Origin of the sequence: Streptomyces angustmyceticus (genome assembly GCF_040701845.1) — a bacterium.
Lineage (GTDB): Bacteria > Actinomycetota > Actinomycetes > Streptomycetales > Streptomycetaceae > Streptomyces > Streptomyces angustmyceticus_A.
Genome location: NZ_JBFBHQ010000016.1, coordinates 56,864 through 112,350, shown reverse-complemented (window position 1 = coordinate 112,350; position 55,487 = coordinate 56,864). Strand labels below are relative to the sequence as shown.

At 72.8% G+C, this 55,487-nt stretch carries 52 protein-coding genes, 1 tRNA gene and 1 riboswitch (2 of these 54 running past the window's edge); of the genes, 24 read left to right on the top strand and 29 right to left on the bottom strand.

Features of this window, described 5'->3' with window-relative positions; genetic code table 11:
• Together AB0411_RS26830 and AB0411_RS26825 are read left to right on the top strand one after the other, a co-directional pair.
• Positions 1-1,833, top strand: partial view of a sel1 repeat family protein gene (locus AB0411_RS26830; protein WP_366419830.1) — the 3' portion only. Its footprint begins 18 nt before the window's first position; only the last 1,833 of its 1,851 coding nucleotides appear in the window; the start codon falls outside the window, past its left edge; it ends in the stop codon at positions 1,831-1,833.
• A gap of 116 nt (positions 1,834-1,949) precedes the next feature.
• Positions 1,950-2,023 (top strand) — tRNA-Met (locus tag AB0411_RS26825).
• A gap of 49 nt (positions 2,024-2,072) precedes the next feature.
• Here the strand turns inward: AB0411_RS26825 and AB0411_RS26820 are convergent.
• The 4 genes from AB0411_RS26820 to AB0411_RS26805 all read right to left on the bottom strand — a co-directional run bounded on the left by AB0411_RS26820 (position 2,073) and on the right by AB0411_RS26805 (position 5,701).
• Entirely contained in the window at positions 2,073-3,206 is a 1,134-nt protein-coding gene (locus tag AB0411_RS26820) for an ABC transporter substrate-binding protein (protein WP_366419829.1), read from the bottom strand.
• Positions 3,207-3,253: 47 nt separating this feature from the next.
• The gene (locus AB0411_RS26815; protein WP_366419828.1) at positions 3,254-4,141 is read right to left on the bottom strand and encodes an ABC transporter permease; all 888 of its coding nucleotides are present in this window, start codon (positions 4,139-4,141) and stop codon (positions 3,254-3,256) included.
• Positions 4,138-4,992 carry an ABC transporter ATP-binding protein gene (locus AB0411_RS26810; RefSeq protein ID WP_403147112.1) on the bottom strand — a complete coding sequence of 285 codons (855 nt, stop codon included), beginning with the start codon at positions 4,990-4,992 and terminating at the stop codon, positions 4,138-4,140. Before AB0411_RS26810 ends, AB0411_RS26815 begins: the two co-directional genes overlap by 4 nt.
• A gap of 289 nt (positions 4,993-5,281) precedes the next feature.
• Entirely contained in the window at positions 5,282-5,701 is a 420-nt protein-coding gene (locus tag AB0411_RS26805; RefSeq protein ID WP_366419827.1) for a Fur family transcriptional regulator, read from the bottom strand.
• Between the two features lie 161 nt (positions 5,702-5,862).
• Between AB0411_RS26805 and AB0411_RS26800 the strand changes: the two genes are divergently transcribed.
• On the top strand, positions 5,863-7,326 hold the full coding sequence (locus AB0411_RS26800) for a catalase (RefSeq protein ID WP_366419826.1): 1,464 nt from the start codon (positions 5,863-5,865) through the stop codon (positions 7,324-7,326).
• 169 nt (positions 7,327-7,495) lie between these two features.
• Here AB0411_RS26800 and AB0411_RS26795 read toward each other — a convergent pair whose 3' ends face one another.
• Together AB0411_RS26795 and hisN are read right to left on the bottom strand one after the other, a co-directional pair.
• Positions 7,496-7,912, bottom strand: coding sequence for a CBS domain-containing protein (locus AB0411_RS26795; protein WP_366419858.1), 417 nt, complete (start codon positions 7,910-7,912; stop codon positions 7,496-7,498).
• A 151-nt stretch (positions 7,913-8,063) separates the two neighbouring features.
• Complete coding sequence (hisN, locus tag AB0411_RS26790) at positions 8,064-8,867, bottom strand: histidinol-phosphatase (protein WP_086716808.1); 804 nt, start codon at positions 8,865-8,867, stop codon at positions 8,064-8,066.
• 174 nt (positions 8,868-9,041) lie between these two features.
• Here hisN and AB0411_RS26785 point away from each other — a divergent pair, with 174 nt between their 5' ends.
• A complete protein-coding gene (locus AB0411_RS26785) occupies positions 9,042-9,800 on the top strand; it encodes a TetR/AcrR family transcriptional regulator (RefSeq protein WP_366419825.1) in 759 nt (252 codons plus the stop codon).
• A 97-nt stretch (positions 9,801-9,897) separates the two neighbouring features.
• Here the strand turns inward: AB0411_RS26785 and AB0411_RS26780 are convergent, their stop codons facing one another.
• The 4 genes from AB0411_RS26780 to AB0411_RS26765 all read right to left on the bottom strand — a co-directional run bounded on the left by AB0411_RS26780 (position 9,898) and on the right by AB0411_RS26765 (position 13,647).
• A complete protein-coding gene (locus AB0411_RS26780) occupies positions 9,898-10,221 on the bottom strand; it encodes a DMT family transporter (protein WP_366419824.1) in 324 nt (107 codons plus the stop codon).
• Between the two features lie 161 nt (positions 10,222-10,382).
• Positions 10,383-11,390 carry a ribosome small subunit-dependent GTPase A gene (gene rsgA, locus AB0411_RS26775; protein ID WP_366419823.1) on the bottom strand — a complete coding sequence of 336 codons (1,008 nt, stop codon included), beginning with the start codon at positions 11,388-11,390 and terminating at the stop codon, positions 10,383-10,385.
• A gap of 13 nt (positions 11,391-11,403) precedes the next feature.
• Positions 11,404-12,768 carry a 3-phosphoshikimate 1-carboxyvinyltransferase gene (aroA, locus tag AB0411_RS26770; protein WP_366419822.1) on the bottom strand — a complete coding sequence of 455 codons (1,365 nt, stop codon included), beginning with the start codon at positions 12,766-12,768 and terminating at the stop codon, positions 11,404-11,406.
• 165 nt (positions 12,769-12,933) lie between these two features.
• Positions 12,934-13,647 carry a M50 family metallopeptidase gene (locus AB0411_RS26765; RefSeq protein WP_366419821.1) on the bottom strand — a complete coding sequence of 238 codons (714 nt, stop codon included), beginning with the start codon at positions 13,645-13,647 and terminating at the stop codon, positions 12,934-12,936.
• Positions 13,648-13,682: 35 nt separating this feature from the next.
• Between AB0411_RS26765 and AB0411_RS26760 the strand changes: the two genes are divergently transcribed.
• The 8 genes from AB0411_RS26760 to def all read left to right on the top strand — a co-directional run bounded on the left by AB0411_RS26760 (position 13,683) and on the right by def (position 21,868).
• Entirely contained in the window at positions 13,683-14,516 is an 834-nt protein-coding gene (locus tag AB0411_RS26760) for an SOS response-associated peptidase (protein WP_366419820.1), read from the top strand.
• Positions 14,517-14,591: 75 nt separating this feature from the next.
• Positions 14,592-15,239, top strand: a complete 648-nt coding sequence (locus tag AB0411_RS26755) for an alpha/beta hydrolase family protein (RefSeq protein WP_366419819.1) — start codon at positions 14,592-14,594, stop codon at positions 15,237-15,239.
• A gap of 412 nt (positions 15,240-15,651) precedes the next feature.
• Complete coding sequence (locus AB0411_RS26750) at positions 15,652-16,347, top strand: sigma-70 family RNA polymerase sigma factor (RefSeq protein WP_208629100.1); 696 nt, start codon at positions 15,652-15,654, stop codon at positions 16,345-16,347.
• On the top strand, positions 16,344-16,742 hold the full coding sequence (gene rsrA, locus AB0411_RS26745; RefSeq protein ID WP_366419818.1) for a mycothiol system anti-sigma-R factor: 399 nt from the start codon (positions 16,344-16,346) through the stop codon (positions 16,740-16,742). The genes AB0411_RS26750 and rsrA overlap by 4 nt, the downstream gene beginning before the upstream one ends.
• Before the next feature lie 185 nt (positions 16,743-16,927).
• Positions 16,928-18,391, top strand: a complete 1,464-nt coding sequence (locus tag AB0411_RS26740) for an HD-GYP domain-containing protein (protein WP_366419817.1) — start codon at positions 16,928-16,930, stop codon at positions 18,389-18,391.
• A 68-nt stretch (positions 18,392-18,459) separates the two neighbouring features.
• A complete protein-coding gene (locus AB0411_RS26735) occupies positions 18,460-19,728 on the top strand; it encodes an HD-GYP domain-containing protein (protein WP_366419816.1) in 1,269 nt (422 codons plus the stop codon).
• 425 nt (positions 19,729-20,153) lie between these two features.
• The gene (locus tag AB0411_RS26730) at positions 20,154-21,155 is read left to right on the top strand and encodes a tetratricopeptide repeat protein (RefSeq protein WP_366419815.1); all 1,002 of its coding nucleotides are present in this window, start codon (positions 20,154-20,156) and stop codon (positions 21,153-21,155) included.
• Between the two features lie 68 nt (positions 21,156-21,223).
• Entirely contained in the window at positions 21,224-21,868 is a 645-nt protein-coding gene (def, locus tag AB0411_RS26725) for a peptide deformylase (RefSeq protein ID WP_366419814.1), read from the top strand.
• Between the two features lie 40 nt (positions 21,869-21,908).
• On the opposite strand, the gene AB0411_RS26720 is transcribed toward def, so the two are convergent.
• From AB0411_RS26720 to AB0411_RS26710, 3 genes are all read right to left on the bottom strand, one after another.
• Positions 21,909-23,864, bottom strand: a complete 1,956-nt coding sequence (locus tag AB0411_RS26720; RefSeq protein WP_366419813.1) for a transglycosylase domain-containing protein — start codon at positions 23,862-23,864, stop codon at positions 21,909-21,911.
• A 98-nt stretch (positions 23,865-23,962) separates the two neighbouring features.
• On the bottom strand, positions 23,963-25,060 hold the full coding sequence (locus tag AB0411_RS26715) for a ribonucleotide-diphosphate reductase subunit beta (RefSeq protein WP_366419812.1): 1,098 nt from the start codon (positions 25,058-25,060) through the stop codon (positions 23,963-23,965).
• Positions 25,060-27,495, bottom strand: coding sequence for a ribonucleoside-diphosphate reductase subunit alpha (locus AB0411_RS26710; protein ID WP_403147121.1), 2,436 nt, complete (start codon positions 27,493-27,495; stop codon positions 25,060-25,062). Before AB0411_RS26710 ends, AB0411_RS26715 begins: the two co-directional genes overlap by 1 nt.
• A 161-nt stretch (positions 27,496-27,656) precedes the next feature.
• Positions 27,657-27,836: riboswitch (cobalamin riboswitch) on the bottom strand.
• Positions 27,837-28,172: 336 nt separating this feature from the next.
• Here AB0411_RS26710 and AB0411_RS26705 point away from each other — a divergent pair.
• Positions 28,173-28,304 carry a hypothetical protein gene (locus AB0411_RS26705; protein ID WP_366419811.1) on the top strand — a complete coding sequence of 44 codons (132 nt, stop codon included), beginning with the start codon at positions 28,173-28,175 and terminating at the stop codon, positions 28,302-28,304.
• A gap of 76 nt (positions 28,305-28,380) precedes the next feature.
• On the opposite strand, the gene mctP is transcribed toward AB0411_RS26705, so the two are convergent.
• The 3 genes from mctP to AB0411_RS26690 form a co-directional block, all read right to left on the bottom strand.
• Positions 28,381-30,006 carry a monocarboxylate uptake permease MctP gene (gene mctP / locus AB0411_RS26700; protein ID WP_366419856.1) on the bottom strand — a complete coding sequence of 542 codons (1,626 nt, stop codon included), beginning with the start codon at positions 30,004-30,006 and terminating at the stop codon, positions 28,381-28,383.
• Positions 30,007-30,065: 59 nt separating this feature from the next.
• Positions 30,066-30,326: a DUF3311 domain-containing protein gene (locus AB0411_RS26695; RefSeq protein ID WP_366419810.1), complete on the bottom strand. Its 261-nt coding sequence runs from the start codon at positions 30,324-30,326 to the stop codon at positions 30,066-30,068.
• 248 nt (positions 30,327-30,574) lie between these two features.
• On the bottom strand, positions 30,575-31,336 hold the full coding sequence (locus tag AB0411_RS26690) for a GntR family transcriptional regulator (RefSeq protein WP_366419855.1): 762 nt from the start codon (positions 31,334-31,336) through the stop codon (positions 30,575-30,577).
• A gap of 242 nt (positions 31,337-31,578) precedes the next feature.
• Between AB0411_RS26690 and AB0411_RS26685 the strand changes: the two genes are divergently transcribed.
• The 4 genes from AB0411_RS26685 to AB0411_RS26670 all read left to right on the top strand — a co-directional run bounded on the left by AB0411_RS26685 (position 31,579) and on the right by AB0411_RS26670 (position 36,386).
• Positions 31,579-32,847 carry an extracellular solute-binding protein gene (locus AB0411_RS26685; protein WP_366419809.1) on the top strand — a complete coding sequence of 423 codons (1,269 nt, stop codon included), beginning with the start codon at positions 31,579-31,581 and terminating at the stop codon, positions 32,845-32,847.
• Positions 32,848-32,944: 97 nt separating this feature from the next.
• A complete protein-coding gene (locus AB0411_RS26680) occupies positions 32,945-33,994 on the top strand; it encodes a carbohydrate ABC transporter permease (RefSeq protein WP_366419808.1) in 1,050 nt (349 codons plus the stop codon).
• The gene (locus tag AB0411_RS26675) at positions 33,991-34,830 is read left to right on the top strand and encodes a carbohydrate ABC transporter permease (protein ID WP_366419807.1); all 840 of its coding nucleotides are present in this window, start codon (positions 33,991-33,993) and stop codon (positions 34,828-34,830) included. Before AB0411_RS26680 ends, AB0411_RS26675 begins: the two co-directional genes overlap by 4 nt.
• 8 nt (positions 34,831-34,838) lie before the next feature.
• Entirely contained in the window at positions 34,839-36,386 is a 1,548-nt protein-coding gene (locus AB0411_RS26670) for a glycoside hydrolase family 3 protein (RefSeq protein WP_366419806.1), read from the top strand.
• A 139-nt stretch (positions 36,387-36,525) separates the two neighbouring features.
• Here AB0411_RS26670 and nagB read toward each other — a convergent pair whose 3' ends face one another.
• Positions 36,526-37,308, bottom strand: coding sequence for a glucosamine-6-phosphate deaminase (gene nagB / locus AB0411_RS26665; RefSeq protein WP_366419805.1), 783 nt, complete (start codon positions 37,306-37,308; stop codon positions 36,526-36,528).
• A 772-nt stretch (positions 37,309-38,080) separates the two neighbouring features.
• Here nagB and AB0411_RS26660 point away from each other — a divergent pair.
• Positions 38,081-39,553: a sensor histidine kinase gene (locus AB0411_RS26660; protein WP_366419854.1), complete on the top strand. Its 1,473-nt coding sequence runs from the start codon at positions 38,081-38,083 to the stop codon at positions 39,551-39,553.
• Positions 39,554-39,731: 178 nt separating this feature from the next.
• Here the strand turns inward: AB0411_RS26660 and AB0411_RS26655 are convergent, their stop codons facing one another.
• Both AB0411_RS26655 and AB0411_RS26650 read right to left on the bottom strand, forming a co-directional pair.
• Complete coding sequence (locus tag AB0411_RS26655; protein ID WP_003983230.1) at positions 39,732-39,989, bottom strand: WhiB family transcriptional regulator; 258 nt, start codon at positions 39,987-39,989, stop codon at positions 39,732-39,734.
• Positions 39,990-40,308: 319 nt separating this feature from the next.
• Positions 40,309-41,292 carry a diacylglycerol/lipid kinase family protein gene (locus tag AB0411_RS26650; RefSeq protein ID WP_366419804.1) on the bottom strand — a complete coding sequence of 328 codons (984 nt, stop codon included), beginning with the start codon at positions 41,290-41,292 and terminating at the stop codon, positions 40,309-40,311.
• A 95-nt stretch (positions 41,293-41,387) separates the two neighbouring features.
• On the opposite strand from AB0411_RS26650, the gene AB0411_RS26645 reads away from it, so the two are divergent.
• Entirely contained in the window at positions 41,388-41,849 is a 462-nt protein-coding gene (locus AB0411_RS26645) for a hypothetical protein (protein ID WP_366419803.1), read from the top strand.
• A 136-nt stretch (positions 41,850-41,985) separates the two neighbouring features.
• On the opposite strand, the gene AB0411_RS26640 is transcribed toward AB0411_RS26645, so the two are convergent.
• The 4 genes from AB0411_RS26640 to AB0411_RS26625 form a co-directional block, all read right to left on the bottom strand.
• Entirely contained in the window at positions 41,986-42,945 is a 960-nt protein-coding gene (locus AB0411_RS26640) for an RNA polymerase sigma factor SigF (RefSeq protein ID WP_366419853.1), read from the bottom strand.
• A 43-nt stretch (positions 42,946-42,988) separates the two neighbouring features.
• Positions 42,989-43,402, bottom strand: coding sequence for an anti-sigma factor (locus AB0411_RS26635; protein WP_003985353.1), 414 nt, complete (start codon positions 43,400-43,402; stop codon positions 42,989-42,991).
• Positions 43,403-43,694: 292 nt separating this feature from the next.
• Positions 43,695-44,183 (bottom strand): GNAT family N-acetyltransferase, encoded by a 489-nt coding sequence (locus AB0411_RS26630; RefSeq protein WP_366419802.1) that lies wholly within the window; start codon positions 44,181-44,183, stop codon positions 43,695-43,697.
• A 32-nt stretch (positions 44,184-44,215) separates the two neighbouring features.
• Positions 44,216-44,476 (bottom strand): UBP-type zinc finger domain-containing protein, encoded by a 261-nt coding sequence (locus AB0411_RS26625; protein ID WP_086720691.1) that lies wholly within the window; start codon positions 44,474-44,476, stop codon positions 44,216-44,218.
• Between the two features lie 58 nt (positions 44,477-44,534).
• On the opposite strand from AB0411_RS26625, the gene AB0411_RS26620 reads away from it, so the two are divergent.
• The gene (locus tag AB0411_RS26620; protein WP_366419801.1) at positions 44,535-46,136 is read left to right on the top strand and encodes a Na+/H+ antiporter; all 1,602 of its coding nucleotides are present in this window, start codon (positions 44,535-44,537) and stop codon (positions 46,134-46,136) included.
• 170 nt (positions 46,137-46,306) lie between these two features.
• Here the strand turns inward: AB0411_RS26620 and AB0411_RS26615 are convergent, their stop codons facing one another.
• Positions 46,307-47,239 carry a 1-aminocyclopropane-1-carboxylate deaminase/D-cysteine desulfhydrase gene (locus AB0411_RS26615; protein WP_366419800.1) on the bottom strand — a complete coding sequence of 311 codons (933 nt, stop codon included), beginning with the start codon at positions 47,237-47,239 and terminating at the stop codon, positions 46,307-46,309.
• 58 nt (positions 47,240-47,297) lie between these two features.
• Positions 47,298-47,537 carry a hypothetical protein gene (locus tag AB0411_RS26610; protein WP_366419799.1) on the bottom strand — a complete coding sequence of 80 codons (240 nt, stop codon included), beginning with the start codon at positions 47,535-47,537 and terminating at the stop codon, positions 47,298-47,300.
• A 79-nt stretch (positions 47,538-47,616) separates the two neighbouring features.
• Between AB0411_RS26610 and AB0411_RS26605 the strand changes: the two genes are divergently transcribed.
• From AB0411_RS26605 to AB0411_RS26595, 3 genes are all read left to right on the top strand, one after another.
• On the top strand, positions 47,617-48,369 hold the full coding sequence (locus AB0411_RS26605; RefSeq protein ID WP_366419798.1) for a helix-turn-helix transcriptional regulator: 753 nt from the start codon (positions 47,617-47,619) through the stop codon (positions 48,367-48,369).
• Positions 48,370-48,379: 10 nt separating this feature from the next.
• Positions 48,380-49,300 (top strand): glutaminase, encoded by a 921-nt coding sequence (locus tag AB0411_RS26600; RefSeq protein WP_366419797.1) that lies wholly within the window; start codon positions 48,380-48,382, stop codon positions 49,298-49,300.
• Positions 49,301-49,396: 96 nt separating this feature from the next.
• Positions 49,397-49,630 (top strand): hypothetical protein, encoded by a 234-nt coding sequence (locus tag AB0411_RS26595; RefSeq protein WP_366419796.1) that lies wholly within the window; start codon positions 49,397-49,399, stop codon positions 49,628-49,630.
• Positions 49,631-49,654: 24 nt separating this feature from the next.
• Here AB0411_RS26595 and AB0411_RS26590 read toward each other — a convergent pair whose 3' ends face one another.
• The 4 genes from AB0411_RS26590 to AB0411_RS26575 all read right to left on the bottom strand — a co-directional run bounded on the left by AB0411_RS26590 (position 49,655) and on the right by AB0411_RS26575 (position 54,684).
• The gene (locus AB0411_RS26590; RefSeq protein ID WP_366419795.1) at positions 49,655-50,077 is read right to left on the bottom strand and encodes a VOC family protein; all 423 of its coding nucleotides are present in this window, start codon (positions 50,075-50,077) and stop codon (positions 49,655-49,657) included.
• Positions 50,078-50,155: 78 nt separating this feature from the next.
• Complete coding sequence (locus AB0411_RS26585) at positions 50,156-51,094, bottom strand: beta-ketoacyl-ACP synthase III (RefSeq protein WP_366419794.1); 939 nt, start codon at positions 51,092-51,094, stop codon at positions 50,156-50,158.
• A 211-nt stretch (positions 51,095-51,305) separates the two neighbouring features.
• A complete protein-coding gene (locus tag AB0411_RS26580; protein ID WP_366419793.1) occupies positions 51,306-53,591 on the bottom strand; it encodes a heavy metal translocating P-type ATPase in 2,286 nt (761 codons plus the stop codon).
• Positions 53,592-53,646: 55 nt separating this feature from the next.
• On the bottom strand, positions 53,647-54,684 hold the full coding sequence (locus tag AB0411_RS26575) for a helix-turn-helix transcriptional regulator (protein ID WP_366419792.1): 1,038 nt from the start codon (positions 54,682-54,684) through the stop codon (positions 53,647-53,649).
• A 138-nt stretch (positions 54,685-54,822) separates the two neighbouring features.
• Between AB0411_RS26575 and AB0411_RS26570 the strand changes: the two genes are divergently transcribed.
• On the top strand, positions 54,823-55,487 hold the 5' portion of the coding sequence (locus tag AB0411_RS26570; protein ID WP_366419852.1) for a magnesium and cobalt transport protein CorA. It continues 421 nt past the right edge of the window; 665 of the gene's 1,086 nt are visible here — the first part of the coding sequence; its start codon is at positions 54,823-54,825; the stop codon falls past the right edge of the window.

Here is a 55,487-nt window from a genome sequence, read left to right as displayed (position 1 = left end):
AAGGCAAGGTTGTTGGAGACGGACCGGTTTGTGCATGCGCCCGACGACGGGCGCGAACCCGAGCTGCAGATGGACGCGATGGACGCCGCCGAGGCCGCCGACGCGTCCGATGCCGTGACCGAGTCCGGCCACCGCCGGGCTGCCGAGGCGGGCGACACCGCCGCCATGAGCGCCCTGGGCGCGATGCTGCTGCGCCGCGGTGACCTCGACGGCGCCGAGCCGCATCTGCGTTCCGCGGCCGCCGCCGGTGACCGTGCCGCGGCCAACAACCTCGGCGTGCTGCTGCACCAGCGGGGCTACGGGGACGAGGCGGCCGGCTGGTGGCGCATCGCGGCCGTCGCCGGATCCGCCGCCGCCGCGCACGCCCTCGGGCGCCACTACCGCGAGCGGGGCGACGAGCCGGCCGCCGAGTACTGGCTGCGCCAGTCCGCCGAGTCCGGCCACTGCCTGGGCGCGTACGCACTCGCCGACCTGCTGGAGCACCGCGGCGACATCGGCGCCGAGCGCTGGTTCCGTACGGCCGCCGAGCGCGGCCACCGCGAGGCCGCCTACCGCCTCGCCCGGCTCGTCGAGGACGGCCGCGACGCGGACCGGGGCGCGGTCCCAGCGTACGGCGAGCTGAGCCGGCAGGAGGAGGCCGAGCAGTGGTACCGGCAGGCCGCCGCGCGGGGCCACCGGCGTGCCGCGCTGCAGTTGGGCGCGCTGCTGGAGGAGCGCGGCGACGTCCAGGAGGCGGGGCGCTGGTACCTGTCGGCCGCCAAGGACGGTGAGGCCCGTGCGGCCTGCGCGCTGGGCTTCCTGCTGCGCGACGCGGGGGACGAGGAGAGCGCCGCGGAGTGGTGGCGGCGGGCCGCCCAGGACGGCGATGGCAACGCTGCCAATGCGCTGGGCGCGTTGCACGCCGACCGTGGCGAACTGCAGACCGCCGAGCGCTGGTACCGCGTCGCGCTGGACGCCGGGGACGTGAACGGCGCCTACAACATCGGGCTGCTCTGCGCGGAGCAGGGCCGGGAGGGGCGCGGCGAGCAGTGGTACCGCCGGGCCGCCTACGCCGGACACCGCGAGGCCGCCAACGCGCTCGCCATCCTGCTGCTGCAGCGCGGCGACGCCGCGGGGGCCGAACCATGGTTCTCCAAGGCGGCCGAGGCGGGCAGCGTGGACGCCGCGTTCAACCTCGGCATCCTGCACACCGGCCGCGGCGCGGAGCGTACGGCGCACACCTGGTACGAGCGGGCGGCCGCGGCGGGGCACACCGAGGCGGCGCTCCAGGTCGCCACCGTGCAGTTGCGCGACGGCGACCTGCAGGACGCGGAGCGCAACCTGCGCTGTGCGGCCGGCGGCGGCAGTGCCGAGGCGGCCTTCCGGCTCGCCGACCTCCTCGACCGCAGGGCGGCCGCCGCGGGCGAGGGACGGGCGGACGACGAGCGCACGGCCGACGACGAGAGCGTGCAGTGGTACGAGCGGGCCGCGCGCCAGGGGCATCGGCGCGCCCAGGTCCGGGTTGGCATGTTCGCGGCGGCCCGCGGGGACGCCGTCGAGGCCGCCGAGTGGTACCGCGCGGCGGCCGAGGCGGGCAGCCGCAACGGCGCCTTCAACCTCGGGCTGCTGCTGGCCCGCGAGGGCAGCCTCCCCGAGGCCGCCCTGTGGTGGCAGCGCGCCGCCGAGACCGGCCACGGCCGGGCGGCGCTGCGGCTGGCGCTGCTCGCGGCCCGGCGCGGCGCGCTCGCGGAGGCGCAGAGCTGGTGTGCGCGCGCCGTCGAGCTGGGGCCGCCGGAGGTGGCGGAGCGGGCGGCGCGGCTGCGCACGGCGCTCCAGGAGGAGCTCAGCGCGTAGCGGGTGCCCCAGAGGTGTCCGGGGGCCCGGGGCCGGTCCGCAGGGACGGGCCCCGGGCGGCACCGAAGGGATTTGCGCTGGTCGTCGGCCTGGGGTTAAGGTTGGGACCACAACGACGCGGGGTGGAGCAGCTCGGTAGCTCGCTGGGCTCATAACCCAGAGGTCGCAGGTTCAAATCCTGTCCCCGCTACTGCACGACGAAGGCCCGGATTCCATGGGAGTCCGGGCCTTCGTCATGTCTACCGCCGCGGCCGGTGGCCGACGGCCTCCGCGTACAGGCCGCGGTCGACGAGCCGGCTCTCCGGCAGGGGTGCCCCCTTGGTGACGCCGCTGTCCCGGTAGGCCTTCTGGAGTCGGGCCGCGGTGCCCTTTCTGATCTCCCAGTCCATCCGCAGCGACGGCACCGAGGCGAGGGTCTTCGCATCGGTCTTCAGCAGCCGCGCCAGTTCGGCGACGAACGCGCCGTCGGCCTTGTAGTCGCCGGCGAAGTACGTGTTGACCGTGCGGATGTAGGCCCGCAGGAAGGCGACGCCGGCGTCCGGGTCCCGCTGGAGCAGGTTCGGGCCGTACAGGGCGCCGCCGAGCGGTTCGCCCCGGGGCTGGCCGCCGAGGAAGGCGTACCCCGGGTCGCCGTCGACCCGGCGCCAGACGGGGTCGAGGAGCCAGGCGGAGTCCACCCCGCCGCCGGTCAGGGCGGTCAGGACGTCGGCGGAGCCGAGCTGCTGGAAGGCGACGGAGCGCAGGTCGGCGCCGTGCCCGGCGAAGGCGGCGGCCATCGGGTACATGATCACGGAGCCCTTTCCGATCATGGTGCCCAGCCGTGCTCCCCGCAGGGAGACCGACGAGGCGCTCTCGCCGTTCTTCAGGCGCACCCACAGACCGCTCCTGGAGCCCGGGCCGGGGGAGAAGTTGCCGGCCACCCAGCGGATGTCGAAGCCGCCGTTGACGCCGCCGACGACCGCGGCCTCCGGGGCCGCCCACAGCGCGTCCAGATCGCCCTTGGCCAGCAGCGGCAGCGCCTCCGGGGTGGGCAGCACCTTCAGGCGGACGTCCAGGCCCTCCTTGCGGAACTCGCCCCTGGCCAGGGCCAGCCGCAGCGGGGCCACGTACTCGGCGCCGAGCGTGCCGGTGGCGACGGTGAGCGTGCGGCGCTTCGCGAGGGGGCGCGGGGCCGGGGCGCCCTTGGCACAGCGCGCCGGGGCACGGTCCGGCGCGAGGTCGGCGGGGTCGGTCCAGGAGGCGTTGCCGCAGCCCGCCACGGGGCGGATGGTGCGGGGGCCGGCGGCGGGCGCGCCGTCCTCGGGGGCGGCGGAGCAGCCCGCGCCGAGGGCGAGTGCGGCGAGGAGCGCGGCGACGGTGGTGCGGGGGCGCATGGGACCTCCGTACGGGGCGGCGGCGAGCGGACGGGGGGTGCGGCGGATCAGCTCCCGGACCGGCCGCGGTCGCGGGGTGCCCAGGGGGTGAGGACGCGCCCGGCCAGCCGCACCAGCTCGGAGAAGAGCACGCCGAGGACGGCCACGCAGACGATGCCGACGCACATCACGTCGTTCTGGAACAGGGCGCGGGAGTCGAAGATCAGATGGCCGAGGCCGTCGGTGGCGGCGATCTGTTCCGAGGCGACGATGACCAGCACGGCCACGCCCGCGGCGATCCGGGCGCCCACCAGGACCGCGGGCAGCGAGGCGGGCAGCAGGACGTGCCGGAACATCTGCCAGGGGCTCGCGCCGAAGACCCGGCCGGCGTCGCGGTGCCCGGAGGGGATCGCCAGCACCGCCGCCATAGTGGAGATCCAGACGAAGAAGAAGACGGTGGCGGCGACGAGGGCGACCTGCGGCCCCTCGCCGAGCCCGAACATGTTGAGGAAGACCGGCAGCAGGGCGAGCTTGGGGACGACGTACAGGGCGTCCAGGAGGGGTTCCAGGGCGGCCCGTACGAGGGGCAGCGAGCCCATCAGCAGCCCCAGGAGGTAGCCGGAGACGGTGCCGAGGGCGTAGCCGGCCAGGACGCGCCGGAGGGTGGCCGCCACGTCCGGCCACAGGTCGCCGGCCAGGGCACGGTCCCATCCGTCGGCCAGGATCGTGGACGGTGCGGGGTAGATGCGGGCGTCGATCCAGGCCCGGTCGGCGGCCAGCTGCCACAGCAGGACGAGCAGCAGCGGAACGGCGACGGCGAGGGAGAGCTCCAGGGTGCGCCGGCGGCGGTGGGTGCGCCGGGGCCGCAGTTCCGCGGGGCCGGGGCGGCGGACGAGGAGGCGGTCGGTCGCGGCGTGGCCGTCCTCGGGACCGGGCGGACGGAGGGCGGCGGTCATGCGGAGACCGTCCCCTCCGGGGCGGGGCGCGCGGTGGCGGCGCCGTCGACCTCGCCGCGCAGCAGCTGCCACAGCTCGGCCTTCAGGGCGGTGCATTCGGGGGTGTCCCGGACGGCGCCGGTACGGGGGCGGCCGAACGGCGGGCGGCGTTCGGCGATGATCCGGCCGGGTCGGGCGGACATCACCAGGACCCGGTCGCCGAGCACCAGGGCCTCTTCGAGGCTGTGGGTGATGAAGAGGGTCGTGGTGCGGGCGGTCTGGGTGAGGTCGAGCAGCTCGTCCTGGAGGAGGGTGCGCAGCTGGGCGTCGAGGGCCGCGAAGGGCTCGTCCATCAGCAGCAGCCCGGGCTCCACGGCGAGCGCACGGGCAAGGGCGACGCGCTGGCGCATGCCGCCGGAGAGCGTGGCCGGGTAGGCGCCGGCGAAGTCGGCCAAGCCCATGCGGGCGAGCCAGGAGCGGGCCCGTTCGTCGGCCTCCTTACGGGGCACGCGCTGGATGTCCAGGCCGAAGCGGACGTTGGCCAGCACGGTCTTCCAGTCGTAGATGCCGTAGTCCTGGAAGATCATCGCGGTCGGGCGGCCGGCGTGCGTACGGATCGCCAGCTCGCCCTCGCCGGGCCGCAGCAGGCCCGCGGCGATCCGCAGCAGGGTCGACTTCCCGCAGCCGGAGGGGCCGACGAGGCAGACGAACTCGCCCGGTGCGATGTCGAGGTCCAGGGGGCCGAGGGCGGCCAGTGCCGCGCTGCCGCGGCCGAACGAGCGGGCCAGGTCGCGGGCGCACAGGGCCGGCGGTCGGGCGGTCGGGTCGGTGGGCGGGCGGTGCGCTGCGGGCGGCGGGTGCGGCTCTCCCACGGGGTGCTCCTTGCGGAGTGCGGACAGGGTGCCGCCGTGGTGCCCGGGCCCGGAAAGGGCCGATGGCCGGAAGGCGCGGCGCGCCGACGATATGACGGGTCGTCAGATTCGGGCAAGGGGTGTGCGGGCACGCGTGGGGTGGGGAGGTCCGGCAGTGCGACGAAAGGGGTGGCCCGTGGGCGGGCACGGCACGCGAAGGAGCCCGCGGCCGGACGGGCGCGGGCTCAGGGGGGCGTGCGGTGCGACGCGGTGCGGGGGCGGCCCGGAGGCGGGCCGGTTTCCCCGGGCCTCAGGACGGGGCGCTGCAGGTGGGGCAGATGCCCCGGTAGGTCACGGTGACCTCGGAGACCTGGAAGCCGTAGCGCTCCGGCTCGGGCAGCGCGGAGAGCGGGTCGCCCTGGACGTGGACGTCGCGGATCGTGCCGCACCGGGAGCAGACCAGGTGCTGGTGGTCGTGGTGGGCGTTGGGGTCGTAGCGCTTGGCCCGGCCGTCCGTGCTCACCTCGAGCACCTCGCCGAGCGAGACCAGCTCGCCGAGGGTGTTGTAGACGGTGGCGCGCGAGATCTCCGGGAGCCGCTCGGAGGCCCGCGCGTGCACCTCGTCGGCGGTGTAGTGGACGTGGTCCCCGTCGAGGACCTCGGCGACGACGCGTCGCTGCGCGGTCAGCCGCCAGCCGCGTCCTCGGAGCCGTTCCAGCAGGTCACTCATGCCAATCACCTATCAGTCAGATAGACCCAGGGTAGCAGTGGGCCGTCCATCACCGGATCGAGTACGAAGTTCGTGTTCTTCTTGACTTAGACATTGTCCAATGTAGGATCGGGGTCGGCGCAAGCCCAGGGCAGGTGGAGAAGACTTTTCAGGAGGCGCACGTGTCGGTAGAGAGCACCACCGGACCGCTGACCACGGAGTCCGGCGCTCCGGTCGCGGACAACCAGAACAGCGAGACGGCCGGCATCGGCGGACCCGGCCTCATCCAGGACCAGCTCCTGATCGAGAAGCTCGCGCACTTCAACCGCGAGCGCATCCCGGAGCGGATCGTGCACGCCCGTGGCGCCGGTGCGTACGGCACGTTCACGGTGACCGCGGACGTGAGCCGCTACACCCGCGCCGCGTTCCTCTCCGAGGTCGGCAAGCAGACCGAGACCTTCCTGCGGTTCTCGACCGTCGCGGGCAACCTCGGCTCCGCCGACGCGGTGCGCGACCCGCGCGGCTTCGCGCTGAAGTTCTACACCGAGGAGGGCAATTACGACCTCGTCGGCAACAACACCCCGGTGTTCTTCATCAAGGACGCCCTCAAGTTCCCCGACTTCATCCACACCCAGAAGCGCGACCCGTACACCGGCTCGCAGGAGGCGGACAACGTCTGGGACTTCTGGGGTCTGTCGCCGGAGTCCACCCACCAGGTCACCTGGCTCTTCGGCGACCGCGGCATCCCGGCGTCCTACCGCCACATGAACGGCTACGGCTCGCACACCTTCCAGTGGAACAACGAGGCCGGCGAGGTCTTCTGGGTCAAGTACCACTTCAAGACCGACCAGGGCATCAAGAACCTCACCCAGGCCGAGGCCGACAAGCTCGCCGGTGAGGACGCCGACAGCCACCAGCGCGACCTGCGGGAGTCCATCGAGCGCGGCGAGTTCCCGAGCTGGACCGTGCAGGTGCAGATCATGCCCGCGGCGGAGGCGGCCGCCTACCGCTTCAACCCGTTCGACCTGACCAAGGTCTGGCCGCACGAGGACTACCCGCCGATCGAGATCGGCAAGCTGGAGCTCAACCGCAACCCGCAGAACATCTTCGCCGAGGTCGAGCAGTCGGTGTTCTCCCCGCACCACTTCGTGCCGGGCATCGGGCCGTCCCCCGACAAGATGCTCCAGGGCCGCCTCTTCGCGTACGGCGACGCGCACCGCTACCGCGTCGGCATCAACGCCGACCACCTCCCGGTGAACCGCCCGCACGCCACCGAGGCGCGCACCCACGGCCGGGACGGCGTGATGTACGACGGCCGGCACGCGGGTCAGAAGAACTACGAGCCCAACAGCTTCGGCGGTCCGGGCGAGACCGGCCGCCCGCTGTGGCAGCCCGCCGCCGTGACCGGCGCCACCGGCGAGCAGGCCGCGCCCTCGCACTCCGAGGACGACGACTTCGGCCAGGCCGGCACCCTCTACCGCCTGATGGCGGAGGACGAGAAGGAGCGCCTGATCGGCAACCTGGCGGGCTTCATCGCCCAGGTCTCCCGCGACGACATCGCCCAGCGCGCGATAGAGAACTTCCGCAAGGCGGACGCGGACTACGGCAAGCGGCTGGAGGCCGCGGTCCAGGCCCTGCGCGGCTGAGTGGGCTTCCTGTGCGGCTGAGCCGCCGCCGCTTTCGCGGAGGTGGTTGATCGCCGTGGGGGTTGCTCAAGTGCCGCTTGCCGTATAACCGAAGAGGCCGGATGCCATGGGGCTCCGGCCTCTTCGTGCGGGTGGCGCCGGGGTGTTCGCCGCCGGAGCCGTTCGCGGTTCAGGCCGGCACGGCGTCGGCCCGCTCGGCGTCGGCCCGTTCCGTGGCGGCCGACCAGCAGCGGATGATGTCGCGCACGGACACCACGCCGACCGGCTCATGGTCGTCGAGCACGATCAGATGGCGGAAGCCGCCGCGCACCATGGCGTCCGCGGCGTCGTCGAGGGTCCAGTCCGGAGCGGCGAAGACCACGTCCGAGGTGGTGTGGGTCTGTGCGGTCTCCCGGTCGGGGTTCTCGCCCGCGCCGAGGGAGTTGAGGATGTCGCGCTCGGTGAGGATGCCGATGCCGCTGTTGTCGTTGTCGAGGACCACGGCCGCGCCGATGCGGCGGGCCGCCATCAGCTGCGCCGCCTGACGGAGCGTGTGGGCGGGCCCGATGGTGAGGACCACCGTGCTCATGGCGTCTTTGACGTGCATGGGCATGGAGTGGAGCCACCTCCTTGGTGAATGTGCCTTGCGAAAGGATTCACAAGTTCACAAACTGGGGGATTCTCATGTTCACATGCCTGCGTCGATGCAACAAGGGGCAAGCGCGGGACGGGTGTCCGAATACCCGTCCCGTCGCAGGTCAGCGGGGGGAGTCGCCGAGATATCCGAGCAGATCCTCGTGCAGCAGGCCGTTGGAGGCCGCCGCGTTGCCGCTGTGCGGGCCCGGCTTGCCGTCCAGGCCGGTGAACTGTCCGCCGGCCTCCTTGACGACCACCGCGCACGCCGCCATGTCCCACAGCGAGAGCTCCGGCTCCGCGCAGATGTCCACCGAACCCTCGGCGATCATCATGTACGGCCAGAAGTCCCCGTAGCCGCGGGTGCGCCAGCAGTCCCGGCTCAGGTCGAGGAACCCGGGCAGCTTGTCGCGCTCCTCCCAGCCGGTCAGCGAGGAGTAGGCGAACGAGGCGTCCTGGATGCGGCCGACCTGCGAGACCCGCAGCCGGGTCGCGGAGGTCAGGCTGCGGCCCGTGAAGGCCCCCAGGCCGTCGGCGGCCCACCAGCGGCGGTTGAGCGCCGGCGCGGAGACGATGCCGACGACCGGGCGGTCACCGCCCTCGCCGCGCTCCATCAGCGCGATCAGCGTCGCCCAGACCGGCACTCCGCGGACGTAGTTCTTCGTGCCGTCGATCGGGTCGATGATCCAGCGCCGCGGCCCCGTGCCCTCGCTGCCGAACTCCTCCCCGAGCACCGCGTCCCGGGGCCGGGCCCGCTGGAGCTGGCCGCGGATGAGCTCCTCGGCGGCCTTGTCCGCCTCGCTCACCGGCGTCATGTCCGGTTTGGTCTCGACCTTGAGGTCGAGTGCCTTGAAGCGCTCCATGGTGGCGGCGTCCGCGGCGTCCGCGAGGACATGGCCGAGGCGAAGATCATCGTGATAGTCGGGCATGTGCGAACAGTATCGACTGGTATACGCCGGAGCCACACGGCCATGCGCCGCCGGGCGTGTGACAGCCCGGGACCCGCGGCGGGCGGGGGCCGCGACGACCCTTGACACCATCTGGCGCCGCGTCAATTCTGTGCGCACACCGGCCACCTGGGCCGGCGGCCGGGGAGGCGACGGATGCCCGCAGCGCGTGAATCCCTGCTCGATGCCGCCTATACGGCGCTGACGAAGCGCGCCTGGGCGGCCGTACGGATGGTCGACGTCGCGGCCGCCGCCGGGGTCTCCCGGCAGACGCTCTACAACGAGTTCGGCAGCAAGGAGGGGCTGGCCCGCGCCCTGGTCCGCCGGGAGACCGAGAGCTACCTCGCCGGGGTCGCCCGGGCGCTGTCCCGGGGCGCGGCGGCCGCCGGGACGCGGGGCGACGCGGCGGGCCGGATGGTGGCCGCGGCAGCCTGGACCCTGCGCACCGCCCGCGCCAACCCCCTGGTCAGGGCCGCGCTGACCGGATGCTGGGGCGACCGGCTGCCGGCCCCGACACCGCCGCCCGCCGCCACGGCCGTCACTGCCGCAGCTGCCGTCTCCGCGGCGGCCACCGCCCGTCCCGGCGTCCCCGCGGGGCGACCCGCGGCGCGGGCCGAGGGGCCGCTGCCGGGGCCCGCGGAGCTCGTCGGCCGCTTCTGCGACCAGGCGGTCGCGGCACTGGAGCCCGACTGGCCCGCGGAGGAGCTGCCCGCCCTGGGCGCCGCCTGCGAGACCGCGGCGCGGCTGACCCTGGCCTGTGTCGTCGCCCCGCCGGCTCCCGCCGCGGCGCAGGCCCCCGGACGCATCCCGGCGCAGCGCTCGCGCGGGGAACTGGAGGCGGAGGCGGTGGCCCGGCTCGTACGGGGCGCCTTCGCCCGGGTGCCGGCCGGTGCGCCGCCGGGCGAGCGGAGGTGACGGGGCGTGACGGCGCGCGGTGGACGGGCGTTCCCCGCACACGAGTTGACGGCCGCCCGCCCGCACGCACGGCCGTATGCCGGGCGGCGCGGCGGGGTCAGTGCGCCGAGCCCGACAGCTGCAGCCCGACCACACCGACGATGACCATGGTGATGGAGACGATCTTGAGGGTGGAGACCAGGTCGCCGAGGAAGACCATGCCGTAGATCGCCGTGCCGGCCGCACCGATGCCGGTCCACACCGCGTACGCCGGGCCGACGTCGAGCTTGCGCAGCGCCAGCGTCAGCAGGCCGAAGCTGCCGAGGGCGAAGGCCGCGAAGGCGATGGTGGGGAAGAGGCGGGTGAAGCCGTGCGAGAGCTTGAGGCAGACCGCGAAGCCGGTCTCCAGGATCCCCGCCACCACCACCAGCAGCCACGCCATCCCATTGCCTCCGTCAGCTGGGCCTGTCCTCCGTGGGCCCCGACGGGACATCACCACGACTCGTCCGGGCCCCGTCCGGGCGACCGGTTCCTGGTGGATCACGTCGCCGGGCTCGGTGTGATGATGCATTTACCCCGGACGGCGGCAGCAAACGTCGTCGGTCAGTCGCCCTCGCGCCGTTCGCGGGTGGCCAGCAGGCGGCGCAGGGAGTAGAGACGGGCCGGATCGGCGTGGCCCTCGGCGACCCACGCGTCCAGCGCGCAGTCCGGTTCGTCGTGGCTGCAGGCACGCGGGCAGCCCGCGGTGCCGGGCTCCAGGTCCGGGAAGGCGTGGATGACCCGCGACGGGTCCACGTGGTGCAGCCCGAAGGACCGGACGCCCGGGGTGTCGATGACCCAGCCCGAGTCGTCCGGCAGCGGGAGCGCCAGTGCGGAGGTGGTGGTGTGCCGCCCGCGGCCGGTGACCGCGTTGACATGGCCGATGGCCCGGCGGCGCTCCGGGACCAGGGAGTTGACCAGGGTGGTCTTGCCCACCCCGGAATGCCCGACGAACGCCGTCATACGGCCCGTCAGCGCGGCCCGCACCCGCTCGGCGGCGCTGCCGTCGGCGAGTTCGTCGCGGTTGGTGACGAGGTAGGGGACGCCGAGCGCGCCGTAGGACTCCAACAGGGTGTCCGCGGACGCCAGATCGGACTTGGTCAGCACCAGCAGCGGGTCGAGGCCCGCGTCGTAGGCGGCGACCAGGCAGCGGTCGATGAGCCGGGGGCGGGGCTCGGGGTCGGCGAGCGCGGTGACGATCGCGAGCTGGTCGGCGTTGGCGACGACGACCCGCTCGAACGGGTCGTCGTCGTCGGCCGTACGGCGCAGTGTCGAGGTCCGCGGCTCGACCCGGACGATCCGGGCGAGGGTGTCCTTGGTGCCGGTCAGGTCGCCGACGACGGCGACCCGGTCACCGACCACCGCGCTCTTGCGGCCCAGTTCGCGGGCCTTCATCGCGGTGACCGTACGCCCGTCGATGAGGCAGGTCAGACGTCCGCGGTCGACGGTCAGGACCAGGCCCTCGCCGGCGTCCTCGTGCTTGGGGCGGATGTTGGTGCGGGGACGGTTGCCCTTGGGATTGGGGCGGACGCGGATGTCGTCCTCGTCCGGGTTCTTTCCGTAGCGGCGCATGGCGGAACCCCCCTCAGACTCTCCGGGAGGCGACGGACGCCGGGTCGAGCATGTCCGTCCACATCGCGGGGAAGTCGGGCAGGGTCTTGGCGGTGGTGGCGACGTTCTCCACCTCCACTCCGCCGACCGCCAGGCCGATGACCGCCGCGGCGGTGGCCAGCCGGTGGTCCTCGTAGGTGTGGAAGATCCCGCCGTGCAGGGGGCGCGGGCGGATGTGCAGCCCGTCCGCGGTCTCGGTGACATCGCCGCCGAGTTCGTTGAGCTCCTTGGTGAGCGCGGCCAGCCGGTCGGTCTCGTGCAGCCGCAGGTGCGCCACCCCGCGCAGGGTGGAGGGCGAGTCGGCCAGGGCGGCGACCGCGGCGATGCCCGGGGTCAGCTCGCCGACCTCGCTCAGGTCGACGTCGATGCCGTGGATCCGGCCGCTGCCGGTGAAGGTCAGGCCGCGCTCGGTCAGCTCGCAGGAACCGCCCATGGTGGTGAAGATCTCGCGCAGCGCGTCGCCGGGCTGGGTGGTGTGCTCGGGCCAGTCGGGGATGGTGACCTTGCCGCCGGTGACCAGCGCCGCGGCCAGGAACGGCTGGGCGTTGGACAGATCCGGCTCGACGACCAGATCGCGGCCGAGCAGGGCGCCGGGGGTGACCCGCCAGACGTTCGGCTCGCCGCCCGCCTCGGGGGTGTCCACCTGGGCGCCGACGCTGCGCAGCATGTCGACCGTCATCCGGATGTGCGGCATGGAGGGCAGGGCCGCGCCCACGTGCCGGACCTCGACGCCCTGGTTGAAGCGCGGCGCGGACAGCAGCAGGGCGCTGACGAACTGGGAGGACGAGGAGGCGTCGATCTCGACCGGGCCGCCGTCCAGGGCGCCGCTGCCGAAGACCGTCATCGGCAGCGCGCCGCGGTTGTCGTCGTCGATCCGGGCGCCCAGGGCGCGCAGCGCGTCGATCACGCCGCCGAGCGGGCGCTCGTAGGAGCGGGGGTCGCCGTCGAAGCGGATCGGGCCGTCGGCGAGCGCGGCGACCGGGGGGAGGAAGCGCATGACGGTGCCGGCGTTGCCGACGTCGATGGTGGCCGGGCCGTGCAGGCCCGCCGGGATGATCCGCCAGGCCTCGCCGCCGCCGGGCCCTGCGGCGGAGCCGGCGGAGCTGGAGGACGCGGTCTCCTCGATGCCGACGCCCAGGGTGCGCAGCGCCTCGGCCATCAGGAGCGTGTCCCGGGAGCGCAGCGGGCGGCGCAGCCAGCCGGGTTCGGAGGAGAGGGCGGCCAGGACCAGGCCGCGGTTGGTGACCGATTTGGAGCCGGGCACGGTGACGGTGGCATCGACGGCCCCGGCGGCGAGGGGGGCGGGCCAGAGGGCGGGATGTGCGGGGCTCTCGGTCATGCCCCTTACTTTAATGGCTGGGCAGGGGTGCCGATCTTGATCAAAAGTGGCGCGACTCCGCCGGAACGCGGCGGTGACGGTGCGCCCGGCTGCCGGGAGCGGGCCGGCGGCGCACACCCCGGGCGTGGCGGTGGGCGACCCGGCCGCGGCCCGGTGCGGCGGGTGTCACAGGCCGAGCAGCCAGCGTCCGCCGCCGATCAGCGAGCACAGCGTCACCACATGGAAGAGGCCGAGCCAGACGGCCGCGGGGACATGGGTCAGGCGCGCCAGCTGGTCCGGGTCGGAGTCCACGGCTCCGCCGCGGCGCCGCTTGCCCATCAGCTCGAACGGCGGCCGCACCCCGCCCAGCAGCAGGAACCACACCACGACATAGGCGAACGCCGCCTGCACCTGGGCCGTCGTCAGCCAGGAGACCAGCACGAAGGCGGCGCCGGTCAGCACCACGGTGAGCACGCCGTACGCGTTGCGGATCATGATCAGCATCGCCAGCAGCAGCGCGGTCGCGCCCCACAGCAGCGCCGTGATGTGCCCCGCGGCGAGCAGGGCGGCACCCGCGAGGCCCAGCAGGGACGGGGCGATGTAGCCCGCCGCCGCGGTCAGCACCATGCCCAGGCCGGTCGGCTTGCCACGCGAAACGGTCAGGCCCGAGGTGTCCGAGTGCAGCCGGATGCCGTCCAGGCGGCGGCCGGTGAGCAGGGCGATCAGTCCGTGCCCGCCCTCGTGGGCGATGGTGACGGCGTTCCGCGACAGCCGCCAGGCGGTGTGCGGGACGACGGCGCCCAGCGCGAGCACCGCCGTGATGATCACCAGCCAGAGCGACGGGGCGGGCTGGGTCCCGAAGACGCGGCTCCATATGTCGGTGAGGTGGTCGGTGTCCATGTCTCCCCTTCGTGTGGCATGGCAGTGTGGCATGCATGTGCGGTAGGTATGCAGCGAGTCGTCGGCCCGAGGAACTGGTGGGGACCTTCGGCGTGCAGCAGTGGGAGCCGGCGGAGACCCTGGCGCCCAGCTGGAACGTGGCGCCGACGGACCGGGTGCATGCGGTGCTCGAACGCCCCCTCAAGGGCGCGGCGGCCGACGCCTTCCCCGCCGACGGCCCGGTGCGCCAGCTGCGGCCGCTGAAGTGGGGCCTGGTCCCGTCGTGGTCGAAATCACCCGAGGCCGCCGCAAAGATGATCAATGCGCGGGCCGAGACGGTCCACGAGAAGCCGTCCTACCGGCAGGCCTTCGCCACCCGCCGGTGCCTGCTGCCCGGCGACGGGTATTTCGAGTGGGTCACCGACGCCGCGGAGCGGCAGCTGGAGGAGCAGGGCAGGAAGAAGCGGCCCCGCAAGCAGCCGTACTTCGTGACGCCCGCGGACGGCTCGGTGATGGCGATGGCCGGGCTGTACGAGTTCTGGCGGGACCGGACGCTGCCCGGGGACCATCCCCAGGCCTGGTGGGTGACGTGCACGGTCGTCACGACGGAGGCCGAGACCACCCCGCTGGCCGGGGCCGACGGCGGCGGGGGACCGCAGGCGCTGGCCGACATCCACCCCAGGATGCCGCTGGTGCTGACCCCGGACCGCTGGGACGCCTGGCTCGACCCGTCGCGCACCGACCCCGACGAGGTGCGCGGGCTGCTGATGCCGCCGCCGGCCGGACTGCTGCGCGCCCACCCCGTCCCCACCGGCGTCAGCAACGTCCGCAACAACGGACCCGAGCTGGTCGCCGAGCTCGACGGCCCCGAGCTGGGCACGCTGTTCTGACCCGGTGCGGGTGCCCGGCCACGGGCCGCCGCGCCGCGGTGACCCTCCGGCCGCGGCACGGGGCAGGATGGGCGTATGAGCACTGGGGCGATGGAGACCGAGACGGTCGGGACACCCGCGGGCGACGCCCGGATCACCTGGCACCGGCACGCCACACCGGCGCGGGCCGTGGTGGCCGTGAGCCACGGCGCCGGCGGCGGCATCGAGGCACGCGACCTGAAGGCCCTGGCGGCCGCCCTGCCCGCCCGCGGGTACACCGTGGCGCTGGTCGAGCAGCCGTGGCGGGTGGCGGGCAAGAAGCTGGCGCCCGCGCCGAAGACCCTGGACACGGGCTGGACCGCACTGTGGCCCGCGCTGGAGAAGCCGGGGCTGCCGGTGGTCGCCGGCGGCCGCAGCGCCGGTGCCCGGGTGGCCTGCCGCACGGCGCGTGACCTGGGGGCGCAGGCCGTACTGGCGCTCAGCTTCCCGCTGCATCCGCCGGGCCGGCCGGAGAAGTCCCGGGCGGACGAGCTGACCGGTGCCGGGGTGCCGACGCTGGTCGTCCAGGGCGGCCGGGATCCGTTCGGCCGGCCGGAGGAGTTCCCGCCGGGCACGGAGCTCACCGAGGTGGCGCACGGTGACCACGGCTTCGCGGTGCCGAAGAAGGCGGGTGTCGGCGAGGCGGAGTCGATGGCCGTGCTCACGGACGCGGTGGCGGCCTGGCTGGACGGGATGTTCGGCTGATGTCCGTCAGCATTGGGCAGGGCTTGCCGGAACGGCAAGCGGGTTTGCCGCCCGGTCGCCTGCCCCGCCCGTGTTGCCCTGCCGTACCGGAGGAGCCGTGCGGGACAGCCGTGGAGCAGAGGCGCGCGGCCCGGCGTTCCCCGTAGTTCCCTCTCGGCCGCGGACGCCGGGAATGCCGCGCCGGGTGCGGCTGTTGTGCCAGGCGTAGTACTCGAGTACGCCGCGTGAAGCACGAGGAATGGGAGTCCGCCGCATGGGAATCGCTTGCCCGGCCCGCCCGGCCGCCGACCTGCCGTGGTCGCAGATGCAGGTGACGCAGCCCGCCCTGGCTGGAGCGGCGGCGGCACCGGATCGTCGTCTATTCTCCGAATCGGGTGGGTCCGCATCCGGATCCAGGACGGTGTTGGAGGAGGTGGGTCCGGTCACCGGTACCGACGCAGGGACCGACGGCACGGCTGAGGAGAAGGCCCCGGAGAGCGCTGCCGAGCGCAATGCGCGCTTCGAGCGGGACGCGCTGACCTTCCTGGACCAGATGTACTCCGCCGCGCTGCGCATGACGCGCAACCCGGCCGACGCGGAGGACCTGGTGCAGGAGACGTACGCCAAGGCGTATGCGTCCTTCCACCAGTTCCGGGAGGGCACCAACCTCAAGGCGTGGCTCTACCGCATCCTCACGAACACCTTCATCAACTCCTACCGCAAGAAGCAGCGGGAGCCGCAGCGCAGCGCCGCCGAGGAGATCGAGGACTGGCAGCTGGCGCGCGCCGAGTCGCATATGTCGACCGGTCTGCGCTCCGCCGAGTCGCAGGCGCTCGACCACCTTCCCGACTCCGATGTGAAGGCCGCGCTCCAGGAGATCCCCGAGGAGTTCCGTATCGCGGTCTACCTCGCGGATGTCGAGGGGTTTGCCTACAAGGAGATCGCGGACATCATGGGGACACCCATCGGTACGGTGATGTCCCGTCTGCACCGCGGCCGGCGCCAACTGCGCGGCATGCTGGAGGATTACGCCCGTGAGCGCGGGCTGGTCCCGGCGGGGGCGGCGACGGCGGACCCGCAGTCCGCGCGCACGACGGAGTCGCACGACCGGAAAGGCTCGGGATCATGAGCTGCGGAGACCCGCACGAGAAGGACTGCTCAGAGGTCCTCGACCACCTCTACGAGTATCTCGACCGCGAGATGCCCGAGGGCGAGTGCGCAGACTTCCAGGTGCATCTCGACGAGTGCTCGCCGTGCCTGGAGAAGTACGGCCTGGAGCAGGCGGTCAAGAAGCTCGTCAAGCGCTGCTGCGGCCATGACGACGTCCCCAGCGACCTGCGCTCCAAGGTCCTGGGCCGGATCGACCTCATCCGGGCCGGGGAGACCGTGCCCGAGGTGAGCGTGCTCGAACAGGCCAAGAAGGAACAGGCCCAGCGCGAACAGGCGGCGTCCGAGGAGGGGACCGGTACGCCCGAGGCGACCGGATCCACCGAGGCACGGAACGAGACCGCCCGCGCCGAATAACGCGGCACGTCACCCTAAGGGGTGAGGGGCGGGGCGATTCGTCCCGCCCGATCCGCTGATGCACCTTCCCCGGCGCCCCGACGCCTCTATTCTCACCGGACCCCGGCGCACTGCGCAGGCAGCGCGCGGGCCCTTCCGCTCCGCAAGAGCGGGGGGAGAGCGGTGGGCATGCTGAGGAGGGCGCGATGCGGGAACTTCCGGTGGCCGCGCGGTGGTATGTCGGCGGCGCAGCCCTGGCCGCGGCGCTGTGTGCCGCCCCGGCGCTCCGCCTCGGTGCCGCCGCCCCCTGGAGCAGCACCCTGGCCCTGGCCGCTTTGTACGCACTGTGCGAACACCTGCACCGCTGCCCGCTGGTGGGCGGCCGCATACCGTACGGCGCGGGTGCCCCCGGCACGTCCGGGGGCTCGCTCACCGGCTGGGCCAGTCCCGTCCTGCTCGCCGGGGTCTTCCTGCTGCCGCCGCCCCTGGCCGCGCTGACCGCCGTCCCCGGGGCGCTGACGGGAGCGGCGACGGCGCCCGCGGCCGGCGCCCGCAGGCTCTGGCACGCCGCCGAGCCGGCACTGGCCTGCTGGGCGGCCGCCGAGGTCTTCCGGGCCGTCGGCCACCATCCGCTGTCCGCACCGCAGTTCCCCGTTCTGCTGCTGCCCGCCGCGGCGGCCGCCACCACCTTCTGCGTGGTGCTCGTGGCGCTGGAGGGCGGGGTGCTGGCCGCCGCCGAGCGGCACCCGCTGCGCACCGCCTGGCGCGGCGCGCTGCCCCGTTCGCTGGGGCCGCATCTGGTGCACGGCCTGGCCGGGTTGATGATGGCGGTGCTGTGGCGCAGCGCGTACGGGCCGACGGCCGCCCTGCTGGTGCTGCTGCCGATGTGCCTGTCCTGCTGGGTGTTCGCGCAGTACCACCGCGAACGCACCGCCCATCAGGCCACCATCCGCGCCCTCGTGCAGGCCGTCGACATCAAGGACCGCTACACCCGTGGGCACAGCGAGCGGGTCGGGCGCGCCTCGGTGCTGATCGCCCGGGAGCTGGGCATGGCGGAGGACCGGGTGGAGGTGCTGCGGTTCGCCGGCATCCTGCACGACGTCGGCAAACTCGGCGTCCCCACCCGGCTGTTGCGCAAGGACGGGCCGCTGACGCCGCAGGAGCGCCGGGTCATCGAGCTGCACCCCGAGTACGGCCACGAGATCGTGCGCGGCATCGGCTTCCTGGGGGAGGCGCGGGCGGCGATCCTGCACCACCACGAGCGGCTGGACGGGCGCGGCTACCCCTACGGCCTGAGGGGTCATCACATCCCGGAGTGCGCCCGGTTGGTGGCGGTCGCGGACGCCTTCGACGCGATGACCTCGACCCGCTCCTACCGCCGGGCCCGGCCGGTCCCGGCGGCCCTGGAGGAGCTGCGCCGGTGCGCCGGGGCGCAGTTCGACCCGCGGATGGTCCGGGCGCTGGCGGCGTCGCTCGACCGGTACGGCTGGCAGCCGGACCTGGTGACGGCGGCGGACCCGGAGCCCGGGGCGGCCGGGGAAGGGCCGGGGGACGGCCTCGCGCAGGGCGCGGACGCGACGCAGGGGGCCGGGGAGCCGGCCGGCGGACGGCGGCCGGACCGGCGGCCCGCGCGGCACCGTGAGGCCGCCGCGCGGGACGGCGCGCGATGAGCGGCGCCCCCGCGCGGCCCCGGCCGGGCCCGCGGCCGCGGAGGCGGGCGGCACCCGCCGGCGCCGGGATGCCCGCCGCACGGGGCGGTGCCGTGATCGCCGCGGTCTACGCCCCGGCCGCCGCGCTGGCGTGCTGGTCGCTCGGCCGGACGCTCTGGGAGGGCCTGGCCGAGCCCGGGGTCGCGCTGGCCTTCGGGATCCTGATCGCCGTGGGCGAGCTGGTGGGCCGGGGGCCCGCACCGGCGGCCGGGGGGCGGACGCGGGGGGAGCGGGAGGGCGCCCCGCTCGGCGCGGCGGGCGCCCTCGCGTACGCCCTGCTCGGCGCGGTCGGCGGGCTGCCGACGACCCATGGCGTGCCGCAGACCGTGGCCGTGGTCCTGGCGGCGGGGCTGGTCGGGCTGGTCCCGCAGGTCGCCCGCGGCCGGGGACCGGCCCTGGACCACCTCGCCCGCCGGATGCTGACCACCGGCTTCGCCGCCACCTGCTTCCAGCCCCTCCACCACACCGGGGCCCCGGACGGCTGGGCGGCCCCGGGCCCGGTCCACCCGCTGTTCCTGACCGGCCTGATGGCGCTGACCGCGCTGTGCGACGCGGTGCTGGCGGCCGCGCTCGCCCGCGCCCGCACCGGCTGGCCGTACGGGCCGCTGCTGCGCGACGAGTTGCGGGCGCTGCCCGGCATCGGCTCGGCGATCTGTGCCACCGGAGTGGTGATCTCGCTGGCCACCTCGGTCGCCGGGCTGTGGGCGCTGCCGGTCTTCTGCCTGCCGCTGCTGCTGACCCAGTTCGCCTTCCGCCGGTTCGCCGCCGTGCGCACCACCTACCGCCAGACCATCGCCTCGCTGGCCCGCTCCACCGAGATCGCCGGCTACACCCCGCACGGGCATGCCCGCCGGGTGGCCGCGCTCAGCCGTGCCGTGGGCCGCGAACTCGGGCTGAACGAGCCGGACCTGGACGTGCTCGAATACGCGGCGCTGATGCACGACATCGGCCAGCTCTCGCTGCTGGACCCGGTGCCGGCGGGCGCCACCGCGCCGCTGCCGCCCGCCCAGCAGCGCCGGATCGCGCTGCTGGGCGGCGCCGTGGTGCGGCAGACCGGGGTCCCCGCCGAGGTCGCGGTGATCGTCGAGCGGCAGGCCGATCCGTACCGGGACCAGCCGGTCACGGCGCGCATCGTGCGCACGGTCAACGCCTACGACGATCTGGCGGGGGAGTCGGCGGGGCCCGGCGGTTCGCTGCGGGCCCTGGAGCGGCTGCGGCTGGCCACCGCGCAGGACCACGAGCCCCGGGTCGTCGAGGCGCTGGCCCGGGTCCTGGCGTGCGGGGGCCGGACGGTGTGAGATGAGCGACTGCTCCGGTGACGGGGACCGGGCGCTGCCCGGCCTTCCGGCGTACGCCGCCCCGCACCGGAGGTGGAGGCCCCGGTAGGGCAGGAATCGGTCCGCGGCCGGTCACCGCCCGCCCCGCGGCGTCGTACGCCCCGCTCACGCCCCCGTATCGCGGCCGTTGGGCCTGCGCCGGGCGTCCGATGTCATGGAACCCATGGGTAATGAGCGCCCTTCGAGATGGGCATGGTTGGATGCGAAGGAAGCCCCTTTCAGGGGGTTCAGGGGGTCGGCGAAGGGCAAGGAGCCGCAGGGGGACCGGCAAACCGGGCTGAGCCCGGCGGCAATCTGTGGCAGGTTGTCGAGTGGGCCCCCAAGGCCCCGGACGCCGCTCGGGACCCCACCTCAGCGGCATCAAGAGCAACCAGCAGGCGGGAATCGTGAGGATCTTCGGCAAGGTACGGCATCGGCCCTCCGCCTCGTGGCGGCAGGCGACCGACCGCGCTTTCACGCTGATCGGCGACGGCCGTTACGAGGACGCGGGGGCGCTGCTGACGCGCGCCGCGGACATGGAGCCGTGGCTGTCGGAGTCCTGGTTCAACCTCGCGCTGCTGCACAAGTTCCGGCACGACTGGGAGCAGGCCAGGGCCGCCGGGCTGCGCGCGGTCGCGCTGCTGGACCGCGAGGCCGGGGCGCCCGACTGGTGGAACGTCGGCATCGCCGCCACCGCCCTGCAGGACTGGCCGCTGGCCCGCCGGGCCTGGCAGGCCTACGGCCTCAAGGTCCCCGGCGACGGCTCGCCGTCCGGTGAACCGCTCGGCATGGCCCTGGGCAGCGCCGCCGTCCGCCTCTCCCCGGAGGGCGAGGCCGAGGTGGTCTGGGGCCGCCGGCTGGACCCGGCCCGTATCGAGGTGCTGTCGATCCCGCTGCCGTCCTCCGGGCGGCGCTGGGGCGAGGTGGTGCTGCACGACGGCGTCCCGCACGGCGAGCGGACCACCGCGGCCGGCGCCGACGGCACCACCAGGGCGTATCCGGTCTTCGACGAGATCGAGCTGTGGGCGCCCTCCCCGGTCCCCACCTGGGTGGTGCTGCTGGAGGCCGCCACCGAGGCCGACCGGGACGCCCTGGAGCGGCTGGCGGCCGACGCGGGCTTCGCCGCCGAGGACTGGTCGTCGTCGGTCCGGCTGCTGTGCCGCACCTGCTCGGAGAGCCGGATGCCCAGCGACGAGGGCGACGGCGAGCACCTGGACCCGCACGACCACAGTGAGCCGGGCCACCCCGGGCCGCTGGGCCACCGCACGGCGGGGTCGGGCTCGCTGTGGGTGCCGGAGCGCGAATGCGGCATCGCGGCGCCGTCCGCCCTGGTCCGCGGCCTGCTGGACGGCTGGGTCGCGGACAGCCCGGACACCCGCGAGTGGCGGGATCTCGAAGAGGTCTGCTGAGCCCCGGGGCGCGCCCCCGTAGGCTGTAGGGCGACTACTCAGGGTTTTCAGGAAGGCGTACGGCGGAGATGGCCCAGCAGCCTGTGTTTGATCAAGACGGTGACCAGCGCGTGGACGAAGCATTCATCGACGACGTCACGGACGCGGAGGAGCGGGAGACCGCCCATCGGGAGCGCGGCACCTCGCGGCCGATCACGGTCGTCGGCAACCCCGTGCTCCACAAGGAGTGCAAGGACGTCACGGAGTTCGACGAGAGCCTCGGCCGGCTCATCGACGACATGTTCGCCAGCCAGCGCACCGCCGAGGGCGTGGGCCTGGCCGCGAACCAGATCGGTGTGGACCTGAAGGTCTTCGTCTACGACTGCCCGGACGACCAGGGCGTGCGGCACGTCGGCGCGATCTGCAACCCCGTGCTGGACGAGCTGCCGGCCGAGCGCCGGATCCTGGACGACTCCAACGAGGGCTGCCTGTCCGTGCCCGGCGCCTACGCCTCGCTGGCCCGCCCCGACTACGCCGTGGTCCGCGGCCGGAACGCCCAGGGCGAGCCGATCGCGATCGAGGGCACGGGCTACTTCGCGCGCTGCCTGCAGCACGAGACCGACCACCTGCACGGCTACCTCTACATCGACCGGCTCAGCAAGCGGGACCGCAAGGACGCCCTGAAGCAGATGGCCGAGCTGGAGCCGCGCTACCCCGTCGTCGCCAACGACTGAGACGCGGGCGGGCGCCCGGCCGGAGCCGGGCGCCGCGGCGTCACGATCCCTGCTGGTAGGCCCGCCAGATCTTCGGCGGGATGCTGGTCCCCAGCCCGGTGCCGGAACCGCCGACGCCCTGCATCGGCAGCAGCTCGGGCGCTCCCGGCTTGTTGCGGAACAGGGTCACGGCGGTGGTCGGCTCGCTCCCGTCGGCGGCGCCGGGCACCCGGTCGGGACGCACCGCGCTCCCCGCTCCGGCGCCGGCCGCGGCGCCCAGGTCGGGGCCGGGGGCCGGCGGGCTGCCGATGAACCACGCGGACTTCATCCGGTCGCCCGGCTCCGTGCGGCCGGCCGCGACCGGCCGCTGGAACGGCGTGCCGCCCGGCATCCCCAGGGTGCGCCAGCCGACCACCTCCAGGGAGCTGGACACCTGCTGGGCGACCCCGGCGTCGAGGACCTGTACGGGCTCGGCGCGGTCGAAGCCGGGGACGATGCTGCCGTGGTGGGTCATCCCGGACACCGCGTACGGGTCGCTGTGCAGCCCGCCGTTGGCGAAGGTGGTGTAGGCGCTCGCCATCCGTATCGCGCTGGGGGCCGACGTGCCCAGCGGGAAGGTCTGCTCCAGGGGGGCCATGCTCTCCTTGCGCAGCCCCGCCGACACCGCCAGATCCCGGATGCGCTCCAGCCCGATGCGCTGCCCGGCCCGGACGAACGGCTGGCTCTCGGCCTTCATCAGCGCCCCGCCCAGGTCCTCGGCGCCGCTCTTCGCGTCCGCCGCCTGTTGCGCGGGCTCCGCGGTGGCGCCGTCCGGCCGCTGGAGCGCGGCCGCCAGCACGAACGGCTTGAAGGCCGAGCCGGCCGGGACCGCCGAGGTGTCCGCGTTGTTGCTGAAGTGCCGGGTGGCGTCCGCGCCGCCGTAGAGCGCGACGATCGCCCCGTCCTTGGGGCGGACGGAGGCCGCGCCGACCTCCACGTAGTTGTCGGCCGCGCGCCGCTTCGCATCGATGGTGTCCCGGCGGACGTCCCGCACCGCCTTCTCCAGCCGGCGGGTGCGCTGTTTGTCGAAGGTGGTGTGGATGCGGTATCCGCCGCGTGCCAGGTCCTTGTCGGTCAGACCGGTGCCGGCCTTGATGAACTTGTTGGCGACATCCACGAGATAGCCGGTCTGCCCGGCCTGGCTGGTGGGCTTGGACAGGCCCCGGGGCTCGGGGAAGGTGCGGTACTTCGCCCGCTCCTGCCGGCTCATCTTCCCGGTGTCGACCTGCCGGTCGAGGATCCATTTCCACCGGGCCACGGCCCGCTGGTGATTGGCCTTGCCCAGCCCCGGGTCGTACTGTTCCGAGCCCTTCAGCAGGGCGGCCAGCAGGGCGCCCTGGCTGGGGTCGAGGTCCTTGGCGTCGATGCCGTAGTAGGCGTGGGCGGCGGCCTGGATGCCGTACGAACCACGGCCGAACCAGCTGGTGTTGAGGTAGCCGCGCAGGATGTCCTGCTTGGACTTCTGGTTGCTCACCTTCAGCGAGATGATGAATTCCTTCACCTTGCGGGTGACCGTCTGGTCCTGCGAGAGATAGGTGTTCTTCACATACTGCTGGGTGATGGTGGAGCCGCCCTGGGTCTCCTGGCCGGAGACCATGTTGACCAGCGCGCGGCCGATGCCCTGGAGGGAGACACCGGCGTCGCTGTAGAAGGTGGCGTTCTCCGCCGCGATCACGGAGTTCTCGACCGAGTCGGGCACCTTGTCGAGGGTGACGTTCTGCCGGTTGACGGCGCCCACGCTCACCATCTGGCTGCCGTCCGCCCAGTAGTAGACGGTGGCTTCCTGACCGGCCAGCTCGTTCTCGTCCGGCACATCGATCTTCGCGTAGACCACGGCGAACAGTCCCGCCAGGCCGCCCAGGCAGAGCGCGACGGCGCTCAGCCACTGTCTCCAGGACGGCAGCCAACGGCGCAGGCCGCTGCGTCCTTGACGCGGATAGTCGATGAACCGACGACGACGCCCCTTCGTGCCCTTCATGCCCGGGTAGATGTGGCGGGCCCGGCTCCGGTTGCCGAGGTAACAGAACGCTCACAAAAGGCGGGCGGCGAGGACGAAGGGGCGTCGCGACGCGTCTTCTAGAAGTCGTCGTCGAAGGAGACCGAACCCTCCACGGCGACCTGGTAGGCGGACGCCCGGCGCTCGAAGAAGTTGGTCAGCTCCTGGACGTTCTGCAGCTCCATGAAGGAGAACGGGTTCTCCGAGCCGTAGACCGGCGCGAAGCCGAGCCGCTGCAGCCGCTGGTCGGCGACGCACTGGAGGTACGCGCGCATCGAGTCGGTGTTCATGCCCGGCAGGCCGTCACCGCACAGGTCGCGGCCGAACTGCAGCTCCGCCTCGACGGCCTCCTTGAGCATGTCCGTGACCTGCTGCTCCAGCTTGTCGTCGAAGAGGTCGGGCTCCTCCTCGCGGACGGTGTCCACCACCGAGAAGGCGAACTCCATGTGCATGGACTCGTCGCGGAACACCCAGTTGGTGCCGGTGGCCAGGCCGTGCAGCAGGCCCCGCGAGCGGAACCAGTACACGTACGCGAAGGCGCCGTAGAAGAACAGCCCCTCGATGCAGGCCGCGAAGCAGATCAGGTTCAGCAGGAAGCGGCGCCGGTCGGCCTTGGACTCCAGCCGGTCGATCTTCTCGACCGAGTCCATCCACCTGAAGCAGAACTGGGCCTTCTCCCGGATGGACGGGATGTTCTCCACGGCCGCGAAGGCCGCGGCGCGGTCGTCCGGGTCGGGGAGGTAGGTGTCCAGCAGCGTCAAGTAGAACTGGACGTGCACGGCCTCCTCGAAGAGCTGCCGGCTCAGGTAGAGCCGCGCCTCGGGGGAGTTGATGTGCTTGTAGAGCGTCAGCACGAGGTTGTTGGAGACGATCGAGTCACCGGTCGCGAAGAACGCCACCAGCCGGCCGATCATGTGCTGCTCGCCCGGCGAGAGCTTGGCGAGGTCGGCGACGTCGGAGTGGAGGTCGACCTCCTCCACGGTCCAGGTGTTCTTGATCGCGTCGCGGTAGCGGTCGTAGAACTCCGGGTACCGCATGGGGCGCAGCGTCAGCTCGAAGCCCGGGTCGAGCAGGTTCTTCTCGCCGGTGGTGGCGGTGTGCGTGGCCGCCGCGGTGGTGGTCTGGTCCTTGGGGCTCTCGGCGCGCAGCGCCGTCGTTGAGGGGTGGTGGTCGGGCATTACTGGCAGGCCTCGCAGGACTCGGGGTTTTCCAGGGAGCAGGCGACCGCCTCGGGGTCGGTGGCCTGCTGCGGGACGGGGGCGGGGGCGGCGGCCGCGGTGCCGCGTGCCGACTGCGCGATCCGGGTCGCCGGCCGCGACCGCAGGTAGTACGTCGTCTTGATGCCGCGCTTCCAGGCGTAGGCGTACATCGAGCTGAGCTTGCCGATGGTCGGCGACGCCATGAAGAGGTTCAGCGACTGGCTCTGGTCGAGGTAGGGCGTACGGGCCGCGGCCATGTCGATCAGGGCGCGCTGCGGGATCTCCCAGGCCGTGCGGTACAGCGCCCGGATCTCCTCGGGGATCCATGCGGCGTCCTGCACCGAGCCGTTGGCCTCGCGCAGGGCGTCGCGGGTCCGTGCGTCCCACAGCCCCAGCGCCTTGAGCTCCTCGATCAGATAGGCGTTGACCTGGAGGAACTCACCGGAGAGCGTCTCGCGCTTGAAGAGGTTGGAGACCTGCGGCTCGATGCACTCGTACACGCCCGCGATGGAGGCGATGGTCGCGGTCGGCGCGATCGCCAGCAGCAGGGAGTTGCGCATGCCGGTGGTCGCGATCCGGGTGCGCAGCGCCGCCCAGCGGTCGGCCCAGCGCGGCTCGGCGTTCGGGTAGTGGTCCGGGTGCAGCACTCCGCGGGCGGTGCGGGTCGCCGACCACGCCGGGTGCGGGCCGTGCCGCTCGGCCAGGTCCGCCGACGCCTCGTACGCGGCGAGCATGATCCGCTCGGAGATCCGGGTCGACAGCTCCCGGGCCTCGGGCGAGTCGAAGGGCAGCCGCAGCCGGAAGAAGACGTCCTGCAGGCCCATCAGGCCCAGACCCACCGGGCGCCAGCGGGAGTTGGAGGTCCCGGCCTGCTCGGTCGGGTAGAAGTTGATGTCCACGACGCGGTCGAGGAAGGTGACGGCGGTACGGACGGTGGCGTCCAGCCGCTCCCAGTCCATCTCACCGTTCTCACCGAGGTGCGCCGAGAGGTTGACCGACCCCAGGTTGCAGACCGCGGTCTCCCCGTCGTTGGTGACCTCCAGGATCTCGGTGCACAGGTTGGAGGAGTGCACGACCTGGCCGGGCTCGGCGGTCTGGTTGGCGGTGCGGTTGGCGGCGTCCTTGAACGTCATCCAGCCGTTGCCGGTCTGCGCCAGGGTGCGCATCATCCGGGAGTACAGCACCCGGGCGGGGATCTGCTTGAGCGCCCGGCCCTCGGCCTCCAGCTTGCGGTAGGCGGCGTCGAACTCGTCGCCCCACAGGTCCACCAGTTCCGGGGCGTCCGACGGCGAGAACAGCGACCAGTCGGCGTCGGCCTCCACCCGGCGCATGAACTCGTCCGGGATCCAGTGGGCGATGTTCAGGTTGTGCGTCCGGCGGGCCTCCTCACCGGTGTTGTCGCGCAGCTCCAGGAACTCCTCGATGTCCGCGTGCCAGGTCTCCAGGTAGACACAGGCGGCGCCCTTGCGCCGGCCGCCCTGGTTCACGGCCGCGACCGAGGCGTCCAGGGTGCGCAGGAACGGCACGATGCCGTTGGAGTGCCCGTTGGTGCCGCGGATCAGCGAACCCCGGGCGCGGATACGGGAGTACGACAGCCCGATGCCGCCCGCGTGCTTCGAGAGCCGGGCGACCTGGTGGTACCGGTCGTAGATCGAGTCCAGCTCGTCCAGCGGCGAGTCCAGCAGGTAGCAGGACGACATCTGCGGGTGGCGGGTGCCGGAGTTGAACAGGGTGGGGGAGGAGGGCAGGTACGACAGTGAGCTGGTGAGGCGGTAGAGCTCGGCGACGTCGTCCAGCGCGCGGTCGCTGTGGTCCTCCGCCAGACCGCAGGCCACCCGCAGCAGGAAGTGCTGCGGGGTCTCGACGACCTGACGGGTGGTGGGGTGGCGCAGCAGGTAGCGCGAGTGCAGCGTCCGCAGTCCGAAGTACCCGAAGCGGTCGTCGGCGCCGTCGGCGAGCGCCCGGTCGACCAGCGCGTCCAGCCGGGCCGCGTGGGTCCGTACGAACTCCGCGGTCTCGTCCGCGATCAGGCCCTCACGGTGGCCGACCGCGACGGAGGCGGAGAAGGAGACCGCCCCCTGTCCGGCCGCCTCCTGCGCGATGGCGAGGGTGAGCAGGCGCGCGGCGAGCCGGGAGTACTGCGGCTCGTCACCGATCAGACCGGCCGCGGCATCGATGGCCAGCGACCGCAGTTCGGCCTCGTCCGAGCCTGCGTGCCGGCCGCGCAGCGCGGCGGCGGCCACCTTGCCGGGGTCGGTCGCGGTCAGGTCCTCGGTCAGCTCGGTCAGGGTGCGCAGCAGCGCGACCCCCGGACCGTCCTCGCCCGGTCCGCCGTCGGCAGGACCGGGGGGCGTGGCCACCGCGGGCGGCACGACCTCGGCGTCCGACGCGGGCTCCGTTGGCGCGATGGTCACGTGATGCTCTCCCTCACTCGGCGGGGGCCGGGAGGGAGGGACGCGACGGGCGCACGCGCGCATGCGGCACCCCATGACGCTCAGGGGTGCGCGGCCACACCGCGCGGCGCCCACCGGCCCAACCCTCGGGGCCCGGACGTATCGACACCCGCACCCATGGCGGTGCGGACGTACCATCGGCAGGTCCTCGGACTACACGAGCGCACGCCGAAGCCGGTGTCCGGCCGGTCGAATGCGCTCCCTCACCGTTGCGGGACAGTTCCGGATTCCCACCGGATTCCCCTGCGGCGACAGCGAGGACGAGCATACATGTGGTGGTGGCCCATCGGACGCACCCCCATATCTAGTGTGTCGTGAGTGATCACACAGTGCCTGTCGGTGGCCTCGGCTGTCGTCGGCGGCACGTACTTGTTATCGACGGGAAGGCCAAGAGCAAGCCCACGCCGGACGGATGACGGTCGGATCATCCAGTGGTTGCTTCGCCTCTGCACGCAGCACGGGCCGGAGCTTTTCCCCGATCCGAACCAGGGTCGGAAGGCGGAGACCTGCCGGAAGGGACGCCTTCGTCCGGACGCCTCGCGCGTGCCGTGCGAGGCCTTCGTGGGCCGGGGCGAAGGGGCGGCCCCCGGCCCGGTGCTCATGGTCGTCGAAGTCACCCCAGCCAGGCTTGCCGGACGGTGCTCTCCAGCGAACCCGATGACGGCCGCTACGAGACCGTCCCCACCGCGCCGTTCGGCAAGGCGCTCCACCTGCCGGACCCGGTGGGCCCCACCCTCGAAACCGAGCAGCTGACGGACCGGGTGGGCTGACTCCCGGACCATGACAGGGGCCGCCGCGCCCCCCGAAGGGGACGCGGCGGCCCGTGAAGGTTCAGCAGCCGGCGGCTCAGTGCCCGGCCGGCGCCTTTTCGGTGGCCGGCGGCAGTTCGACGGTGACGCCCTGGTCGCCGGCGTCCGCCGTGTAGTCGGCGGGGCTGGTCTCGTCGATGCCGTCGGGGGCCTTGGCGGCCTTCAGGGCGAAGGTCAGGACGACCGTCACCACGACGTTCAGGACGAAGGCGGTCAGGCCGATGTAGCCGATCTCGCCGATGCCGGGGATCTCCTTGCTGGAGCCGCCGAAGTGCTTCTGGGTCGGGCTGGCGACGCCGTAGGCCGCGAGCGTGCCGTAGAGCATGCCGACCGCCCAGCCGGTCAGCAGCGCCCAGCGGTGGAACCAGCGGGTGAACAACCCGCCGACCAGGGACGGCATGGTCTGCAGGATCCAGATCCCGCCCAGCAGCTGGAAGTTGATCGCCACGGTCTTGTCCATGGTGAGGACGAACACCAGCGCGCCGACCTTCACCAGCAGCGAGACCAGCTTGGCGACCTTGTGCTCCTGCTCGGGCGTGGCGTCCTGCTTGAGGAAGTCCTTGTAGACGTTGCGGGTGAAGAGGTTGGCCGCGGCGATCGACATGATGGCCGCGGGCACCAGCGCGCCGATACCGATCGCGGCGAACGCCACGCCGGAGAACCAGCTCGGGAACATGTCCTCGAAGAGCTGCGGGATGGCCAGCTGCGGGTTGCCCTGGATGTCCGTGCCGGCCTTGACCGCCATGAAGCCGAGCAGCGCCAGCAGGCCCAGCATGAGGGAGTACAGCGGCAGGATGGTGGTGTTGCGGCGGATCACGTTGCGGCTGCGCGAGGACAGCGTCGCGGTGATCGAGTGCGGGTACATGAAGAGCGCCAGCGCCGAGCCGAGCGCCAACGTCGCGTAGGCCCACTGCGCGTTGGGCCCGCTCACCAGCTCACCGCGCGGCTTGCCGGGCACCGGACCGGGCTGGGCGAGCGCCTTGCCGGCCGAGTCGAAGATCTCGCCGAAACCGCCCAGCTTGATGGGGATGTAGATGATCGCCACGGCGATGACGAGGTAGATCAGCCCGTCCTTGACGAACGCGATCAGTGCCGGCGCCCGCAGCCCCGAGGAGTAGGTGTACGCGGCCAGCACGGCGAAGGCGATCAGCAGCGGCAGGTCCTTGACGAACCAGTTGGTGTGCTCGCCGCCGCCGATGCCCATCACGTCCAGGACGGCCTGGATGCCGACCAGCTGGAGCGCGATGTAGGGCATCGTGGCGAGGATGCCGGTGAGCGCCACGGCCAGCGACAGGCCCTTGGAGCCGAAGCGGCCGCGCACGAAGTCGGAGGTGGTGACGTAGCCGTGCTTGTGCGAGACCGACCAGAGGCGGGGGAGGAAGGTGAAGATGAGCGGGTAGACCAGGATCGTGTACGGGACGGCGAAGAAGCCGGACGCCCCCGCCGCGTAGATCGCCGCCGGGACGGCCACGAAGGTGTACGCGGTGTAGAGGTCGCCGCCCAGCAGGAACCAGGTGATCCAGGTGCCGAAGCTGCGCCCGCCCAGGCCCCATTCGTCGAGGTTCTCGGACTGGTCGGCCTTGCGCCAGCGGGCGGCCAGGAACCCCATGACCGTCACGGCCAGGAAGAAGAAGACGAAGACGGCCAGGGCGACGCCGTTGATGCCCTTGGTCGAGGAGGCGGCGAGCACCTCGAAGGCGCCTGTCGTGGTCGGGGTGGCAGTCACTTGGCCGCACCGCCCTTGCGGGCGCGCTGCTCACGCTGTACGAGCTTGTACGCGAGCGTGGTGAGCACCGTCGAGATCACTACCCATGCCATCTGGTACCAGTAGAAGAACGGGATCCCGATGAGCTTCGGCTCGATCCTGGCGTACGAGCTCACCCACAGCATGGCGACGAACGGAGCGATCAGGCAGACGCCGGCCACCACGCGCGTGGGCGTGACCACCTGTCTGCGATCCGGTGATGCGGCTGGCTGCGTCATGGCCGTGGCTCCGTCCCCTGGCGGTCTCCTGTGTGTAATCGGCTGGAATCTATGGCAGGGGCGTGGCGCGCGTCACTAGCTGTCCGCATATCGGTATGGAGAATCCACCTGGAGACACCCCTGCCGGGCGGCCGAGTGCCGCATTCCTCCCGCTTTGGGGCGGTAGGGGTGGGTGAGGGGACGCGCCGTACCCCGGGGCGGCCCCGGGGCGGCGGGTCGGTCCCCGGGTCGGTCCCCGGGAGGGCGGGTCAGTCCGCGGGGCGGCGCAGCCGGGCGACGAACTTGTAGCGGTCGCCCCGGTAGACCGAGCGCACCCACTCCACCGGCTGCCCCTGCGCGTCGAGCGAGTGCCGGGAGAGCATCAGCATCGGCAGGCCGACGTCCGTGCCCAGCAGGCCGGCCTCGCGCGGGGTGGCCAGCGAGGTCTCGATGGTCTCCTCGGCCTCCGCCAGCCGGACGTCGTACACCTCGGCCAGTGCGGTATAGAGGGAGGTGTATTTGACGAGGTTCCGGCGGAGCGCGGGGAAGCGCTTCGCCGACAGGTGGGTGATCTCGATGGCCATCGGCTCGCCGCTGGCCAGCCGCAGCCGCTCGATGCGCAGCACCCGGCCGCCGGTGGCGATGTCCAGCAGGCCGGCGAGCCGGTCGTCGGCGGTGACATAGCCGATGTCCAGCAGCTGGGAGGTCGGCTCCAGGCCCTGGGCTCGCATGTCCTCCGTGTAGGAGGTCAGTTGCAGCGCCTGGGACACCTTCGGCTTGGCGACGAAGGTGCCCTTGCCCTGGATGCGCTCCAGCCGGCCCTCGACGACCAGCTCCTGCAGGGCCTGACGCACCGTCGTGCGCGAGGTGTCGAACTCCGCGGCGAGGGTGCGCTCGGGCGGGACCGGGGTGCCGGGCGGCAGGGTCTCGGTGATCTCCAGCAAGTGCCGCTTGAGGCGGTAGTACTTGGGTACCCGCGCGGTCCGCGTGCCGCCGCCGTGCTCGGCACCGTTGCCCCCGTCCGTCTCCATGACCCGCCTCTCCGACTCCTGTGGTGCTGCCGTCACCGGCTCCTCCGTCCGTAGCGGCTCACATCGTGGCACGGGTGGGTTTCCCGCGCCGCCCCGCCGGTCCCCGCTCGCCGGATGTCGGTCAGGTAACGGACCTGACAGCGACTCTTATACACCCTTGACACCCCTAAAGGTCTAGGCCAAGCTGCGGGCACTGGTCTAAACCATTAAAGACCACACCCGGCCTCTAGGGGGAGAGCGCAATGAAGCGTGGGCTCATGGCGGCGACGGCCGCCGCGGGAATGCTGGTGAGTGTGGCCGCCTGCGGGTCCGGCGACGGCGGCACGGCGGGTGCGGACGGCTTCAAGGGCCAGAAGCTGACCGTTTGGGTGATGAGCGGGTCCAATCCGGCGCAGTGGACCAAACAGGTCTCCGAGCAGTTCGAGAAGAAGACCGGCGCCACCGTCGAGTTCAAGGTCCAGCAGTGGAACGGCATTCAGCAGAAGCTGAGCACCGCACTCTCCGAGGACAGCCCGCCGGACGTCGTCGAGATCGGCAACACCCAGACCGCCGCCTATGCCGAAGCGGGCGCGCTGGCCGATCTCGGCGATCTGAAGAAGGAGATCGGCGCCGACTGGAACGACGCCTTCAACAAGGCCTCGCTCGTGGACGGCAAGCAGTACGCACTGCCGTGGTACGCCGGAAACCGCGTGGTGATGTACAACAAGAAGATCTGGCGGCAGGCCGGCCTCAAGGGCACCCCCACGACCCGCACCGAGCTCTTCAAGGCCTTCGACACCATCAAGAAGAAGACCGACGCCGAGCCGCTCTACCTCCCCGGCCAGAACTGGTACTTCTTCGACGGCCTGACCATCGGCACCGGCGCCGACCTGGTGAAGAAGCAGGGCGGCAAGTGGGTCTCCAACCTCGGCGACCCCAAGGTGGCCAAGGCCATGGACATCTACCGGCAGTACCAGGCCTTCAGCACCGCCCCGAAGAACAAGGACGAGGCCACCCCGCAGCAGGCCGAGGTCTTCGCCAAGGGCCGCACCGGCGCCGTCATCGCCATGGGCTACGAGGCCGCCACCGCCGTCAAGGCCGATCCGGGCATCAAGAAGGACATCGGCTTCTTCACCATCCCCGGCGAGACCGCGGACAAGCCCGAGGGCGTCTTCCTCGGCGGCTCCAACTTCGCCGTCGCCGGGATGGGGAAGAAGCAGGAACTCGCCAAGGAGTTCCTGAAGGTCGCCCTCTCGAAGCAGAACGACGGACAGATGGTCAAGGAGTCCGGCTGGACCCCGAAGTCCGCCGACCTGGCCGGCGCCGCACGGCAGAACCCGGCCGCCGCGGCCGCCGCCCCCGCCGCGGAGAAGTCCGGGGGCACCACCCCGCTGATTCCCCAGTGGGCCGCCGTGGAGAACGTACCGAACCCGATCAAGAGCTATATGACGGCCGTTCTGGGCGGCAAGTCCCCGGCCGATGCCGCCAGGGACATCGCGCCCGAGATCAACGCGCGGCTCGCCAAGCAGTAACCGGCCACGGTCCGCGGGGCCGGCCGTCCCGGCCCCGCGGACGCGGACCGGGCAGCAGACGCACCGAGGCAGCACGGCAGCGAGGGGGAGCAGGGTCATGGCAGCGCAGCTCGACGACGCGGTGGGCAAGGCCGCGCCGCGGACCGGCAAGGGGGGCGGCCCGCCCGGCCGGCGCACCCCGCGTCCCCCGGAGCACGGGGCTGTGCGGCCGCCCGCCGGCCGCACCCCTCGTTCCGCCGCACCCGGCTCGTCCGCCCGCCGCACCCCGTATCTCCTCCTGCTGCCCGCCCTCCTCGCCACCGCGGTCCTCCTGGGCTGGCCCATGGTCCGCAACCTCCTGCTCTCCTTCCAGAACCTCAACATGAAGGAGCTGATCCAGCACCTCACCGACTGGCGCGGGACCGGCAACTACCAAGAGATCCTGGGCAGCGAGCAGTTCTGGCGGGTGACGCTGCGCACCCTCGTCTTCACCGCGGTCAACGTCGTCCTGATCATGGTCCTCGGGGTGCTGATCGGACTGCTGCTGGCCCGGCTCGGCAAGAAGATGCGGCTCACCCTCTCCCTGGCCCTGGTGCTGGCCTGGGCCATGCCGGTGATCGCCGCCACCACCGTCTTCCAGTGGCTCTTCGACTCCCGCTACGGCGTCGTCAACTGGCTGCTGGACCAGGCCGGCTGGCACGCCATGGCCCACTACGACTGGGTCGGCACCCAGCTGTCCACCTTCTCCGTGATCACCGTGCTGATCGTCTGGCAGTCGCTGCCCTTCGTGGCCCTGAACCTCTACGCCGCCACCACGACCATCCCCCGCGAGCTCTACGAAGCGGCCCGGATGGACGGCGCCGGCACCTGGCAGGTCTTCACCTCCGTCACCTTCCCCTTCCTCAAGCCCTTCTTCCTGGCCACGACGTTCCTGGAGATCATCTGGGTCTTCAAGGCGTTCCCGCAGATCTTCGCGATCAACGAGGGCGGACCCGACCGGCTCACCGAGACGCTGCCGATCTACGCCTTCACCGAGGGCGTCGGCAACCTCCACTTCGGCATGGGCGCCGCGATCTCCCTGCTGACGATCGTGGTGCTGCTGGCGATGACCGCCCACTACCTGCGCCTGACGCTCCGGCAGGAACGACACGAGGAGAACGAGCTGTGAAGCGCGCTGTGTCCGCGACGGCCGGCCGCCTGTGGCCCAACGCCACGGCGCTCGTGCTCGCCGCCGGCTTCGTCTTCCCCGTCTACTGGATGTTCAGCACGGCCTTCAAGCCGACCCGGGACATCATCACCGACGAGCCCGTGTGGTTCCCCTTCCACGGCACCGCCGAGCACTTCGCGACGGCGGTGCGCGCCCCCCACTTCTGGACGCTGGCCGGGAACTCGGTCCTGGTGACCGTGCTCGCCGTCGGCCTGTCGCTGGTGATCGCGCTCTGCGCGGCGTTCGCCCTGACCCGTATGCGCTTCCGGGGCCGCCGCGGCATCCTGCTGACCTTCATGATCGCCCAGATGGCCCCCTGGGAGGTCATGGTGATCTCCATCTACATGATCGTCCGGGACGCGGACCTGCTCAACAGCCTGGCACCGCTCACCTGCTTCTACATGCTGATGGTGCTGCCCTTCACCCTGCTGACGCTCCGCGGCTATGTCGCCGCCGTGCCCAGGGAACTGGAGGAGTCCGCGATGGTCGACGGCTGCTCGCGCCGGCAGGCGTTCCTCAAGGTGGTCTTCCCGCTGCTGGCACCCGGCCTGATGGCCACCTCGCTCTTCGGCTTCATCACCGCCTGGAACGAGTTCCCGCTGGTGCTGGTCCTCAACAAGGAACCCGCCATGGGCACCCTTCCCCTGTGGCTCTCCCAGTTCCAGAGCCAGTTCGGGGACGACTGGGGTGCCACCATGGCAGCCGCCTCGATCTTCGCCGTCCCGATCCTGATCCTCTTCCTGTTCCTGCAACGCAAGGCGGTCGGCGGGCTCACCTCCGGCGCAGTGAAGGGATAACGCCGCACATGACCTCTTTCACACGTTCCGCACGCCCCGCCGACACCCTCACCCGCGACGCGCTCGCCGTCCTCCAGCCGGGCTTCACCGGCACCACCGCCCCCGACTGGCTGCTGCGCCGCCTCGGCGAGGGACTGACCTCCGTCGGCCTCTTCGGCCGCAACGTCGCCGACCCCGCACAACTCGCCGCCCTGACTGCGCGGTTGCGCGCCGAACAGGACGACCTCCTCGTCGCCATCGACGAGGAAGGCGGCGACGTCACCCGCCTCGAAGTGCGCGGCGGCTCCTCCTTCCCCGGCAACCATGCGCTCGGCGCCGTCGACGACACCGCCCTGACCCGCGCGGTCGCCCGGGAACTCGGCCGCCGACTCGCCGACTGCGGCATCAACCTCAACTGGGCCCCCTGCGCCGACGTCAACTCCGACCCCGCCAACCCGGTCATCGGCGTCCGCTCCTTCGGCGCCGATCCGCACCTCGTCGCCCGGCACACCACCGCCTACGTCGAGGGCCTGCAGTCCGCCGGCGTCGCCGCCTGCACCAAGCACTTCCCCGGCCACGGCGACACCGCCGTCGACTCCCACCACGACCTGCCGCGCATCACCGTCGATCTGGACACCCTCCACACCCGGGAACTGGTGCCGTTCCGCGCCGCCGTCGCCGCCGGCACCCGCGCCGTGATGAGCGCCCACATCCTGCTGCCCGCACTGGACCCCGACCGGCCCGCCACCCTCAGCCCGGCCGCGCTGCACGGCCTGCTGCGCGCCCCCGTCGCCGAGGGCGGCCTCGGCTTCGACGGGCTGATCGTCACCGACGGCATGGAGATGCAGGCCGTCTCCGCCACCTACGGCCTCGCACGCGGCAGCGTGCTGGCCCTCGCCGCCGGTGCCGACGCCCTCTGCGTGGGCGGCGGACTCGCCGACGAGGACACCGTGCTGCGGCTGCGCGACGCCCTGGTGCGGGCGGTGCACGACGGCGAACTGCCCGAGAGCCGGCTCGCCGACGCCGCGGCACGGGTGCGCGCCCTCGCCCACTGGACCCGGAGCGCGGGGGAGGGAGTCGCACCCGCGCCCGGGATCGGCCTCACCGCCGCCCGGCGCGCCCTGCGCCTGACCGCCGACGGCCCGTACGAGCCGCTGACACAGCCCGCCTACGTCGCCGCCTTCACCCCGCTGGCCAACATCGCCGTGGGGGACGACACCCCCTGGGGCGTCGCCGCCGAACTGGCCCGTCTGCTCCCCGGCACCGGGACCACCACCTGCACCGCCGACTCCGCCGCCGCGGCCGGCCCGGCCGCGCTGATCGACGGCCTGCTCGCGGCCGCCGGCGACCGCCGCGTCGTCGCCGTGGTCCGCGACGTCCACCGCCACCCATGGATGGCCGACGCCCTGCACGCCCTCCTCGCCGCCCGCCCCGGCACCGCAGTCGTGGAAATGGGCGTCCCCCAGTCCCCGCCCCGCGGCACCCCCCACCTCGCCACCCACGGCGCCGCCCGCGTCTGCGCCCGGGCCGCCGCGGAGGCCCTCACGGGGCGCCGGATTCCGACGGCCGAGGGGTGAGCGGCGCAGGGGCCGACGGCTGAGCGGTGAGCAACGGCCCCCGCGCGGGCCTGCCGTGCCCGCGGGGCGCGCGGGTCCTGCCGTGCGCACAGGACCCGCGGGAGCCTGCCGGGCTTGCCGAGCCTTCCGGAGGCCGTCCTCAGATCCCCTGCCAGTCCGGCTTCGCCGCGTACGTGGCGCGGAAGTAGTCGGCGAGCTTCAGCTCGGCGGCCGCGGCCTCGTCCACGACGACCGTGGCATGCGGGTGGAGTTGCAGGGCCGAAGCCGGGACCAGCGCGGCGACCGGGCCCTCCACCGCGTGGGCCACGGCGTCGGCCTTGCCCTCGCCGGTGGCCAGCAGCACCAGATGGCGGGCCTCCAGGATGGTGCCGATGCCCTGGGTGATGACGTGGTGCGGCACCTCGTCGAGGCTGTCGAAGAACCGGGCGTTGTCCTCCCGGGTCTGACGGGTCAGCGTCTTGATCCGGGTACGCGAAGCGAGCGACGAGCAGGGCTCGTTGAAGCCGATGTGCCCGTCCGTGCCGATGCCCAGGAGCTGGAGGTCCACCCCGCCGGCGTCCCGCAGCGCACGGTCGTACGCCTCGCAGGCGCCCTGGACGTCCTCGGCCGCCCCATCGGGCCCCAGGAACGAGTCCTCGCCGAGGCCGAGCGGCTCGACCACCTCGCGCAGGACCACCGAGCGGTAGGACTCGGGGTGCCCGGCCGGCAGGCCGACGTACTCGTCGAGCTGGCAGATACGCGCCCGGGAGGCGTCCACCGCGCCCGCCCCGACCATCGCCGCCAGCGCCTCGTAAATGGGCAGCGGGGTAGAGCCGGTGGCCACACCGAGCAGCGCGTCGGGCTTACGGCGCAGCAGGGCGGCGACGGCCCCCGCGATCAGCTCGCCGCCCGCCCTGGCGTCCGGAACGATGACAACTTCCACGCTTGGCCTGCCGTTCTGGAGAATGGTTCATGTGGTATAGACCAATCTAGCAGAGCGGGGCCCTCCGAACCCGGCGGCGCTTCCGAACACCAGGGCACGATTTCCCGTCGACGCGATGACGAGCCGGCCGCCTCCCCCCTCCCTCCGCCTCCTCGCTCCCGCCGGGCTCGCGCTCGCCGTCCGGCGGCATCGGACGGCGCCGGAACCCTCGGACGGCGGGACCGGAACCCGTCCGGCAGACCGCCCGCGCCAACCGGGCGGACCTCGGCCGGTCACGTCGGCGCCGTCATCCAGGGCATGCGGGGGAGAGCGGAAGTGCGGAAGGGCGCCGGGCGCACCGAGCCGGGAGCGATCACGGAGCCGTCGCGCAGGGGCGGGCCGGGCCCGGCAAGGAGAGCGACCGGCTGGGAGTCCGGCGAGGCGAGGAGGGGGGCGGCGGCCGCGACGGGCCCAGAAGCACCCGCGGGCCGCGGCGCCGGGACAGGACCCTCAACCTGTCCGGCACCGCAGCCCGGAGCTGACATCGGCCGGTCCCGCCTTGCGGGCGGAAGGCGCCCCTGTGTGCGGTAGGGGCACGGTCCCGTCCAGGGACCGGTCGATCGGAGGCCTCGGCGCAGTCAGGGCAGAGAGCGCTTTCGGCCTCGTTCCGCTCTCCTGTGCGGGGAGGGCGGAGGTCTTTGCTGAATTCTGGACTAGACCATTCTCACTTGTCCATGCCCGTGCGGACACAACAGATACACCGTACGCCGGTAGGCTCCAAGACGTGCCCTCCATGAACGATCTCGTACGCCAGCACACCGCTCTGAGCGACACCGACCTCGAGTGGCTCCATCTGCTGGTCTCGGAGTGGCAGCTGCTCTCCGACCTCTCCTTCGCCGATCTCGTCCTGTGGGTTCCCACCCTCGACGGCACCCGCTACGTATCGGTCGCCCAGATGCGGCCCAATACGGGCCCCACCTCCTACCAGGACGACATGGTCGGTCATCTCGTTCCCCGTGGCCGTCGTCCCATGCTCGATTCCGCCCTGGACGAGGGCCGCATCGTGCGGGAGGGCGACCCGGAGTGGCGGGAGGAGGTGCCGGTGCGCGTCGAGTCCATCCCGGTGCGCCGGGAGGGCCGGGTGCTCGGGGTGATCGCCCGCAACACCAACCTGCTGACCGTCCGCACCCCCAGCCGGCTGGAGCTCACCTACCTCCAGAGCGCGTCCGACCTCGCCCAGATGATCGCTGCCGGAACGTTTCCCTTCCCCGGCCAGCAGGTCGACATGGATGCCTCGCCGCGGGCCGGCGACGGACTGATCCGGCTCGACGCGGACGGCATCGTCCAGTACGCCAGCCCCAACGCGCTCTCCGCCTACCACCGGCTCGGCCTCGCCGCCGACCTCGTGGGCCACCATCTCGGCCAGGCCACCGCCGAACTGGCGCCCGCCCGCGGCCCGGTGGACGAGGCACTGGTCAAACTCGCCAGCGGCTGGGCCCCCAGGGAATTCGAGGTCGAAGGGGACGAAGGCGTCATCCAATTGCGCGCCATTCCGCTCAAACCCAAGGGAACGCACAGTGGTTCGCTGGTTTTGCTGCGTGATGTGACCGAACTGAGACGTCGCGAGCGCGAGCTGATCACCAAAGACGCCACCATCCGGGAAATCCACCACAGGGTGAAGAACAATTTGCAGACGGTCGCCGCGCTGCTGCGGCTGCAGTCGCGCCGGATGGATTCCGAGCAGGGCCGCGACGCTCTCAACGAGGCCGTGCGCAGGGTCGGTTCGATTGCGATCGTGCACGAGACGCTGTCCCAGACCCTCGACGAGCGGGTCGAGTTCGACGAGATCGCGGACCGGGTGCTGGCCATGGTCGCCGAGATCTCCCCGGGCAAGGTGACCGCCCGCCGCACCGGGCGCTTCGGCATCCTGGACGCCGAGGTGGCCACCCCGCTGTCGATGGTGCTCACCGAGGTGCTGCAGAACGCCCTGGAGCACGCCTTCGACCAGGCGGAGCACGGCACGGTCGAGGTCGGCGCGGTGCGCGGCGGCAGCCGCAGCGAGCCGCGGCTGCTGGTCACCGTCCAGGACAACGGACGCGGCCTGCCCGAGGGGTTCGATCCGCATCGCGCCGGGAATCTGGGGCTGCAGATCGTACGGACCCTGGTGGAGGGGGAGTTGGGCGGGACGTTCGACATGGTGCCCGCGCCCGAGCGCGGTACGCAGGTCGTCCTCGACGTCCCCGTACGGGCCGAGAAGCAGCACTGAGGCCGGCCGGGCCGCCGGGTGCGCCGGGCCCGGTCCGGCCCGGAACAGCAGGAAGCCCCGGACCCATCCGGTCCGGGGCTCAAAGCTATAGCGATGCGATAACGACCGGGTCTCAGCGACTCCGGGGGTGCATCGGGGGTACTGCGCGCTGCGGCTCGGGGGCCACGGGGCTACTGGCTCAGGCGCTGGCGTTGCGCGCCCGGTTGCGAGCTGCACGGCGCTTCATCGCGCGGCGCTCGTCCTCGCTCAGTCCACCCCAGACGCCGGAGTCCTGGCCGGACTCGAGCGCCCACTGCAGGCACTGCTCCATGACGGGGCAGCGGCGGCAGACGGCCTTGGCTTCCTCGATCTGCAGCAGCGCAGGACCGGTGTTGCCGATGGGGAAGAAGAGCTCGGGGTCTTCCTCGCGGCAAACGGCGCGGTGACGCCAGTCCATGGCTGCTCCATCTCCTCGTGTGACGGGATCGTTGCTTGTGAATGTGAACGCTTTCACGAATCCCTCCACAAGGGAAGGGCCGAACTCCAGTCGTGAACTGGCGCGGTCCTGTGGAATGAGGAGGGGATTCGGGCTCTCAAGGGGGCCGGTAAAGCGGCCGTCCCGATCGCCATGAAGAGACTCGCAAACCTCGGCTGCGGATACAACCCCTTCCGGAAACTTTTTTTTGATTCCTTGGTGTCGCCTAGCTCACAGCCGTCATTCCAGGGGGTGGAAACCAGTCTAAACGTTCGAGTGAAAGGACTTTAGGCTCTGCTGCTCACACAATCACACGCAGTGCACGGCGTACGCCTGTGAACGTCACACTCGTACGCAGCCCCAGGTGGTCACCGTCCATCTGGAACGGCAGGGGAACCTGCGAATGCAAGGTGAAGTTCGTGAGGTCATGAAGTGAGAGCGCGTGCTTGCCCCGGGGGCCGCGCTCGGGTGTTGACGCCAGCAGCTGGGTGGCGTACCGGGTCACCGCGGGTGGCGAGAGCTTGCTCAGTGCGAACAGATCCAGGCCCGTGTCGAACGAGGCGTCCGGGGACGGGTAGATCGGCCGATTGCCCAGGTAGGACCACGGAGCGGTGTTGCAGATTATGGCCAGCGCGAGGTTCTCTACCCGCTCCGCCGGGCCCTGGGACCCGCCAGGGCGTTCGAGGGTGAGGAGGCCCCGCCGGCGGTTCCGCTCGCCCAGGAACTGCCGTACGACCTGTCGCACGTACAGGGCGTGGGTCGAACGCTTGCCGCGTTCGCGCTGCTGCTCGACCCGGCCCACGACGCCGGCGTCGAAACCGAAGCCGGCGCAGAAGGTGAACCAGCGCTCCGGTACGCCCTCGTCCTCGCTGCCCGGGGTGCCGGCCGCCAGCCCCAGGCCGATGGTGCGCTCGCTGCCGTCGCGCAGCGCGTCCAGCAGGGCGCCGGTCGCCTCCACCACGTCGTTGGGGAGGCCGAGCGCGCGGGCGAAGACATTGGTGGAGCCGCCGGGGACGACGGCCAGCCGGGGGTGCGAGTCCGGATCGGGGCCGTTGGCCAGCAGGCCGTTGACGACCTCGTTGACCGTGCCGTCGCCGCCGAGCGCCACCACCAGGTCGGTCTCCCCGCTCTCGGTGGCCTGCCGGGCGAGATCACGGGCATGGCCCCGGTACTGCGTCTGCGCGACCTCCAGTTTGAGGTCGCTGGCGAGCGCGTGGGTGAGTACCTCGCGGGTGCGGGCACTGGTGGTGGTTGCTGCGGGATTGACCACGAGGAGTGCGCGCATATGGAGCAGCGTACCTACCTGCTGGTACCGCTCCGGCGCCCCGTCCGGCTCCGGGGCGGGGCCGGCGGCCGGGGCGCCGGAGCTACCCTGCTGGGGTGAGCAGTCAGCAGAAGCAGTCCGTGTCCCGAGCCGCCGGGGCCCCCGCGGGGCCCGAGCCGACCGGCCCGCGGCCCGCCCGGCTGAGCGCCGCCGCGGCGCTCACCGCGGTCGAGGGGCTCGCGCTGGCCGCCCTCGGCGGGTACATGCTGATCATGGGGCTCGCCGGTGCGCCGGACAGTGCGCGGCAGGCGGAGATGGGCGGGCTGACGGTCCTGGCGCTCGCGGTGCTGCCGCTGGTGGCCGCGCGAGGACTGTGGCTGCGCCGCCGCTGGAGCCGGGGCCCCTCGCTGATCACCCAGATCGTGGCGCTGCCGGTGGCCTGGACGCTCGTCAACGGCGGCGGGGCGCTGATCGCGGCCGGCATCGGGCTGGCCGTGGCCGCGCTGGTGGTGCTGGTGCTGCTGGTCAACCCCACGGCCACCGAGGCGCTGGGCATCGGGCCGCGCGAGACGCCCTGAGGCGCGTGCCCTGAGGGCCGTTCCGCCCGTCCCGTGTGCCGCCGGTCCGGGCGGCGCGCCTGACGGGAGGAAACGGGGGCCCGACGCACGAGGGGCGGAGCCCGTGAGAGCCCCGCCCGCGCCGTTCAGCCGTTCCTCACTCCTCGACGAGCAGCTTGTCGCGCAGCTGGGCGAGGGTGCGGGCCAGCAGGCGGGAGACGTGCATCTGGGAGATGCCGACCTCCTGGGCGATCTGCGACTGGGTCATGTTGCCGAAGAAACGCAGCAGCAGGATCTTCTTCTCGCGCGGCGGGAGGTCCTCCAGCAGCGGCTTGAGGGACTCGCGGTACTCCACGCCCTCCAGCGCCTCGTCCTCGGCGCCGAGGGTGTCGGCGACGGCCGGGGACTCGTCGTCGGTGTCCGGGACGTCCAGGGAGAGGGTGCTGTAGGCGTTGGCCGACTCCAGCCCCTCCAGGACCTCCTCCTCCGAGATCGCCAGATGCTCGGCCAGCTCGTGGACCGTGGGGGCGCGCCCGTGCCGCTGGGACAGCTCGGCGGTCGCGGTGGTCAGCGACAGCCGCAGCTCCTGGAGGCGGCGCGGGACGCGGACCGCCCAGCCCTTGTCGCGGAAGTGCCGCTTGATCTCGCCGACGACGGTGGGGGTGGCGTACGTGGAGAACTCCACGCCGCGCTCCGGGTCGAAGCGGTCCACGGACTTGATCAGACCGATCGTGGCGACCTGGGTCAGATCGTCCAGCGGCTCGCCGCGGTTGCGGAAGCGCCGGGCCAGATGCTCGACGAGGGGGAGGTGCATGCGGACGAGGGTGTTGCGCAGTTCCGCGCGTTCCGGGGAGCCGTCGGGCAGCTTGCGCAGCTCGTAGAACATCGCCCGGGCGCCGCTGCGGTCCTGCGGCTCGTGCGCATGCTGTTGGTCCTGCAGCTGGTGTTCGGGGGCCGGCGCATCGTGCTGATGCGCCTGCTGTCCCGGCTGCTCGCTCTGCTCCATGTGGTCCGCCCGCTCTGCCTGCTCCGCCGCATCCAACCGGCCGCCGTGGTCCTCTACGGCCACCGGATGCGGCCGGGCCTGCTGCTCGGGGATGGTCGCACTGGACGCCATCCGCCCGCCGCGTTCGAGATCTTTCACGGGGCCCCCTGTTCGGTCATGACGGTCCGGGACCGGCGCCGCGCTCCTTGTACAGACTGATGGTGACCGTACGGTCCTCGGCGACCGTGGAATCGACCTTGCCGGCCAGTGCGGAGAGCACCGTCCAGGCGAACGTGTCGCGCTCCGGGGCGCGGCCGTCGGTTGTCGGGGCCGACACGGTCACCTGCAGTGCGTCGTCGATGAGGCGGAAGACGCAGCTCAGCACACTGCCGGGGACGGCCTGTTGCAGCAGGATCGCGCAGGCCTCGTCGACCGCGATGCGCAGATCCTCGATCTCGTCGAGGGTGAAGTCCAAGCGGGCTGCGAGTCCGGCCGTGGCCGTACGCAGCACGGACAGGTAGGCACCCGCAGCGGGCAGACGGACTTCCACGAAGTCCTGAGTCCCGGGCTCGCCTGCGATCTGGGACACCCTCACCTCCAAGGTGGCACAAGCTGGTTGAGCTGGAATACGCGATGTTCGCGTTGTTCGGGATATGCGTGCCGGTTCTTTTCCCTCTCGGACGACAAGAAGAACGATCCGGCGCGACACATGGTTCGGCTGTGACGCTATCGCGATCTGCGGGCCGGTGTCGCCCGGAAGGCGCACGGCTGCCGTCCGGCGACGCTCCGGCCCCGGTTCGCCCGGCGCCCTCACTGTCACTGATTGTAAAGCCACGGGTACGGACAGTGGCTAGAGGTGTGCACTGTCAAATCGATGCCGATTACGCTCCGTTGACACGCGAGGTGCCCGCAAGGTTGTGCAGTGCCTCTCCAGTGAGCCGGAAGACCGTCCATTCGTCCATGGGGCGGGCACCGATGGACCGGTAAAGGCCGATGGACGGTTCGTTCCAATCCAGGACCGACCACTCGAAACGCTCGTATCCACGGGCCACGCAGATCTCCGCGAGGGCCGCGAGCAGCGCCTTGCCGTGGCCGTCGCCGCGCGCCTCGGGGCGGACGTAGAGGTCCTCCAGATAGACACCGTGCGTGCCCGTCCACGTCGAGAAGTTCCGGAACCACAGGGCAAAGCCGACCGGGGTGTCGCCGGCCTCCGCGATCAGCGCGAAGGCGGCCGGCTGCGGTCCGAAGAGGGCCTCCTCGAGCTGCGGCCCGGTGGCCCGCGCGGCCTCGGAGGCACGCTCGTACGCCGCCAGCTCGCCGATCATGGCCAGGATGACGGGGACGTCGTCGGGGGTCGCTTCGCGGATCATGGGTGAAGGCTAAACGGGTCCGCGGAGATGCTTCACACCAGCTTCTGGTCGACGAAGCACCAGCGCCAGGACTCACCCGGTTCGAAGGTCCGCATCACGGGGTGGCCGGTCTCCTCGAAGTGCCGGGTCGCATGCCGGAAGGGCGACGAATCGCAGCAGCCGACGTGGCCGCAGACCCGGCACTTCCGCAGCTGTACGGGGTGGCTGCCGGCGGCCAGGCACTCCAGGCAGGTGGCGCTCAGCGGGGCCGGCTCGGGGCGCGGCAGTTCGGCAACGTGCGTGCACTCGCTCATGATGGCCAGGTTAGATCGCCGGGACGGGCGGCGAAGGGTTCGGGGACGGGACGGGTCGATGGCTGTGATGCCGCTGTTTTTGCTGGTCGCGGGGAGCGCGGCGGTCGCCGGGCTGGCACGCCGTACCCCCGTCCCCGCGCCGCTGCTGCTGGTCGCCGCCGGTCTCGTGGTGTCCTTCGTCCCGGGAATCCCGGACTACACCCTCGATCCGCACATCGTGCTGCCGCTGGTGCTGCCGCCGCTGCTGCACACCGCCGCGCTGGACAGCTCGTACCTGGACCTGCGGGCCAACCTGCGGCCGGTGGCGCTGCTGTCCGTCGGGTACGTGCTGTTCGCGACGCTGGCCGTCGGCGCGCTGGCCTACCTCGTCATCCCGGGCCTGCCGCTGACCGTCGCGCTGGTCCTGGGGGCCGTCGTCGCCCCGCCGGACGCCGTCGCGGCCACCGCCATCGCCCGCCGGCTCGGGCTGCCGCACCGGATCACCACGATCCTGCAGGGCGAATCGCTGTTCAACGACGCCACCGCGATCACCGCGTACAAGGTGCTGCTCGCCGCGGCCCTCGGGGCCGGTGCCACCTGGGGCGACGGGCTCAGGGAGTTCGCCGTCGCCTCGCTGGGCGGCATCGGGATCGGCATCGTCCTGATGGTGCCGCTGCACTGGCTGCGCGTCCGGCTGCGCGAGTCGGCGCTGCTGGAGAACACCCTCTCGCTGCTCATCCCGTTCTTCGCCTACGCGGCGGCCGAGCAGCTGCACGCCTCCGGGGTGCTCGCCGTCGTCGTGGTCGGCCTCTACCTGGGGCACCGCTCCTGGCAGGTCGACTTCGAGACCCGGCTCCAGGAGGAGGCCGTGTGGAAGGTGGTCTCCTTCGTCCTGGAGTCCGCCGTCTTCGCGCTGATCGGGCTGCAGCTGCGGGTCGTGCTGCGCGGGCTGGGGGAGTTCGGCGCGGCGCAGGCCCTCTGGTACGCGGTCGTGATGTTCCTCGCCGTGGTCCTGGCGCGCTTCGTGTGGGTCTTTCCCGGGACCTATCTGCCGCGCGCCCTGTCGGCCCGCATCCGGGCCCGGGAGCCGGACACCAACTGGAAGTCGCCGGTCGTCGTCGGCTGGGCCGGGATGCGCGGCGTGGTGTCGCTGGCCATCGCGTTCTCCCTCCCGTCCACCGTGCCCGGCGGCGGCGCCTTCCCGGCGCGCAACCTCGTGCTCTTCCTGACCTTCACCACGGTCATCGCCACCCTCGTCGTCCAGGGGCTGACGCTGCCGCCGCTGATCCGCGCGCTGAAGCTGCCGGGGCCGGACCCGCAGCGGGAGACGCTCGCCGAGGCGCAGGCGCAGAACGAGGCCTCGCGCACCGCCGAGGAGCGCCTGGAGGAGCTGCTCCGGGACGAGCGCAACACCCTGCCGGGGCCGCTCGCCGACCGGCTGCGCACGATCATGGAGCGGCGCCGCAACGCCGTGTGGGAGCGGCTCGGCGCGGTCAACGAGGTGACCGGGGAGTCGGCCGACCAGACCTACCGGCGGCTGGCCCGCGAGATGATCGACGCCGAGCGGCGGGTGTTCGTCCAGCTGCGGGACTCCGGCCGGATCGACGACGAGATGCTGCGGACGCTGCTGCGCCGGCTGGACCTGGAGGAGGCGGCGGCCTACCGCGAGGAGGCCTCCTAGAGGCGTCGTGCCCGGGGGCGCCGTCGCGGAGGGCCGGCCTCGGGCGGACGGGCAGCGGGCGGTGGCCGCGGGCAGGCCGGGCGAGGCCAATGCGGTGGAGTCCGGTGCGGCGGGGGCCGGTCGGGCGGAGGCCGGTGCGGCGGGCGCGGTCCTGCCGGGAGCGGTCCCGCTCACGGGGTGCCGGTGATCACCGCGGCCACCGTGCTGCCGGGGGCGAAGGCGCCCTCGCCGGCCAGGGCCGTCAGGCCGTACAGCAGCTTGGCGACGTAGATCCGCTCCAGGGGCAGCTGGTGCCGGGCCTCGAAGGCGTCCGCGAACGCGTCGAGTTCCGGGGTGCGGCGGGCGTATCCGCCGCAGTGGAAGCGGCCGTCGAGCCGCCAGTCGCCGCGCGGTCCGCCGAACGCCGCGCGCTGCAGCTCCTCGACCGTCCCCCGGAGGAAGTGCGGGTCGCCGCCCCTGAGCACGGGCACGCCCAGGGCCCGCTGCCCCGGTCCCAGCCCCGCGGCCAGTCCGGCCAGGGTGCCGCCCGTCCCGCAGGCCACCGCGACGGTGTCCGCGACACCGCGCAGCTCCCGGCCCAGCTCGGTACAGCCCTGCGCGGCGAGGGCGTTGCTGCCGCCCTCGGGTATGACGCGGAACGCGCCGAAGAGGTCGTGCAGGGCGGCGAGCACGTCCGGGTCGCCGGTGCGGCGGTAGCGGGCCCGGTCGAGGAAGTGCAGCCGCATGCCGTCGGCGGCGCAGCGGGCCAGGGACGGGTTGAGCGGTGCGCCGGCGAGCTCGTCGCCGCGGACCACCCCGATGGTGGCGAAGCCGAGCAGCCGGCCCGCCGCGGCGGTGGCCCGCAGATGGTTGGAGTAGGCGCCGCCGAAGGTCAGCAGCGCACGGTCGCCCGCCGCGGCGGCGGCGCGCAGGTTCGGCGCCAGCTTGCGCCACTTGTTGCCCGGCAGATCCGGGTGGATCAGATCGTCCCGCTTGAGCACCAGCCGCACGCCGCGGCGCGCGAACGGCTCGTCCTCGATCTCCTGGAGGGGTGAGGGCAGGCGCGGGCGCAGGGTGTGCGGATCCGGCGGCGGGCCGGGGACGGTGCTGGTCACGCCGCCCATTGTCCCGGGCGCGGCGCGGCGGGCGTCTCCCTGCCGGGCCCCGCCCGTGGCCGGGGCGCTACCCGTTCGTGTGCAGGAACCCGTCCCCGTGTGCGTTGACATGCGCCTCCAGGGTGTTGAGCGCGTCCTGGGTGGCCTCCGGCGAACCGCTGCCCCGCCGCTCGGCGAAGTACGCGGCGCCCAGCTTTCTCAGCAGGTCGTTGCCGGCGCGGTTCTGCTGCACCTCGTCGACCTTCTGCTTGCCCTGCGCCAGCCCCTGCCGTGCCTGCTCCTTGGCGCGGTCGAGAAACCCTGACATGTGCCACCTCCGTGAGGTCCGTGTCGTAAGGGATCAACGGCGCGGACGGCCGTGGGGTTCCCGTGCCAGGCTGGGGCACGTGGGCGAAGAGCGCGACACGGATGGGCCGCAAGGCGTACCCGGCGGGTACCGCGAACGGACGTCGCGGCTGGCCGGCGCGGTGCTGTGGACGCGCACCGCCCTGTCCTCGGACCGGCCGGTGCTGCCCGACGGCTGTACGGACCTGATCTGGAGCGAGGGCCGGCTGCTGGTCGCCGGACCGGACACCGGGCCGCACCTCCCGGAGGGCGTCGTGCCCGGCACCCGCTATGTGGGGCTGCGGTTCGCGCCGGGACAGGGCCCGGCCGTCTTCGGCGTACCGGCCCGTGAACTGCGCGACCAGCGGGTGCCCTTGGCGGACCTGTGGCCCGCGGGCCGGGTGCGCGCGCTGGCCGGGCGGCTGGCGGCGGCCGGGGAACGAGGCGGCGGGGGCGGCATCGGCCGGCTCCTGGAGGAGACCGCCGGGGCCCGCCTCCAGGACGCCGCCGCGGCCGGGGACCGGATCGCCGCCGTCGCCGACGCGCTCGCCCGCGGCCGTCCCGTCGCCGAGGTGGCCCGCTCCGTCGCGCTGAGCGAACGCCAGCTGCACCGGCTCAGCCTGGACGCGTTCGGCTACGGCCCCAAGACCCTGACCCGGGTGCTGCGGCTCGTCCGGGCGCTCGACCTGGCGCGCTCCGGGATGCCCGGCGCTCAGGTCGCGGCGCGCGCCGGATACGCGGACCAGGCGCATCTCGCCCGCGAGGTGAAGGCGCTGGCGGGGGCCCCGATGGGGGTGCTGCTCGCCCCGGGTTAGCGTGTCCGTCATGGACTACCAGGCCGTTCTCGAGGAGGTAGCGGCCCACGCCGGGCCGTATGCGCGACAGGGCAGGGTCGCCGACTACATACCGGCCCTCGAACGGGTGCCGGCGGACCGCTTCGGGATCGCGGTGGCCGACATCCACGGCGACGTGTACGGGGTCGGCGACTGGGAGACCCCGTTCTCCGTCCAGTCCATCTCCAAGACCTTCTCCCTCGCGCTGGTGATGGCGCAGAGCCACGACGGCCACGACGACATCTGGCGGCGGGTGGGCCGCGAGCCGTCCGGCACGCCGTTCAACTCGCTGGTCCAGCTGGAGGCGGAGAACGGCATCCCGCGCAACCCGTTCATCAACGCGGGCGCGCTGGTGGTCACCGACCGGCTGCAGACCCTCACCGGCGACGCCAGCACCTCGATGCTGCACTTCCTGCGGGAGGAGAGCGGCAACCCCGACCTCGCCTTCGACCAGGCGGTGGCCGACTCCGAGGCCGACCACGGCGACCGCAACGCCGCGCTGGCGCACTTCATGGCGTCCTTCGGCAACCTGGAGAACCCGGTCCCCAGCGTCATCGAGCACTACTTCTGGCAGTGCTCGATCGAGATGAGCTGCCGGGACCTGGCCGTCGCCGGCGGATTCCTCGCCCGCCACGGGCTGCGCGCCGACGGCAGCCGCCTGCTGGAGGCCCGCGAGGCCAAGCGGATCAACGCGGTGATGCTGACCTGCGGGACGTACGACGCGGCGGGGGAGTTCGCCTACCGCGTCGGACTGCCCGCGAAGAGCGGCGTCGGCGGCGGCATCATCGCCGTGATCCCGGGCCGCTGCACGCTGTGCGTGTGGAGCCCCGGGCTCGACGCCCGCGGCAACTCGGTGGCGGGGGCCGCGGCCCTGGACCACTTCACGACGCTGACGGGCTGGTCGGTGTTCTGACCGGCCCGCGCCGGTCCTCGGGCCGCCGACCGGCGGCCCGTTGCCGTTGTGGCGGCCGGGTGGCTGGCGCATCGTGGGCGTAGGAGGTGCACCGCCATGGAGCACGAGATGCGCGCCGAGTACGAGGAAGGCGTCCTGCCGCACGCGGACACGCCGGTGAAGATCTGGCACATGGTGCGGCTGGAGGGCACCACCGCGATGTGCGGGCGGGAGCTGGCGCCGGCCGCGGCCACCCAGACGGCCGATGTCTGGGGCACGCCCCGGGGGGAGCCGTTCTGCCACACCTGCGGCGCGCTGTACCTGCGCGAGCACCCCGGGGACATCGGCTAGGAGCGCGCACCCCCGCTCCGCCTCCTACGGCAGTGGCGCGAAGAGGTCGACCCCGTGGCCGTCCGGGTCCCGGACGACGGCGTAGCGCTGCCCCCAGAAGGCGTCCCACGGCGGCTTCTCGCCCTGGTAGCCGGCGGCGGTGAGCTCCGCGTAGACCGCGTCGACGCCCGCTGCGTCCGCGCACTCGAAGGCCAGCCCCGTCGGGGTGCCGCCCTGCGGCGGCGTCCAGTCCGGGTCGACGGCACGGGCGGTCGCGTGGCTGTCCCACATCAGGCGCAGACCGCCGGGGAGCCGAGCCTCGGCGTGCGGGGCGCGGTCCGCCTCGGCGGGGATGTCCAGGCCGAGGCGGCGGTAGAAGGCGAGGGAGGCGGCCATGTCCGCCACGACCATGCCGATGGCGGCGAACCGTGGTGCGGACGGTGCGGGGGAGGAAGAAGTGGTGGTCATGCGGCGAGCGTAGGACGCCCGCCGTGCCGTGGTCTTGTACGAATCGGACGCGCTGCGGCCCGTCTCAGGCGCGCTGCCTCACGGGCACTGGATGACCTGGCCCGCGTACGAGAGGTTGCCGCCGAAGGCGAACAGCAGCACCGGGGCGCCGGAGCTGATCTCGCGGCGTTCGACCAGCTTGGACAGGGCGAGCGGCACGGAGGCCGCGGAGGTGTTCCCGGACTCGACGACGTCCTTGGCGACCACCGCGTTGACCGCGCCGAGCCGCTCCGCGACCGGCTCGATGATCCGCAGGTTGGCCTGGTGCAGCACCACACCGGCGAGGTCGGCGGGCGTGATCCCGGAGCGTTCGCACACCGTGCGGGCGATGGCCGGCAGCTGGGTGGTGGCCCAGCGGTAGACGGTCTGGCCCTCCTGGGAGAAGCGGGCCGGCTCGCCCTCGATCCGGACCGCACCGCCCATCTGCGGCACCGAACCCCACAGCACGGGACCGATGCCCGGCTCGGGCGAGGCGCTGACCACCGCGGCGCCGGCCCCGTCGCCGACCAGCACACAGGTCGAGCGGTCGGCCCAGTCCACGACCTCGGTGAACTTCTCCGCCCCGATGACCAGCGCGTGGGTGGCGGAGCCGGCCCGGATGGCGTGGTCGGCGGTGGCCAGCGCGTGGGTGAAGCCGGAGCACACGACGTTCAGGTCCATCGTGGCGGGCGCGTCCAGGCCGAGGCGGGCGGCGACCCGGGCCGCGGTGTTCGGGCTGCGGTCGGTGGCCGTGCAGGTGGCGACCAGCACCAGGTCGATGTCCTGCGGGGCCAGGCCGCCGGCGGCCAGGGCCTTGGCCGCGGCGGCGGCGGCCATGGAGTCCACGGTCTCGTCGGGGGCCGCGACATGGCGGGTGCGGATGCCCACCCGGCTGCGGATCCAGGCGTCGTCGGTGTCGACGATCTTGGCGAGGTCGTCGTTGGTGAGCACGCCGGAGGGCTGGTAATGGCCGAGAGCCAGGACGCGTGACCCGGTCATGAATTCCCCTGTACGTGGGTGGGCGGTATGTCACCAGTCTCACCCCTCGGCGCCGGCCGGCGGCTGCGCGAACTGCCAATGTTCCGTCGCCAGAACTGGAGACAGTCGTCAGAACCGCCGGGATCCCGCCGCCGGGCCCGCGGGGGCGCCCCGTGCGGTGCGGGGCGCCCGGCGGGCGGCGGGGCGGGATCCTCACGGGGCAGCGGCCCGCCTATCCGGCCTGCGCCCGGAAGCGGCGCAGCCGCAGGCTGTTGCCGACGACGAAGACCGAGGAGAAGGCCATCGCGGCCCCGGCGATCATCGGGTTGAGCAGGCCGGCCGCGGCCAGCGGCAGCGCCGCGACGTTGTAGCCGAAGGCCCAGAACAGGTTGGTCCGGATGGTGTTGAGGGTCGCCCGGGCCAGCCGGATGGCGTCCGCGGCGACCCGCAGATCGCCCCGTACGAGGGTGAGGTCGCCGGCCTCGATGGCGGCGTCCGTGCCGGTGCCCATCGCCAGCCCCAGGTCGGCGCGGGCCAGTGCGGCCGCGTCGTTGACGCCGTCGCCGACCATGGCCACCGAGCGGCCCTCGGACCGCAGCCGTTCGACGACCGCCACCTTGTCCTCGGGGAGCACCTCGGCGATCACCTCGTCGATCCCGACCTCGGCCGCCACGGCCGCCGCGACGGCCCGGTTGTCGCCGGTCAGCAGCACCGGCGTCAGCCCCAGGTCCCGCAGCCGGCGCACCGCCTCGGCGCTGGTGGGCTTCACCGCGTCGGACACCACCAGCACCGCGCGCACCGCGCCGTCCCAGCCGACGGTGACCGCGGTACGGCCCTCGGCCTCGGCCGCGGCCTTGGCGTCCGCCAGCCCGGACGGCAGTTGCTGACCCGCCTGGTGCAGCAGCTGGGCGCGGCCCACCAGGACGCCGTGCCCCTCGACGACGCCCCGGACGCCCAGACCCGGGACGTTCACGAAGTCCTCGACGGCGGGCAGGGTGTCCGCCCCCGTGTCTTCGCCCCCGGTGCGCTGCGCGGCGCCGGCGGCGATCGCGCGGGCGACGGGGTGCTCGGAGGCGTGCTCCAGCGCCCCGGCCAGCCGGAGCGCCGTCGACTCCGTGACGCCGTCGGCGAGGTGGACCCCGGTCAGCGTCATCACGCCGGTGGTGACCGTGCCGGTCTTGTCCAGGACGACGGTGTCCACCCGCCGGGTCGACTCCAGCACCTCGGGCCCCTTGAGCAGGATGCCGAGCTGGGCGCCGCGTCCGGTGCCGACCATCAGCGCGGTCGGGGTGGCCAGGCCCAGGGCGCACGGGCAGGCGATGATCAGGACGGCGACGGCGGCCGTGAAGGCGGCGACCGCGCCCGCGCCGGTGGCGAGCCAGTAGCCGAGGGTGCCCAGGGCCAGGACGATCACGAGCGGGACGAAGACCGCGGAGATCCGGTCCGCCAACCGCTGGGCGGCCGCCTTGCCGTTCTGCGCTTCCTCGACCAGGTGCGCCATCCGGGCGAGCTGGGTGTCCGCGCCGACCCGGGTGGCCTCGACGACCAGCCTGCCGCCCGCGTTGACGGTGGCGCCGGTGACGGTGTCGCCGGGGGAGACCTCGACGGGCACCGACTCGCCGGTGAGCATCGAGGCGTCCACGGCCGAGGCGCCCTCCAGTACCTTCCCGTCGGTCGCGATCTTCTCCCCGGGCCGTACGGCGAAGCGGTCGCCGGGCTTCAGCGCGGCGACGGGGACCCGCACCTCCCGGCCGTCGCGCAGCACGGTGACGTCCTTGGCGCCCAGCTCCAGCAGCGCCCGCAGCGCCGCACCGGCCTTCCGCTTCGACCGGGCCTCGAAGTAGCGCCCGGCCAGGATGAAGGTGGTGACCCCGGCGGCGGCCTCCAGGTAGATGCTGCCGCTGCCGTCGGTGCGGGCGATGGTCAGCTCGAAGGGGTGGGTCATCCCGGGCATGCCCGCGGTGCCGAAGAACAGGGCCCACACCGACCAGCCCAGTGCCGCGAGGGTGCCCATCGAGATGAGGGTGTCCATCGTGGCGCTGCCGTGCCGCAGGTTGGTCCAGGCGGCGCGGTGGAACGGCCAGGCGCCGTACGCGACCACGGGGGCGGCCAGAGTCAGCGACAGCCACTGCCAGTTGGGGAACTGCAGCGGCGGGACCATCGCCATCAGCACCACGGGGACGGAGAGGGCGAGGGAGATCAGCAGGCGCTGCCGGAGCGGGGCGAGGGCGTCGCCGTCCGCGGGGCCGCCGCCCTCGGCGCCGGTGTCCGGTGCCGGGGCGGGCGGCCTGGGGAGCGCCGCGGTGTAGCCGGTCCGCTCCACGGTGGCGATCAGGTCGGCGGCCTCGACGCCGCTGCCGTCCGCGACGGTCACCTGGGCCTTCTCGGTGGCGTAGTTGACGGTGGCGGTGACCCCCTCCATGCGGTTGAGCTTCTTCTCGATGCGGGCGGCGCACGAGGCGCAGGTCATCCCGCCGATCTCCAACTCGACGCCGTGCTCTCCGACCGCGGTGGCCATGACTGCTCCTCGGTGTGCTGCGAGTGCGCTTCCCCCTGGACAACGATATACCCCCCTAGGGTATTCCTGGGGTGGCATCACGGTGTGACATTCTCGCCTCCCCCTCTTCTGCCCCCTCCCCGCCGCCGTCCGGCGCCCCCGCCGCGCGGCTCACCCTGCCGCCCATCGCCCGCAGGTAGGCGGCCAGTTCCGGCGGTTCGTGGACCGTGAACTCATGGCCCAGCGCGGCCAGCCGGAGCGCCAGCCACTCCAGCGAATCGGGGGCGCTGTGCCAGCGGCAGGTCGCCTCGTCGACCGCCACGACCTCGCCCGCCGCCGGTCCGCCCAGCCGGGCCGCCACCTCGGCGGCGGGCGCCCGTACGGTCGCCACCGCCCGGTGGGACGCGCTCAGCGACTGCATCCGCTCCCGGACGTAGGCGCCCGCGTCGGCGGCGGGCAGTGCGCGCGGCGCGGTCCGTACGCCGGTGGGGAACGGCTCGCTCAGCCGGTCCACCCGGAAGATCCGCCAGTCCTCGCGGTCGTTGTCGTACGCCACGAGGTACCAGCGGCGCCCCGAGGCGACCAGGCGGTGCGGCTCCACCCGGCGGGTGCCGCGCGGGCCGGCGCCCGCCCGGTAGCGGAAGCGCAGCCGCTCGTGGTTGGCGATGGCCGCGGCGAGCACCGTCAGATGCTCCGGGTCGACGGTCGGACCGTCGGCCGCCGGCAGCGGGACGGTGGCCGTGCCGAGCGTGCCCACCCGCCGCCGCAGCCGGGCCGGCAGCACCTGCTCCAGCTTGGCCAGCGCCCTCACCGACGCCTCCTCGATGCCCTCGACGGTGTGGCCGGCGGCCGAGCGCAGGCCGACCGCGATGGCCACCGCCTCCTCGTCGTCCAGCAGCAGCGGCGGCATCGCGGCGCCCGCGGCCAGCCGGTAGCCGCCCTCCGCGCCCCTCGTGGCGTGCACGGGGTAGCCCAGGCCGCGCAGCCGCTCGATGTCGCGGCGGATCGTCCGCGAGGTGACCGACAGCCGCCGGGCGAGCTCGCTGCCGGGCCATTCGCGCGGGGTCTGCAGCAGGGACAGCAGGTGCAGCAGGCGCGCCGAGGTGTCACTCATGGGACCGATGATGCCGCCGTGCCGTCCCGCCGCCACCGGCGGTGGGCACCGAGCGTGGCCGCTGTGCCCCGCTGGGTGAAAACGGCCGCTCCGTCATACCGTTCACGCGGCCCCGCGGGCCATACTGGCCCGGTGTCGATGATCAGCAACCTCCGCAAGGCCGTCCGGCTGCCGCAGCCGCGCACCCGGGGTGTCGACCTCAGTCACCCGGCGCGCTCGCCGCTCGGCACCGCCGTGGTGAACTGCGCCGTGTACGTGGACGGCGTGCGACAGGACGGCGACCACCCCGCCGACGCGGCGATCCGCCGGGTCCGTGAATCCGGCAGCGGATTCGTGTGGATCGGGCTGCACGAGCCGTCCGAGAAGGAGTTCGCCGGGATCGTCGAGCTGTTCGGGCTGCACCCGCTCGCCGTCGAGGACGCGGTCCACGCCCACCAGCGGCCCAAGCTGGAGCGCTATGACGGCTCGCTGTTCACCGTGTTCAAGACGGTCCGCTATGTCGAGCACGACCGGCTCACCGATACCAGCGAGGTCGTCGAGACCGGCGAGATCATGGTCTTCACCGGCACCGACTTCGTGATCACGGTCCGGCACGGCGGGCACGGCTCGCTGGGTCCGCTCCGCGAGCAACTGGAGTCGGTGCCCGAACAGTTGGCGCTCGGCCCGTCCGCCGTGCTGCACGCCGTCGCCGACCTGGTCGTGGACGACTACCTCGACGTCACCGCCGCCGTCTCCATCGACATCGACGACGTCGAGAGCGAGGTCTTCTCGGTGCGCGGCAGCGGCGGCGCGGGGCGGATCTA

Excerpts from the sequence above, each read along its gene's own strand:
- AB0411_RS26820 (WP_366419829.1), bottom strand. The coding sequence starts at position 3,206 with ATGCGCCCCCGCACCACCGTCGCCGCGCTCCTCGCCGCACTCGCCCTC.
- AB0411_RS26815 (WP_366419828.1), bottom strand. The coding sequence starts at position 4,141 with ATGACCGCCGCCCTCCGTCCGCCCGGTCCCGAGGACGGCCACGCCGCG.
- AB0411_RS26805 (WP_366419827.1), bottom strand. The coding sequence starts at position 5,701 with ATGAGTGACCTGCTGGAACGGCTCCGAGGACGCGGCTGGCGGCTGACC.
- AB0411_RS26795 (WP_366419858.1), bottom strand. The coding sequence starts at position 7,912 with ATGCACGTCAAAGACGCCATGAGCACGGTGGTCCTCACCATCGGGCCC.
- hisN (WP_086716808.1), bottom strand. The coding sequence starts at position 8,867 with ATGCCCGACTATCACGATGATCTTCGCCTCGGCCATGTCCTCGCGGAC.
- AB0411_RS26785 (WP_366419825.1), top strand. The coding sequence starts at position 9,042 with ATGCCCGCAGCGCGTGAATCCCTGCTCGATGCCGCCTATACGGCGCTG.
- AB0411_RS26780 (WP_366419824.1), bottom strand. The coding sequence starts at position 10,221 with ATGGCGTGGCTGCTGGTGGTGGTGGCGGGGATCCTGGAGACCGGCTTC.
- rsgA (WP_366419823.1), bottom strand. The coding sequence starts at position 11,390 with ATGCGCCGCTACGGAAAGAACCCGGACGAGGACGACATCCGCGTCCGC.
- aroA (WP_366419822.1), bottom strand. The coding sequence starts at position 12,768 with ATGACCGAGAGCCCCGCACATCCCGCCCTCTGGCCCGCCCCCCTCGCC.
- AB0411_RS26765 (WP_366419821.1), bottom strand. The coding sequence starts at position 13,647 with ATGGACACCGACCACCTCACCGACATATGGAGCCGCGTCTTCGGGACC.
- AB0411_RS26760 (WP_366419820.1), top strand. The coding sequence starts at position 13,683 with ATGTGCGGTAGGTATGCAGCGAGTCGTCGGCCCGAGGAACTGGTGGGG.
- AB0411_RS26755 (WP_366419819.1), top strand. The coding sequence starts at position 14,592 with ATGAGCACTGGGGCGATGGAGACCGAGACGGTCGGGACACCCGCGGGC.
- rsrA (WP_366419818.1), top strand. The coding sequence starts at position 16,344 with ATGAGCTGCGGAGACCCGCACGAGAAGGACTGCTCAGAGGTCCTCGAC.
- AB0411_RS26740 (WP_366419817.1), top strand. The coding sequence starts at position 16,928 with ATGCGGGAACTTCCGGTGGCCGCGCGGTGGTATGTCGGCGGCGCAGCC.
- AB0411_RS26735 (WP_366419816.1), top strand. The coding sequence starts at position 18,460 with ATGCCCGCCGCACGGGGCGGTGCCGTGATCGCCGCGGTCTACGCCCCG.
- def (WP_366419814.1), top strand. The coding sequence starts at position 21,224 with ATGGCCCAGCAGCCTGTGTTTGATCAAGACGGTGACCAGCGCGTGGAC.
- AB0411_RS26720 (WP_366419813.1), bottom strand. The coding sequence starts at position 23,864 with ATGAAGGGCACGAAGGGGCGTCGTCGTCGGTTCATCGACTATCCGCGT.
- AB0411_RS26715 (WP_366419812.1), bottom strand. The coding sequence starts at position 25,060 with ATGCCCGACCACCACCCCTCAACGACGGCGCTGCGCGCCGAGAGCCCC.
- AB0411_RS26695 (WP_366419810.1), bottom strand. The coding sequence starts at position 30,326 with ATGACGCAGCCAGCCGCATCACCGGATCGCAGACAGGTGGTCACGCCC.
- AB0411_RS26690 (WP_366419855.1), bottom strand. The coding sequence starts at position 31,336 with ATGGAGACGGACGGGGGCAACGGTGCCGAGCACGGCGGCGGCACGCGG.
- AB0411_RS26685 (WP_366419809.1), top strand. The coding sequence starts at position 31,579 with ATGAAGCGTGGGCTCATGGCGGCGACGGCCGCCGCGGGAATGCTGGTG.
- AB0411_RS26680 (WP_366419808.1), top strand. The coding sequence starts at position 32,945 with ATGGCAGCGCAGCTCGACGACGCGGTGGGCAAGGCCGCGCCGCGGACC.
- AB0411_RS26670 (WP_366419806.1), top strand. The coding sequence starts at position 34,839 with ATGACCTCTTTCACACGTTCCGCACGCCCCGCCGACACCCTCACCCGC.
- AB0411_RS26660 (WP_366419854.1), top strand. The coding sequence starts at position 38,081 with ATGAACGATCTCGTACGCCAGCACACCGCTCTGAGCGACACCGACCTC.
- AB0411_RS26655 (WP_003983230.1), bottom strand. The coding sequence starts at position 39,989 with ATGGACTGGCGTCACCGCGCCGTTTGCCGCGAGGAAGACCCCGAGCTC.
- AB0411_RS26650 (WP_366419804.1), bottom strand. The coding sequence starts at position 41,292 with ATGCGCGCACTCCTCGTGGTCAATCCCGCAGCAACCACCACCAGTGCC.
- AB0411_RS26640 (WP_366419853.1), bottom strand. The coding sequence starts at position 42,945 with ATGGCGTCCAGTGCGACCATCCCCGAGCAGCAGGCCCGGCCGCATCCG.
- AB0411_RS26630 (WP_366419802.1), bottom strand. The coding sequence starts at position 44,183 with ATGATCCGCGAAGCGACCCCCGACGACGTCCCCGTCATCCTGGCCATG.
- AB0411_RS26625 (WP_086720691.1), bottom strand. The coding sequence starts at position 44,476 with ATGAGCGAGTGCACGCACGTTGCCGAACTGCCGCGCCCCGAGCCGGCC.
- AB0411_RS26620 (WP_366419801.1), top strand. The coding sequence starts at position 44,535 with ATGGCTGTGATGCCGCTGTTTTTGCTGGTCGCGGGGAGCGCGGCGGTC.
- AB0411_RS26615 (WP_366419800.1), bottom strand. The coding sequence starts at position 47,239 with ATGGGCGGCGTGACCAGCACCGTCCCCGGCCCGCCGCCGGATCCGCAC.
- AB0411_RS26610 (WP_366419799.1), bottom strand. The coding sequence starts at position 47,537 with ATGTCAGGGTTTCTCGACCGCGCCAAGGAGCAGGCACGGCAGGGGCTG.
- AB0411_RS26600 (WP_366419797.1), top strand. The coding sequence starts at position 48,380 with ATGGACTACCAGGCCGTTCTCGAGGAGGTAGCGGCCCACGCCGGGCCG.
- AB0411_RS26595 (WP_366419796.1), top strand. The coding sequence starts at position 49,397 with ATGGAGCACGAGATGCGCGCCGAGTACGAGGAAGGCGTCCTGCCGCAC.
- AB0411_RS26590 (WP_366419795.1), bottom strand. The coding sequence starts at position 50,077 with ATGACCACCACTTCTTCCTCCCCCGCACCGTCCGCACCACGGTTCGCC.
- AB0411_RS26585 (WP_366419794.1), bottom strand. The coding sequence starts at position 51,094 with ATGACCGGGTCACGCGTCCTGGCTCTCGGCCATTACCAGCCCTCCGGC.
- AB0411_RS26580 (WP_366419793.1), bottom strand. The coding sequence starts at position 53,591 with ATGGCCACCGCGGTCGGAGAGCACGGCGTCGAGTTGGAGATCGGCGGG.
- AB0411_RS26575 (WP_366419792.1), bottom strand. The coding sequence starts at position 54,684 with ATGAGTGACACCTCGGCGCGCCTGCTGCACCTGCTGTCCCTGCTGCAG.